Source organism: Streptomyces sp. Y309 (assembly GCF_056712025.1).
Genome location: NZ_CM160048.1, coordinates 6,204,760 through 6,260,968 on the forward strand (window position 1 = coordinate 6,204,760; position 56,209 = coordinate 6,260,968).

Genomic DNA, 56,209 nt, shown 5'->3' on the forward strand with positions numbered 1-56,209 from the left:
CGCACCGTCACCCGCAGCTCCCCGTCCGCCTCCCCTATCCGCACGGCGACACTCAGGCCGGGCCCGCCGTGGCGTACCGCGTTGGTGAGGGCCTCCTGCACGATGCGGTACGCGGCGGCGCCGACCGCGGGCGGCACCGTGCGGTCCGGGGTGCGCACCGCGAGGTCGACCTTCGCGCCCGCCGTGCGCGCCGCGTCCGCGAGGTCGCCGAGGCCGCCGAGGCCGGGGAGGGGGCCGCGGGACTCGTCGGCGGCGCCCGGGCCGCCCGGCCCGTCCGCGCCGGAGGACCGCAGCACCTCCAGCGTCGCCCGCAGCTCGCCCCGCGCGGTGCGGCAGGTCTCGGCTATGTCGTCGAGCGCGCCCGCGATGGCCGCGCGGTCCAGGCGTTCGGGGTCGGCGGCGAGGACGTGCGCGGCGACCGAGGTCTGCACGCCGACCAGGGTGATGCTGTGCGCGAGCAGGTCGTGCAGGTCGCGGGCGACCCGGAGGCGCTCCTCCGCGACCCGCCGCCGCGCCTCCTCCTCGCGGGTGCGCTCGGCGCGCTCGGCGCGTTCCAGGGCCGAGGCGACGTACTGCCGGTGGACGCGCACATAGGTGCCGAAGATCAGCACGGCGACGATCCAGCCCATGATCCGCACGATCTCGGTGACCGGGTCCCCGCCGACGCTCGCGTTGACGACGAGGATGGCGCCGATGATGTGGAGGCCGGTCAGCAGCGTGCGGCGGGGGCGTCCGGAGACGGCGACGGAGTAGAGGGCGACCATGCCGACGTGGGTCGCGGCGGTGTGCGTGTAGTCCAGGGCGTGGTACGGCCCGACGAAGGCCATGGTGGCGAGCAGCGTCGTCATCGGCCTGCTGCGGCGCCAGACGATGGGGATGTGGGCGCCGAGGAGGAGCGTCCAGCCGAGCGCGTCCGGTGACCGGCCGTCCTTCATCAGGTGGGCGAGCACGGTGGCGAGTCCGGCGAGCAGCACCGCGAGCAGCGCGTCCTCCCGCAGGGCGCGCCGCGTTCCCGGCACGGCTCCGGAGAACGGCCACCACGGGCGCGAGGCGGACGGCGGGTACGGCACGTCGTCGGCTCCCCCTTCTCGTACGCGTGTCGCGGGTACGTCCATGCGTGGCCCTCATCTTCCTGTACGGCGGCGCCCCTCCGACAGGGAGGGGCGCCGCTTGGGTGGTCGCGGGATCAGCGCCGCGTCGGTGATCGCGGGTCAGTGCCGCGTCGGTGGTCGCCGGGTCAGGGGGCCCGGACCAGTTCCGGAGTACGGGACTCCGGTGCCGGTGGCGGGGTCTTCGCCTTCGACAGCGGTCCCGGCCACCACACCTTCCGGCCGAGGGCCAGGCTCGCGGAGGTCACCAGGTACGTGCGCACCAGGAAGGTGTCCAGGAGCACGCCGACCGCGATGACGAAGCCCAGTTCGACGAGCTGGACCAGCGGCATGTTGGTGAGGACGGCGAACGTCGCGGCGAGGACCAGGCCCGCGGAGGCGATCACGCCGCCCGTGGTGCGCAGCGCGGTGAGCGCGGCGGGACCCGTCTCCACCCCGGCCAGGCACTCCTCGCGCATGCGGTGCATGAGGAAGATGCCGTAGTCGACGCCGAGGGCGACGAGGAAGCAGAAGGACAGCAGGCCGAGCCCCGGGTCGGTGCCCTCGAAGCCGAAGACCGGCCCGAAGACGAGTCCCGCGATGCCCAGCGAGGCACCCCACACCGCGACGACCGCGAGGAGCAGCAGCAGCGGGGCGATCAGCGCCCGCAGCAGGGCGACGAGGATCAGGAGCACCGCTGCGAGGACGATCGGTACGACGACCCACATGTCACGCCGGTTGGTGTCCTCCAGGTCGATCTGTTCGGCGCTCGGCCCGCCGACGTACGCGCCCTGCGGGTCCAGTTTGTCGCGGAGTCTCTCGAGGGTGGCGGTTTCCGCCGCCGTCTGCGGCGCGGCCTTGGCGGTGACGGAGATCTCGGTCCACTGCTTCGAACTCCGGCCGCGCTCCGCGCTGTCGACGCCCGGCACGCCCCGGGCGTCGGCGAGCGCGCGGTCCGCGCGGTCGGTGGGCGCGATGACGCTGATGGGCTGGGTGCCGCGTTCCGGGTAGGCGGCGGCTAGCGTCTCCATCGCGGCGATGGAGTCGGGCTTGCTGGTGAAGGAGTCCTCCTGCTTGAGGTGGCCGGGCAGGGCGAACGCCCCCAGGGCCAGGGCTCCGAGCAGGACCGCGCCCGAGGCGAGCACGGTGAGCGGGCGACGCCCGGCGGACGAACCCATCGACTGGAACAGCGACTTCCGCTTCTTCGGTTCGCTGCCGAACGCGGGCACCAGCGGCCAGAACACCCGCCGCCCGAAGAGGACGAGCAGCGCGGGCAGCAGCGTCATCATCGCCACCAGCGCACACAGCACGCCCACGGCGCCGAGCGGCCCCATCCCGCGGCTGCTGTTGAGGTCGGCGGCGAGCAGACAGAACAGGCCGGCGGCGACGGTGCCGGAGGAGGCGAGCACGGCGGGCCCGCAGCCGCGCAGCGCGGTGCGCATGGCGTCGTACGGCCGCTCGATCCGGCGCAGTTCCTCGCGGTAGCGGGCGACGATCAACAGCGCGTAGTCCGTGCCCGCGCCGAAGACGAGGATCGTCATGATGCCCGAGCTCTGGCCGCTGATCGAGACGTCGAAGGCCTGGTTGAGGCCGTAGGCAACGCCCATGGAGAGGTAGTTGGCGACTCCGGCGACCGCGAGCGGCACCAGCCACAGGAGCGGGCTGCGGTAGATGAGGATCAGCAGGATGGCGACGACGCCGACCGTGGTGTAGAGCAGCGGGCCGTCCAGGGACGTGTAGACCTCGCTCGCGTCGGTGGCGAGCGCGCCGGACCCGCCGACGTTCACGCTCAACCCGTCTGCGCCGTCGGGGGCCTTCACCACGTCCCGCACGTCGTTGACGAAGACGTCCCGCTTCTCCTCGTCCGTGCCCGGCGCGGTGCTGGCGACCGGGTACATGAGTGTCGCACCGTCCTTCGACGCCACCCCCGTGGGCGTCGCGACGAGCTTCAACTGCCGGTCCACGGACGCCACTTGCTCGTCGGCCGTCTTCCGGTCGGCGGCGCTCAGGCCGCCGTCGCGGTGGTAGACGAGCACCAGCTCGGTGCTCTCGCCGCCGGGCAGCTGCTCCTGGATCTTGGCGACCTGCGTGGAGTCGGCACTCGCGGGCAGATAGTCCACGGCCCGGTCGCGCTGTACGTCGCCGAGCTTCCCGGCGAACGGCCCGGCGAGCGCGAGCACGGCGACCCACAGGCCGAGCAGCACCCAGGGCACGGCACGTGGCCGTCGGCGCTTGGTCGTTGATGCGGCCCCCATTGGTGGGCCTCCCTCCGTGACGGTGTCTGACGGCTTCCAGACTTCCGTCGCGGGAGGGGCTATTCGTCGCGCCGGAGGGCGAGTTGAGGGTTACCTCCGGGGGTGGCTCGGGGCGCGGACTACTCCCCGGGGAGTATCGGGGCGCAGTAGTCCGTACGCGGGCGGGGCACCGTGCGCGTACGGACGTGCGGGGCCGTGCGCGGACGTCAGCGCGGCGTCCGCGTCGCCGCCACGAGCAGGCGTGCCACGTCGTCGGGGTCGATGGTCAGCGCGCAGCCCGCGGTGGCGAGCACGTCGCGCTCGGCGGGCGTGTACGGCCCGTCGGCGAGGGCGATCCGGGCGCCCTGCAGGAGCAGCGCCTCGCGGCCCGCGGGGGCGAGGTGCGGGGCGAGCGGGCCGAGCGCCTCGTGGAGTTCGATGGCGAGGCCGGGCGCGCAGTCCGGGGCGCCGATCCTGCCGGTGTCGGCGGCGAGCGCGTCGATCAGGGCGGCGAGGCGTTCCTCGGTGCAGTCGTCGAAGCCGGCGCCGCGCAGGGTGGTGACGGCGGCGTCCAGGGCGGCGCGGGCGGCGCCGCCGCCGGTGGTCAGGACGGCGAGGGCGACGGTGTGCACGGCGTCGCGGAGCATCGTGGAGAGCCGGACGGTCGTGGGGTGGTCGAGCGCGTCCAGGCCGAAGTGGTCCTGGCAGGCGGCGCATTCGACGACGGGACCGGTGTCGCCGCGGGAGAGCAGCGGCACGCCGAGGAACACGAAGCGGCGACGGCCGGTGCGCCGTTGGTAGTTGCGGTCCCCGCCGCAGCCGGGACAGAAGAACTCGCCGTCGCAGACGGTGGTCCAGGCGGTGCGGGTGCCGATCAGGCGGCCGCCGCGGCCGTGGTGCAGCAGGCGGGCGAGCGGCCCGCCGCGGCCCGGGGCACGGACGCCGCGTCGGGCAAATGGTGCGGTTCTGCCGAAGATTCGGGATTCCCGGCCTTTTCGTCCCCGATCTGGCAGCACCACGCACCTCCATGACGCCGCGGCAGCCCTGCCGCGTTGGCGTGATGTTAGCCACATCGATGATGCCGCGTCAGTACCCCGTACGGGAGATGGCCGGTTGCTGGCCTGGACCAGTCACCGGACGCGGGCCGGCCCCGCCCGCCAACAGGACGGACAGGGCCGGGCTGTGCTCTTCCGGGGGACAACCCCCGGACCCCCGGCCGAAAAGCAGGTCAGCCGGGGTGACCTGCGCAGACACCACAGGGCGAGCCGCAGCCAAAGTCTCCGCTCGGATGGGAGTCCGGGGCAGGATCAGCGGGCCGCGCGGTTGACGGCGGAGACGACGGCCTTCATGGACGCACGTGTCGTATTCGCGTCGATGCCGACGCCCCACAGGACGCGGTCGCCGATGGCGCACTCGATGTACGAGGCGGCCTGCGCGGAGGCGCCCTCGCTCATCGTGTGCTCCTGGTAGTCGAGCAGGCGCACGTCGATGCCGACGACGGACTGCAGGGCGTTGAAGAACGCGGAGATCGGGCCGTTGCCGGAGCCGGTCAGGACGACGTCGGCGCCGTCGACGGTGGCCTCGGCGGAGAGCGTGTCGGTGCCGTCGACGTCCGTGATCGTCTGGCCGTTCTTGACCTGGATGCGGCCCCAGGGGCTGTCCGGGTTCGGCAGGTACTCGTCCTGGAAGACGCTCCAGATCGCGTCCGGCGTGAACTCGCCGCCCTCGGCGTCGGTCCGCGCCTGGATGATCTTCGAGAACTCGATCTGCATGCGCCGCGGCAGGTCCAGCTTGTGGTCGTTCTTCAGGACGTACGCGACGCCGCCCTTGCCGGACTGGGAGTTGACGCGGATCACGGCCTCGTAGGAGCGGCCGACGTCCTTGGGGTCGATGGGCAGGTACGGCACGGCCCACTCGATGTCGTCGACGGTCCTGCCCGCGGCGGTGGCGCGGGCCTCCATCGCGTCAAAGCCCTTCTTGATGGCGTCCTGGTGGGAGCCGGAGAAGGCGGTGTAGACCAGGTCGCCCGCGTAGGGGTGGCGCGGGGGGACCTCCATCTGCGTGCAGTACTCGTAGACGCGGCGGATCTCGTCGATGTCCGAGAAGTCGATCTGCGGGTCGATGCCCTGGCTGAACAGGTTCATGCCCAGGGCCACCAGGTCGACGTTGCCGGTGCGCTCGCCCTGGCCGAACAGGCAGCCCTCGACGCGGTCGCCGCCCGCCATCACGGCGAGTTCGGCGGCGGCGACGGCGGTGCCGCGGTCGTTGTGCGGGTGGATGGACAGGCAGACGTGCTGCCGCCGGGAGAGGTTCCGGGACATCCACTCGAAGCGGTCCGCGTGCGTGGAGGGCGTCGAACGCTCCACCGTGGCGGGCAGGTTGAGGATGATCTCGCGGTCGGCGTCGGGCTGCCAGACGTCCATGACGCCTTCGCAGACCTCGAGGGCGAAGTCCAGCTCGGTGTCGGTGAAGATCTCCGGGCTGTACTGGTAGCCGAACACCGTGGCCGGGTCGAGGATCTTCTCGGCGTACTCCATGACCAGGCGCGTGCCGTCGACGGCGATCTGCTTGACCTGGTCGCGGGAGCCGCGGAAGACGACCTCGCGCCAGACCGGCGCGGTCGCGTTGTACAGGTGGACGTTCGCGCGCTTGGCGCCCTTCAGGGACTCCACGGTGCGCTCGATCAGCTCCTCGCGCGCCTGCGTGAGGACGGAGATCGTCACGTCGTCCGGGATGGCGTCCTCGTCCTCGACGATGGAGCGTACGAAGTCGAAGTCGGTCTGGCCGGAGGACGGGAAGCCGACCTCGATCTCCTTGTAGCCCATGCGGACCAGCAGGTCGAACATCGCGCGCTTGCGGGCGGGCGACATCGGGTCGATGAGTGCCTGGTTGCCGTCGCGCAGGTCGGTGGACAGCCAGCGGGGCGCGACCGTGATGCGCCGGTCGGGCCAGGTGCGGTCGGGGATGTCCACCTGCTCGTACGCGCCGTATTTGTGGATCGGCATGGAGCTGGGGCGTTGGAAGTTCGGCATCGTGTGCGGGGCTCCTCGGGAGGTCCGGAAGGACGGCCGACGGTTTGCACAGCACCGAACTCCGCGGGGAGGGGGTCGGCCTGCTACAGGCCCTCGCCGCGGCAGCTAAGGAGAAGCAGCCCGAAACGCATGATGCGGGGCAGCCTAGCCGAGGTCCGCGGATTGCGCGGGCGCGTATCAGTATGCGGGACCTGGGGGACATAACGGATGAAAAGTGCCGTACGTCACTCAGGGAGGACTCCGAATATCATCCGGAGAGGATCTTGAGGGTCCGAATACGCCTCTTTCACCAATCATGGTGGCAGCTAGTGACAGCGGCATGACCCAGTGCCACATTGCCGCCATGACCGCCAACCCAACGGGTTTCGAGCCCGTTTTCTGCACGATCGTGCCACCCGTCGTCCTGGACCGGCTCGCCCAGTCCTCGGACCCCGCGCTCGCCCGGGCCGCACGCCGCACACTCCAGCGCGACGCCTACGAGCGCACCCAGCGCCGCCTGACCACGGTCGTCGGCGCCCCCTCCGTCGCCGCCCCCAAGGGCGCCGTCGAGGGCAAGCCCTACCGCACCATCTACGACGCGAAGCACAAGACGGAGCTGCCCGGACGCAAGGTCCGCGGCGAGAGCGACAAGCCCGGCAAGGACGCGACCGTCAACCGCGCCCACAGCGGCCTCGGCGCCACCTTCGAGCTGTTCCTCAAGAGCTACGAGCGCGACTCCATCGACGGCAACGGCCTGCCGCTGAACGCGACCGTGCACTACGGCGAGGAGTACGGGAACGCCTTCTGGAACGGCGAGCAGATGGTGTTCGGCGACGGTGACGGCGAGATCTTCCTCGACTTCACCATCCCCGTCGACGTGATCGGCCACGAGCTGACCCACGGCGTCGTCCAGTACACGGCGAACCTCACGTACTTCGGCCAGCCCGGCGCCCTCAACGAGTCCATGGCGGACGTCTTCGGCTCGCTGATCAAGCAGTACACGCTCGGCCAGACCGCCGCCGAGGCCGACTGGCTGATCGGCGCGGGCCTGCTCGCCCCGCGCGTCACCGGCAAGGCACTGCGCTCCATGAAGGACCCGGGCAGCGCGTACGACGACGACGTGCTCGGCAAGGACCCGCAGCCCAAGGACATGGAGCACTACGTCAAGACGGGCCGCGACAACGGCGGCGTGCACATCAACTCCGGCATCCCCAACCACGCCTTCTACCTCCTCGCCGAGTCGCTCGGCGGGCACGCCTGGGAGCGCGCGGGGAAGATCTGGTACGACGTCCTGACCGGCGGGCAGCTCGCCCAGGACGCCTCCTTCGCGGACTTCGCGAAGCTGACGGTCACCGCGGCCCCCGAGGGCGAGCAGCGCGAGGCCGTCCTGAAGGCGTGGTCGCAGGTAGGCGTGCCCACGTCGTAGCCGTCCGGCCGCGCAGGGGTGCCGCGCGGCGCGCTCTGCGGTAGACAGGACCCATGCGTATCCAGGTGAAGCGCACGGGAGGTTTCGCGGGCATCGAGCGGCACGCGGAGGTCGACACCGCCGCGCGGCCGGATGCCAAGGAGTGGCATGCCCTGGCCGAACGGGCCGCGGCCGGCGGCCGGGGCACGCCCCCGATCGGGGTGCCCGACGGCTTCAGCTACCAGATCACCATCGACGGCCGGACCGTGTACTGCGCGGATCCCCGGCTGACGGAGGAGCAGCGGCAGCTGATCACGCGGGTGCTCAAGGAGGGGTCTTGACGATTCCTCTCCCTGCTGGGGTGTGACCGGGATACGCGCCAAAGGGGCAACGGGATGATCTTGAAGCCCTGAGTGCCCGCCGGCCGTCACCCATTCGGCTCAGTGTCGTTGGCTGATCACCACGCATGAGCTGCATCTGTTCTTCTCCCCTGGTCGCGTGAGCTGGAGTGGGCGGCCGATGCCACGGACTGCGCGTACCGGGCGGAGCGGACCGCCAAGCACCACCGGGGCCTGGTCCGCAAGCAGGCCGGAGTGACGTACGACCAGGCCAAGGCCCGCGGGATCGTCGAGCAGTCGATCCGCAAGGAGGCCGCGGCGAAGAACCGCCCGGCGGACCTCATTGACATCGCGCTGGAGAAGGTGGTGGAGGCCGGGCTGGAGCTGCCGGGGTTCTCGACCTTCGACAAGATGGCCTCGAAAATCCGTACCGAGGTGAACGCCTCGATCTGTACGGGCATCCACAACCGCATGAGCGCTGCCTACGCAGCCTTCCGCGAGGTCGGTCGCGTGATCCGCACCGTCCAGCTCCTGCGCTATCTCTCGGACGCGCCGCTTCGCCGACGGGTGACCGCGGCGACTAACAAGGTCGAGTCGTTCAACCGGTTCTCCCAGTGGATCGGCTTCGGCAACCGCGGTGTCATTGCCGACAACGCCCCATCGAGCAGGAGAAGGCGATGAAGTTCAACGCCCTGCTCACGAACGCGGTGATCTTCCACAATGCCCTGGACATCGCGGAGATCGTCCGCCAGCTGCCGGAAGAGGGATGGGAGATCGACCCGGAAGACCTGGCGCACATCTCGCCGTACCTGACCGAACACATCAACCGGTTCGGCGAGTACAGCACCCACGAACTCGGCATCCAGCCCGAGGCGTACGACCCGACACTCGACGTCGAGTTCACCCCGCTGCGCGAGCAGGACCTGACCGCCGCCGGTCTCGGCCGGGCTGCCTGAGCCGTGAGGGGACTAGCTGGTGACGCTCTTCACGGGAGCGGGCCGGTATACCCGACGCATGATGCTTCGAGAACCGAAGCGCAAGGAGTGGGCATGGGAGCCAGAACACCGCGGCCGGGTATGCCGGTACGAGGGTCCGCGTCGGGTCGTCCCGTCATGGCCGCACTTGATCTACTCGGGCGGCGCTGGACGATGCGCGTCCTGTGGGAACTGAGTCAAGCGCCGGCAGGCTTCCGCGAACTGCAGCGCCGATGCGAGCGCATGTCTTCCAGCGTGCTCAGCACCCGGCTCGACGAGCTGACCGGCGCCAGCCTGCTCACCCCCTGCACGAAGACGGCTACCACCTCACCCAGCTCGGTCAGGACCTCGTAGAGGCGCTGAGCCCGCTGGATGCCTGGAGCCGACGATGGGCCAGGGAAACGGGCGCCATCACGACAGGAGGATCCGGGCTGAAATGATCACAGCGTGCCTGGTGTGATCACGGCGTCGACGCCGTCCTGCCCGCGCTGCTCTGCCAGCGGCAGAACACCGGCCGGTCCGGGCTCGACGATCACTACAGTCCAGTCTCATGACGACGATTACGACGCGTACGGTCGAGTATCCGGCCGACGGTCTGACGATGATCGGGCACCTCGCGCTCCCGGCCGGTGTCGACCGCCGGCCCGCGGTGCTGCTCGGACCAGAGGGCATGGGGCTCAGCGACGTCGAGCGCCGCCGGGCCGATGCTCTCGCCGAGCTGGGATATATAGCGCTGGCCTTCGACCTTCATGGCGGGCGCTATTTGGGCGACCCCGAAGAGATGCTGGCCCGTTGCATGCCACTGCTCGCTGATCCCGACCGGATGCGAGGCATCGGCCATGCGGCGCTCGATGTGTTGCGCACCGAACCGCGGACCGACCCCGACCGGATCGCCGCCGTCGGCTACGGCACCGGGGGAGCCGTCGGGCTGGAACTCGGGCGCGACGGCGTCAACCTGCGCGCGATCGGCACAGTCAACGCAACTACCACGGGCCGACCGGGCGAGGCAGCGCGCATTCGCTGCCCGGTGTGGGCCGGGGTCGGGTCGGAAGACCCGATCATGCCACCCGCGCAACGGAACGCGTTCACCGCTGAGATGCAGGACGCGGGCGTCGACTGGCGCCTCGCCGTCTACGGCGGCGCCTTGCACGCCTTCCACCACCCGCCGGTCGATCACCCCACTGTCCCCGGCGTCGGCTACCACCCACAGCACGCGCAGCGAGCCTGGCGCGACGTCGTCGACCTGCTCGCCGAGTGCCTGCCCGTGACGGAGGATCTGGGGCATGACCCAGGTAAGCATGCTGGCCCCGGGCACTGACAGTCCACTCCCCTCAAGTCCGCACAGCAGAAACGCATTCGGGCGGTTACTCGATCGCGGAGACGTATTCACAACTACCGCAGTAAATGCCGGATTTACTGCGGCAGAGCCCCTACCGTGATCACCGCGACCTGCGGCGGACCAATCCGGCCGCCGGGGCGAGGTGTACGCATTTACTGCGGCAGTGTCAGGGGGTGGGCGGCGTGACGATCGAACTTCACGCGCAGGTCCTCGATACCGATCATGCCGCGCGGATGCGGCGACGCCGAAGTCCACGCCGCATGCGGGCTTGCCGTTCGGGGCGGCGGGCTTGGTCCCGGTGTGGACGCCGAAGGAGATGTACCAGCCGTTGCCGTCCCGCGAGATGGTGGCGTTGCGGATCGTCCCGCCGATGGCACGGGAGAGGCGGAAGCGGAACCACCCGAGCTTCGGGATGCGCACCTTGGCCCGCTTGCGGTTGAGCTTGCGGACCTCGACGGCTTGTCCGGGGAACGGGATGGACAGGCGATGGCCGCGCTTCTTGCGCGCCGGGGGCCGAAACAACGTCGCTGGGAACTTCCGGCAGGTAGTAAGGGCGGGTGGGTGGGGGATATAGCCCCTCCGGCGTTTGAGGAGCGGGGGTCCCGGGGGCGGAGCCCCCGTGGGCGGGAGTCGGCCTACAGCAAGCCGGCCGCCGCCAAGTGCTTACCCACTTGTTCCGTCTCCGCCGCGGACAGCGGGACCTGGGGCGCCGCCGTCAGGGGGCAGTCGATCACCCCGCGAAGATGCAGCGCCGCCTTGAACGCGCCGAGGCTGGACGAGCTGGCCCCCATGCGGAGGGGGTCCCCGACCCCCACCATGCGGAACAGCCCGCACAACCGTTCCTGCTCGGCACGGGCCCGCTCCCAGTCCCCTTCACGGGCGCAGCGGTACAACCGTACGTACCCGTGCGGATCGACGTTCCCGAGCCCGGGGACCACGCCGTCGGCCCCCATGGCGAGGGCGGAGTCGACGGTGAGCTCGGACCCGGTGAGCACGGCGAAGTCGTGCACGTCGGTGCGGGCGCGGGCGCCGAGGACCACCCGGCGCAGCGCCCCCTCGTCCCCGCTGGAGTCCTTGAGCCCGGCCAGGGCGCCTTCGGCGGCGAGTTCGAGCACGAGGTCGGCGTCGAGCTTGGAGTGGACGGAGACGGGGAGGTCGTAGGCGAAGACGGGCAGTTCGCCGCGGTCGGCGACGAGACGGAAGTGGCGGGTGATCTCGGCGGGGTGGGTGCGGGTGTAGAAGGGGGCGGTCACGACGACGCCGTCGGCCCCGGCGCCCGCGGCGGCGCGGACATGGTCGAGGACGCGGAGGCTCGCCATGTCGATGGCACCGGCGAGGACGGGCAGTTGCCCGGCCACGTGCCGCACGACGGTCTCGACGACGGTCCTGCGGTGCCCGTCCGGCAGATACGCGGCCTCGGAGGACGATCCGAGCACGAAGAGCCCGTCGACGCCGGCGCCGACCAGATGGTCGACGAGGCGCTCGAGGGATGTCACGTCCACCTCGTTGTCCGGGGTCAGGGGGGTGCACACGGGCGGGACGACACCGGTCAAGAGGGGAGGAAGCGTCATGGAGTCTCCTTGGACGTGGCCGTGGCGGCGGCCGTCGCTGCGGACGACTGGCTGACGAGGTCGCGGGTGGACTCGCCCGCCAGTACGGGGTGGTGGCACCGGTAGCGGTGCTCGGCGCCGGCGTCCGCGACGTCCGGCATGGCCGCCGCGCACACCTCGTCGGCCTTCCAGCACCGGGTGCGGAAGGGGCAGCCGCTGGGCGGCCGTGTGGCCGACGGTACCGGGCCGACGAGCGGAATCGGGTCGATCGGGTCGAGCAGCCCGGGTGTGGCCGAGAACAGCGCCCGGGTGTACGGGTGCCGGGCGTTGTCCAGGATCTCGGCGGCCGGCGACTCCTCGACGATCCGGCCCAGGTACATGGTGATGACCCGGTCACTCATCCTGCGTACCGTCTGGATGTCGTGCGAGACGAAGACGAGGGAGAGGTTCAGCCGCTCCTTCAGGTCCAGGAGCAGGTTGAGGATCTGGGCGCGTACGGAGACGTCGAGCGCGCTGGTCGGCTCGTCGGCCACCACCAGCTCGGGCTCCAGGGCCAGCGCGCGGGCGATCGCGACGCGCTGCCGCTGCCCGCCGGAGAGCTGCCCGGGCAGCGCTTCGGCGAGGACCTTGGGCAGGCCGACCAGGCTCATCAGCTCGCGTACGCGGTCGGCGCGCTGTTCGGGGGTGCCGCGGCGGTGCACGTCGAGCGGGTCGCGCAGGATCTTGTGGACGGGAAGGCGGCGGTTCAGGGCCGTGGACGGGTCCTGGAAGATCATGGCGGTGCCGGTGCCGATGGTGGTGCGGCGCTCGGCGGGCTTCATCTCCCACAGGTCCCGGCCGCGGTACGCGACCACGCCGGACGTCGGCCGCTGCACCCCGACGAGGACCTTCGCGAGGGTCGACTTGCCGCAGCCGGACTCGCCGACGACGCCCACGGTCTCGCCGGGGGCGATGCTCAGGTCGGCACCGGTCAGGGCGTACACCCGGTCGCGGGAGAACAGACCGCCGGTACGGGCCTTGTGGACGACGTGCGCGTCGCGCAGCGTGACCAGGGCGGCGGGGTCGTCCTCGGGCAGGTCCCCGGGGGCCCCAGAGGGTCCGGGCTCAGCTACGGTCACGGACCGCCTCGCTTCCTCGGAGCTGCGGCTCCGCTGTCTCGCCGCCGATCGCCGGGTGGTGACACGCCGTCTTGTGCCAGGGCTCGCCGAGCAGTTCGGGGGCGGTGGAGCGGCACACGTCGTCGGCCAGCGGGCACCGGTCGGCGAAGCGGCAGCCTGCGGGGAAGTCCGCGGGGGACGGGACGACGCCCTTGATCTGGGTGAGGCGCTGCGCCGCGGACTCCAGGGAGAGCACGGAGCCGAGCAGGCCGCGCGTGTAGTGGTGGGTGGGGGACTCGACCAGGTCGGCCGTCACGCCGGTCTCCACGATCTGCCCGCCGTACATCACGGCGACCCGGTCGGTGACGTCCGCGACGAGCGCCAGGTCGTGCGAGACCAGGATGAGCGCGAAGCCCAGCTCGGCCCGCAGCCGCAGCAGCAGCTGGATGACCTGGGCCTGCACGGTCACGTCGAGGGCGGTGGTGGGCTCGTCGGCGACGATGAGCTTCGGTTCGCGGGACAGGGACATGGCGATCAGGACGCGCTGGCGCTGGCCGCCGGACAGCTCGTGCGGATAGCTGCGCAGGGTGCGTTCGGGGTCGAGGCCGACGAGTTCGAGGAGCTCTTCGGGGCTGCGGCGGCCGCCGCGGCGTACGACCTGCTTGAGCTGGGCGCGTACGGTCATCGCCGGGTTCAGGGACGACAGGGCGTCCTGGTAGATCATCGCCATGTCGTGGCCGAGGAGGCGGCGCCGGGCCCGCATCGGGAGGCCGATCAGCTCCTGCCCGTCGAAGGTGACGTGGCCGCGCACCCGGGCGCCCTTGGGTTCCAGGCCCATCACGGTGAGCGCGGTCAGGGACTTGCCGCAGCCCGACTCGCCGACCAGGCCGAGGACTTCGCCGGGCCGCACCTCGAAGCTGATGCCGTCGACGATGTCCACGCCCGCGTGCCGCTCGTCGAAGCCGATCGCGAGGTCGCGCACGCTGAGCACGGGCGAGCCGTCGGGCAGCGGCCGGGCCCGCGAGCGCAGCCGTTCCGCCGCCTCGGTGAGCCCCGGCAGTTGCAGCACCTCACCGCTGCCCGGCTCCGGCGCCTCGACCGGGTCGTCCTTGCGCCCGGCCCCGGTGACGTCCCGTCCGGACGGCGCGGCCCAGGCGTCCGACACCCCCTCGGAGAGCACGTTCAGGGAGAGCACGGTGAGCAGCATCAGCAGGCCGGGGAAGACCGTCGCCCACCAGCCGCCGATCAGGACCATGTTCTTGCCGTCGGCGATGACGCTGCCCCAGGACGGGTCGGGCGGCCGCACGCCCGCGCCGATGAACGACAGCGACGCCTCGAACACGATCGCCTCGGCCACCTGCACCGTGCAGAAGACCAGGACCGGGGCGGCGCAGTTGATCGCCACGTGCTTGATGACGATGTGCGGGGTGCGCGCGCCGATGACCCGCTCGGCGACCACGTAGTCCTCGCCGTACTGGTCGAGCACGTTGGCGCGTACGACACGGGCGATCGGTGGCGTGAACAGGAACGCGATCGCGCAGATCAGTACGGTGATGCCGCCGCCGAAGACCGCGACGAGCACCGCCGCGAGCGCGATGCCGGGAAACGCCATGACGACGTCCAGGCAGCGCATCAGCGTCTCGTCGACCGCCTTGCGCGAGGTCGCCGCGATCGCGCCGATGACCGCGCCGACGACCAGCGCGAGCGTCGTCGCGCCCAAGCCGATGGCGAGCGACCAGCGCGCGCCGTACATCAGCCGGCTGAGGATGTCGCGACCCAGGCTGTCCTGGCCCATCCAGTGGTCGGCGGACGGGGCGCCGGTGCCGCCGACGAGGGTCTGCTGGTCCAGCGGGTCGTGCGGGGCGAGCAGCGGGGCGAACACGGCGACGAAGACGACGACGGTGACGACGCCGAGCGCGACGCGGGAGAGGACCGGCAGCTTCTTCAGGGAGCGCAGCCGGATGCCGGGCAGGGACAGCCGCTCGGTCAGCTTCTTGCGCGACTGGAGCATCAGGAGGTTCCCCTCAATCGCGGGTTCACCAGCAAGTAGAGGATGTCGATCACCAGGTTCACCACGACGAAGCCGACGGCCGTGGTGATGACGACGCCCTGCACGACGGCCGGGTCGCCGTTCTTCACCGCGTCGATCATGAGCTTGCCCATGCCGGGCAGCGAGAAGATCGTCTCGATGACGACCGCGCCGCCGAGCAGATAGCCGACGCGCAGGCCGAGCACGGTCAGCGGGTTGATGAGGGCGTTGCGCAGCACGTTGCGGCCGACGACCACGACCGGCGGCAGGCCGCTGCCGATGGCCGTGCGGACGTAGTCCTTGTCGAGCTCCTCGACGACGGCCGTGCGCACGATGCGCGTCATCTGGGCGGCCACCGGCAGGGACAGGGCGAGCGCGGGCAGCGTCATCGTCTTCAGCCACCCCGTGAAGGAGTCGCCCGGGTTGACGTATCCACCGGTCGGGAACCAGCCCAGGTCGACCGCCAGGTACTGGATCATCAGGAGCGCCAGCCAGAAGCCGGGCGCCGCGACACCGGTCAGGGAGACGACGCGGATGATCTGGTCGGGCAGCCGGTCGCGGTAGATCGCGGCGGCCACGCCCAGCGGCAGCGAGAGCAGCACCGCGATGCCGAGGCCCATGAAGGTGAGCTGCATGGTCAGCGGCAGCGCGGTCGTGATCTGGTCGATCACCGGCGAGCGGGTCAGCACGCTGATGCCCATGTCGCCGCCGAGCAGATCGCCCACGAAGTCCACGTACCGCACCGGCAGCGGATCCAGCAGGCCGTTGTCCTCGCGGAACTGGTGCAGCTGCTCCTGCGTGGGGTTCGCGCCCTGGAAGAACGCCGACGCCGGGTCGATGTCGGAGAATCGCATCACGAGGAACACGAAGAGCACGATGCCGAGCAGCAGCGGGACGAGCAGGGCGATGCGGCGGGCCAGGATGCGGAGGATCGCGGTCACTGCTTACGGCTCCTCTGGTCGCTCACGGCGTACGGCCTCCTCGGGTCGCTCACGGCGTACGGCCTCCTCGGGTCGCTCACGGCGCATGGACTCCTCAAGTCGCTCAGGCCCACTTGGCCTGGAGGAGGTTGATGCCGGGGTAGGGCTGGGCGCGGACACCGGTGAGCTGATCGGCGTCCCACGCCGTCATCAGCTCGTTGTGCACCACGGGGTACAGCACGGCCTCCTCGGCGACGATGTCGATGTAGTCCTGCACCATCGTCTTCTTCCTGGAGGCGTCCGGCTCGCGTGTCGCCTGGTCCATCAGGCGGAACAACTCCTTGGCGCGGGAGTTCTTCGCCCAGCGGGCGTAACCCATCCACAGGTTGTCGGGCCCGTAGTTGTAATGCATGATCAGGTCCGCCTCGATGCCGAACTGGTTGGGGTTCGAGGCGGCGGCGACGACCTGGTAGTCCTTCTTCTGGTCCATCTTGGTGAAGACAGCAGTGGTCTCCTGCGGGTCGAGCGTGGTCTCTACGCCGATCGCGTCCCAGGACGCCTTGATGGTCGGCAGGCAGTCGACGATCCAGCTGACGTTGACCGCCATGATGTTGATCTTCAGGTTCTCGACTCCGGCCTCCTTCAGGAGCGCCTTGGCCTTCTTCGGGTCGTAGTCGTAGACGGTCTTCGCCGGCCGGTAGCTGGGGTTGCCCTCGTTGAGGAAGGACGAGGCGGCCTTGCCGTGCCCCTTCAGGGCGACCTCGATCATCTTCTCCCGGTCGATGGCGTAGTGCAGCGCCTGCCGCACCCGCACGTCGTCGAACGGCTTGTGCGCGGTGTTGAACATCAGGAAGAGGTTGTTCATGCCGGCCCCGCCCTCGACCGTCATGCCGCCCTTCTTGAGCTGCTCGATGTTGGCGTAGGGAATGTTGTCGGAGATCTCGGCGTCCGCGCCGGCGCCGGAGATCTTCGCGACGCGCGGCGCCGCGTCGACGATCGTCAGCCAGTTCATCTTCTTGAAGGCGGCCTTGCGTGGGCCGTTGTAGTCGGCGAAGGCCTCGAAGGTCGTGTTCGACTTCGGGTGGTGGGCGGTCTGCCGGTAGGGGCCCGAGCCGATGGCCTTGCCCTTGGTCGCGTCGTCCCACGCGCCCGGCTTGGAGTAGACGTGCTTCGGCATGATCTTCGCGAGCGTGAGCCGGGCCGCGCCGTCCGGGAACGGGAACTTCAGCACCAGCTCGACGTTCTGCGCGTCGACCTTCCTGACCTCCTTCAGCCAGCTCGCGAAGAAGCCCTTGGCCAGCGTCTGCGTCTTCGGGTCCAGGATCCGGTCGAACACGAACACCACGTCGTCGGCCGTGACGGGCTTGCCGTCGTGCCACTTGGCGCCCGCGCGCAGCTCGAACTTCCACGTCGTCGCCTTCAGGTCGGCCGGCACCGCCGTGGCGAGCTGCGGATAGGGCTCCCGGCTGATCGGGTCCGTGCCGAGCAGCGCCTCGTAGATGTGCTCGTTGCCGGCCATCGCGAACGCCGACGCCGTCTGTGTCGGGTCCCAACTGCCGTCGTTGCCATAGCCGATGACGGCCGTCAGGGTGCCGCCTTCCTTGCCGCCGCCACCGGTCTCGTTCGTGGACTCCGGCCCCGAGCAGGCCGCGAGCGTGCTGGTGAGTCCCGCCGCCGCGCCAAGCGCGCCGGTGTACTTGAGGAAGGACCGCCGGTCGGGGCCGGGCCCGCCGTCGCGCGTCACGGGGATCAGGTGGCTCACAGTGCCTCCATGAAGGAGTGGGGAGGCCTTGCTCCCCAAGTGCCGGGTGAGAGGGAGGTAGTTCTTCCGGTGGGAGATCCCACGTCCTACGTCGTGCTGGCGTGGCGACCATAAGAGGGCCGCGAGTACCGGTCAAGAGAACGCGCACGGATCAGAACCCGCTGTTCCCGGATCGGAATTGAGGGCCCCGCGGATCACGGCCGCCCTGGATCACGGCCCGGAACGGGCGGGTGGAATCGGCCTGAACGGGCGGGTGACGTCGACCGGATTCGGAGAAGTCTCGTCCGGAGGTGGGACGTGGGATGTCATCCGTGCCTACGATGTGGCGCATGCCTCAGGAGCCCATCCGTGAACGGCGTGTGAGCAGCCAGGTCCAGCGCGAGGTGACGCAGCTCATCCTGGACCGGCGGCTGCGCCCCGGCGCCCTGCTGCCGACCGAGGCCGAGCTGATGGAGGAGCTCGGCGTCAGCCGGAACTCCGTCCGCGAGGCCCTCAAGGCCCTCCAGGCCCTGGACATCGTGGAGATCCGGCACGGCTACGGCACCTATGTCGGCCAGGCCTCCCTCACCCCGCTCGCGGACGGCCTGACCTTCCGCACGCTGGTCCAGCTCGCCGACGACACGCACGCCCTCGCCGAGATCCTCCAGGTCCGCGCGGTCCTGGAGGAGGGCCTCGTGCGCGCGGTCGCGGCGACGCTCACCGACGCCGAGCTGTGCGAACTGGAGGATCTGGTGCGGCGGATGGAGGCGTGCGCGGCGGCCGGCGAGGCCTTCCCCGAACTGGACCGCGAGTTCCACGAGGCGCTGTACCGGCCGCTGGGCAACGCGCTCGTGCCGCAGCTGCTCGGCGCGTTCTGGCACGTCTTCCACCGGGTCGCGGGCGTGCGCGGCTGGTCGAAGGACCCGGCGCCGGACGTCACCGTACGCAGGCACCGCGACATAGTGACGGCGCTGCGCGCGGGCGACGTGGGCGCCGCGCAGCGGGCGATGGCGGACCACTTCCGCGGCATCGAGGCGCGGGCGGGGCAGGAGACGAGGGGCGTGGGATGAAGGCGACCCGAGAGGGCAGGGAGGAACGTGCGGTGAGCCTGGATCACTTCTACGGCAAGCTGTCGTCGCTCGCGTACGGCGGGGACTACAACCCCGAGCAGTGGGGCCCCGGCACGCACGCCGAGGACATGGAGCTGATGCGCGAGGCGGGCGTGAACCTGGTGACGCTCGGCATCTTCGCCTGGGCCACCACCGAGCCGACGCCCGGCGCCTACGACTTCACCTGGCTGGACGCCCACATGGACCGGCTGGCGGACGCGGGCGTGTCCGTGTGCCTGGCCACGATGACGGCGTCCCCGCCCCCGTGGCTGGCCCGGCTGCACCCGGAGACCCTGCCCGTCATGGAGGACGGCACCCGCCTGCACCCCGGCTCACGCCAGCACTGGTGCCCCTCCAGCCCGGTCTACCGCCGGTACGCGGTGCGCCTGACGGAACGGCTCGCCACGCGCTACGCGGACCATCCGGCCCTCGCCCTCTGGCACATCGGCAACGAATACGGCTGCCACATCTCGCGCCACTGCCACTGCGAGGTGTCGGCGGCGGCGTTCCGCACCTGGCTGCGCGAGCGCTACGGCACGATCGACGCGCTCAACGACGCCTGGTCGACGACGTTCTGGTCGCAGCGCTACAGCACCTGGGAGGAGATCCACACCCCGCGCGCGGCCCCGTCCTTCCGCAACCCGGCGCAGCGGGCGGACTACTGGCGCTTCTCCTCCGACGAACTCCTGGCGTGCTACCTGGCGGAGAAGGACGTCCTCGCCCGCATCACCCCGGACCTCCCCGTCACCACCAACTTCGTCCCGGTCGCGAAGACCCTCGACCTGTTCCGCTGGGCTCCGCACCTGGACGTCATCTCCTACGACTCCTATCCCGACCCGCACGACCCGGACGCGGCCCAGCGCACGGCCTTCTCGTACGACGTGATGCGCGGCCTGAAGGACGGGCAGCCGTGGCTGCTCCTCGAACAGGCGCCCTCGGCCGTCAACTGGCGGGCCCACAACGGCCGCAAGCCGCCCGGCATGATGCGCCTGGACACCTGGCAGGCCGTGGCGCACGGCGCGGACTCGGCCCTGTTCTTCCAGTGGCGCCAGTCGCGCGGCGGCGCGGAGAAGTTCCACTCGGCGATGGTGCCGCACGCGGGCCGCGAGACACGCACGTTCCGCGAGGTGACGGAGCTGGGCGCCGAACTCGCCGCGCATCCGGCCCTGTTGAGGTCGCAACCCGTCCGCGCCGAGGCGGCCCTGCTCTTCGACTGGCCCGCCTGGTGGGCCCTGGAGACGGACGCGCACCCCAGCCGGGTGGACTACCTGGGCGGGGCGCTCGCCTACCACAAGGCGTTGTACGACGCGTCCGTGCCGTGCGACGTGGTGTCGCTCGACGGGGACCTGGCGGCGTACCGGATGGTGCTCGTGCCTCATCTGTACGCGGTGTCGCAGGAGGCGGCCGCCCGCCTCACCGAGTATGTGCGCGCGGGCGGCACGCTCGTCATGTCGTACTTCTCCGGCATCACCGACGAGCACGACCGGGTCCACCTGGGCGGCTACCCGGGCCCCTTCCGGGAACTTCTCGGCCTGACGGTGGAGGAGTTCGACCCGCGCGCCGACGGTACCTGGGCGGAAGTGATCCGCCTGGAGGGCGCGGAGGCGGTCCTCGACTACGACTGGGGCGGCCCCGCGGTGACCCGCCACGCGCACGGGGAGGGCACCGCCTGGTACGTCGGCCTCGACCCCGGACCCAAGGCGATGCGCGGCCTCCTCGACCGGGTGCGTGCGGAGGCCGGGGTGGGTCCGGCAGCCGAGGGGCTGCCGGAGGGCGTGCAGGTGCGGGCCCGGGTGACGGGGGCGGGGGAGCGGGTCCGGGTGCGGCTCGACTACCGGGACGGGGCGGTGGCGGTCGAGCGGGACGACGGCCCGGCGGCGCGGTAGTAGGCCGCGAAGGCGCGGGGTGCGTGGCCGGTGAGGCGTCGGACCGTGTCCGTGACGCGGTTCTCCGCGCCTTCGCTGATGGCGTCGTCCAGGGCCGCGAGGACCCGGGCCCACTCCGCCGGGATGCCGAGTCGCGTGAGGCGGTCGGCCAGTTGGGGTGGGGGCACCGAGTGGTGGGTGACCGTGTGGCCGGTGATGTAGGTGATCGTTGCCGCGACCTCGTCGTAGGTCAGGGCCTCCGGGCCGGTGATGATCAGGTCGTGTTCGGGGGCGGAGGCGGCCGTGAGGGTGTGGGCGCCCACCGCCGCGATGTCGTCGGCGTCGACGAAGGGGACGCGGCCCGTGCCGGTCGCGGTGGTCAGGGTGCCTGTGGTGCGGATGCTGTCGGCGTGGGCTTGGCCGTCGGTGAAGTTCTGCATGAACCAGGAGGGGCGGAGCACCGACCACTCCTCGAACAGGGGCTTGTCGATGAGGAGTTGATGGACCCGGCCCACTCCCGGTCCGCCTGGTCCGATCGCGGACGAGCCGAGGAGGGCCACCCTGGTCACTCCGGCCGCACGGGCCCGCTCCAGGAACGGGAGCATGACGGCCGCCGGGTCCGGGTCGCCGGGCGGCGGGACCAGGTAGGCGCGGGTGGCGCCCTTCAGGGCGGGGGTGTGGGTCGTCTCGTCGTGCCAGTCGAAGCGGACCGGGTGCGCCCCGGCGGGCGGGGTGGTGCGCGCGGTGCGGCTCGCGGCGCGCACGGTGTGGCCGAGGGCGGCGAGGCGGGCGGTGACGCGGCTGCCGGTGGTGCCGGTGGCGCCGGTGACCAGGACGGTGTGTCGCTCAGGCACTGACTGCTCAGGCACTGACTGCCTCCTTGAGGGTGCCGGGGATGCCCAGGGGGTTCCAGTAGTCGCGGTAGTGCGTGAAGCGGCCGTCCTTGGCGGTGATCACGACGATGTACGTCATGTCGAAGGGCGCGTCCGTCGCGACGGCGCGGCCGGTGGCGCGCATCTCGACCACGATCGTCTCCGGGGCGGTCGTCTCGTGGATCTCGATGTACGGGAAGGCCCGGTACTCGATGTGGTCGCCGAGGCCGCGCAGGTACGCGCCGATCGCGGCGCGGCCGTCGAGGCGGCGCGGGTAGCCCTCGGGCGCGAAGGGGAACTCGGCGACGCCGTCCTCGGCGAACAGGTCGACCCAGGAGGCCACGTCGTCGGCGAGGAGGAGGCGGATGCCCTCGCGGAACAGTTCGGCAGGGCTGGAAGGACCGGAAGAGTCGGAAGGGCCGGAAAGGGTGGTGGGCATGGTGAGGTGCCGTCCTTTACGATTCGGACTGCTGGTCCGTTTGACGATACGGACCGCCGGTCCACTTTGTAAAGATGTCCCCGTACGAAAGGTCCCGTGCGAGATGACGGTGTCCCCATGACCGAGCGCAAGGCCCGCGCCGACGCGGCGCGCAACCGCGAGGCCGTCCTCGCCGCCGCCGACGAGCTGTTCGCGCGCAGCGACAGTCCGCGCGGCGTGTCCATGGAGCAGGTCGCGGCGGCGGCGGGTGTCGGCAAGGGCACGCTGTTCCGCCGTTTCGGCGACCGCAACGGCCTGATCCGCGCCGTGTTCGCGGCCCGCAGCGAGGCGGTGCGCGCCGCCGTCGAGTCGGGCCCGCCGCCACTCGGCCCCGGCGCCCCCGCCCGCGACCGGGTGCCCGCCCTCCTCGACGCCCTCCTCGGCTTCAAGCTCGACAACCGCCATCTGTCGGCCGCCCTGGAGGACGCGGGTTCGGGGACCCCCTACGAGGCGGAGTACTACGGGTGGTGGCACGGCGTCGTACGCGACGCGCTGGCGGAGGTGGACGAGGGCGCGGCGGTGCCCGACCCGGCCTTCGCGGCCCACGCGCTGCTCGCGGCCGTACGGGCGGACCTCGTCGGGCACTTGGTGGCGGTGGAGGGGATGTCGGGGGACGAGATCCGGGGGCGGTTGGGGGAGTACGTGGGGAAGGTGCTGGGTTAGGACAGTTCCTGTCCGGGTCAGGGCGTCGTCCGGGTCAGGTCGTCTTCGGTAGCGCGCGAGGCAGGGCGGCCGCCGTGCTGTCGCACGGCTCTGTCTCGTCGTACGGTTCCGTGCCGTCGTACAGCCCCGTGCCCTCGTACGTCGGCATCCCCTCACGCAGCGGAATCCCCGCGTACAGCGCCAGCGCGGCCTCCTCCTCGGAACGGGCCGCCTCCGGGCGGCCGGTGTCCCGGAGCAGCGCGGCCAGTTCCGCGTGCGTCTCGGCCTCGCCGTGCCGGTCCAGGATGCGTCGGCGGATGGCGAGCGCCGCGCGGAGGTGCCGCTCGGCCTCCGCCGGGCGCTTCAGGTGCGCGGCGGCGCGGCCCATCGCGTGGCGGGCCATGGCCTCCGTGTGGGGCTCGCGGACGCGCTCGGCGACGGCGGCGGCTCGCCGGAACCAGTCCGCGCCCGCCTCCTGGCCGCCGTCGCCGACGCCGTGGGCCGGCGCGAGGCCCGTGGCGATCATCGCCCACGCCTCCCCGTGCGGATTGCCGATCGCCCGCGCCAGCCCGAGCGACTCCCGGGCGAGGCGCTCGCAGGCGGCCAAGTCGCCCTGGTTCAGGGCGACCAGGGCGAGCCCGAGCAGCCCGCTCGACTCGCAGTGCCGGTCGCCGAGGCTCCGCGACAGGCCGAGCCCCTGGCGCAGGAGCTCCGCGGCCTCGTCGTCGCGGCGCAGCCGCAGGCACAGATGGCCGAGTGAAGTCAGCGTCCACGCCTCGGTGTTGCGGTTGCCGGTGCCCGCGCACAGCGCGAGCGCCTCGCGCAGCTCGGACTCGCCCCGGCCGTACCGGCCCGTGACCCAGTGCACGTACCCGAGCCGCTGCAGCACCATGGCCTCGCCCTGCCGGTCACAGGTGTCCCGGAACGCGGCCAGCGCGCGCAGATAGTGGTCGAGGGCCCGCTCCGGCCACCCCAGGTGCCACTCGGCGAGGGCGAGCCCGCAGCGAGCGACGGCCTGCCCGCGCCGGTCACCGGCCTCCTCGAACAGCGCGAGCGCACGCCGATGGTGACGGGCGCACTCCCCGTAGTGCCCGAAGACCCAGTGCGCCATCCCGAGCCTGCTGAGCTCAAGGGCGTGTCTGCGTACGTCCCCGAACTCCCGGAACAGCGCGAACGCGCGCCGGTGCTGGGCCTCGCTGCGGTGATGGGTGCCGTGCGTGAACCAGTCGGCCAGGCCCAGCCCCGCGAGGGAGCGTGCCTCGCCGTGCCGGTCGCCCGTCTCCCGGAACACCGAGAGCGCCAGGCGGTGCTGTTCCGCGCTCTCCCGGTACCGCCCGCGTGCCGCGTGCGCGCGGCCGAGCCCGCACCGCGCCTCGGCCACGCCGTGCGCGTCACCGGCCTTCTCGGACACGGCCAGGGCGCGCAGATACTGCTCCGCGGCCTCGTCGTGCCGCCCCAGGCCGTCGTACACGAAGCCGATGTCGCGTACGGCGCGGGCCTGTTGGGCAGGGGCGCCGGTGCGCAGGGCCGCGTCAAGGCCGAGGCGCAGGCCTGCGAGGCTGTCCGTGCCGTACGCGTGCAGCCCCAGGAAGGAGTGGGCCGCGGCGGCGAGCCGCCGGGTGCAGTCGTGCCAGCCGCGGCGCGCGGCCTCCTCGGTCACGGCGGTCAGGTTGGCGCGTTCCTGTTCAAGCCAGTCCAGGGCCGCCGCGGACGACGCGGGTGTCGCCGGTTCCGGGTCGGCTTGGTGCGGCCGGTCGTCCGCCGTCCGCCAGGGTTCGAGCCGCCGCCGCGCGTCCTCGGCGGCGTCGCAGTACCAGCAGGCGAGCCGCAGGACGGCGGCCGTACGCGACTCCTCGTCGTCCTCGGCGTGGGTGCGGCCGTGTGCGTACAGCCGGAGCAGGTCGTGGTGGCGGTAGCGGCCGTGGGTGAAGCTCTGCAGCAGGTGCTCGTCGAGGAGGGCTTCCAGGAGGTCCTCGGCGTCGTCGCGGTCCGTGCCGAGCAGGGCGGCGGCCGAGTCCGGTGTGCAGTCCGTGCCGGGGTGCAGGGCGAGGAGGCGGAAGGCCCGGCGGCGGGGCTCGGGCAGCGACTCGTACGACAGCGCGAAGGCGGCGTCCACCGTCCGCTTCCCGACGGCGAGTTGGCGCAGCCTGCCCTCGTCGGCCTCCAGGCGCCGGGCCAGGTCCGCCATGGACCAGGAGGGCCGGGTGCGGAGGCGGCGGCCGGCCAGGGCGACGGCCAGGGGGAGGTGACCGCAGAGTTCGGCGACGCGTTCCGCGCCGGGCCGCTCCCGTTCCGTGACGCGGGCGATCAGCGCGGTGGCCTCCTTCGGGCTGAAGGGGGCGAGGTGTGTGGTGCGGGCGCCGTCGAGTCCGCCGAGGACGCGGCGGCTCGTGATCAGCAGCAGGCACGATCCGGTGCCGGGCAGCAGGGGCCGCACCTGCTCCTCGTCGGCCGCGTCGTCGAGGATCACCAGGGCCCGCCTGCCCGCGAGCCGGTCGCGGTACAGGGCTGCCCGGGCTTCGAGCTGTTCGGGGACGAGGTCGCCCGGTACGCCGAGCAGGCGCAGGAAGTCCTCCAGTACGCGGGCGGGGTCGGCGGGGGCCCGGTCCGGGGAGAAGCCCTTCAGGTCGGCCCACAACTGGACGTCTGCGAAGCGCCCTTGGGCGACGAGCTGGTGGGCGGCGTGGACGGCGAGGCGGGTCTTGCCGACGCCTGCCATGCCTTCGATGAGGGCGACGATGACGCCGGTGCCGCCGCCCGGGTCGACGCCGGTGTCGCCCACCAGCTCCCGCAACGCACGCAGCTCCGCCTCCCGTCCCGTGAACTCCGGTATGTCCATGGGGAGTTGATGCAGGCCTTGGACGGCGTCGGGCGTGGCCGACCGCGCAGGGCGAGGGGCGGGCTCCGCACCCGAACCGGAGGAGGAGCCCGCACCCGAACCGGGAGAGGAGCCCGCCCCCGGCCAGGCCAACGACGGCGCGGACGCCAGTATCCGCCCGTGCAGCTCCTGCACCTCCGCTCCCGGATCCACCCCCAGCTCCTCGCGCAGCCCGCGCCGCATCCGCCGGAACACGGCCAGGGCGTCCCCCTGCCGCCCGCACCGGTACAGGGCCAGCATCAACAGCGCCGCGAACCGCTCGCGCAGGGGGAAGTCGCGTACCAGGCGGGTCAGTTCGGGTACGACCTCCTGGTGGCGCCCCAGGTCGAGGTCCGCCTGGACGCGTTCCTCCAGGGCGGCGGCCCGCAGCTCCGCGAGCCGGTCGCGCTCCGCGTCCAGGAAGCCGCTCGACACGTCGGCGAGGGCGGGGGCGTCCGGACCGTGCCACAGGGCGAGGGCCGCGCGGAGTTCCGCGGCGGCCCGTTCCACGTCCCCGCGGGCCCGCGCGGCGCGCCCCCGGCCGACCCCGCGCTCGAAGGCGGCCGCGTCGACGTCGTCCGGTCCGACGTCGAGGACGTATCCGCTGTCGGACCAGTTCAGCACCCCCGAGGGCGACCTGGGGCCGCGCTCGGGCTCCAGGACGCGGCGCAGCGCCGAGACGTACTTCTGCAGTTGCGGGACCGCGTACGCAGGGGCGGGCTCGCCCCAGACCGAGCGGACGAGCTGGTCGCGGGCGACGGGGCGGCCTGCCCTGAGGAGCAGCACGGCGGCGACGGACCGCTGCCGCGGCGCCCCGAGGTCCAGGGCCCGCCCGCCCCGCCAGGCCCGCACGGGCCCCAGGAGAGCGAACCGTAACGGCCCAGCTGTCGCCCCGTCCGTCCCCGCGCCGTCCGATCCCAACAGAACACCTTCCGCGTCGCGTTCGAGCCGCCGTGCACCAGTTGCCGTGTACAAGTTGCCGTGTACCGGCGACTGCCCAGTGCGTCGCCCAGTGATTCGCCCAACTGTCCCGAGAACACTAGTGAACCGACGGGGAAACACGACGAAGGGGGATTGATGAGCTACGGGTACGGACGGAAGTCGCTGGAGGCCGTGGCCGTCTGCGCTGTCGCCACGGCGATGCTCACGTTCTCGGCGGGGTCGGCGAACGCGGACCGCACCCAGACGATGGCGCCGCAGCGCACGGCGCCGGCATCGTCCTCCGCGCCCGAGCCCACCGCCGGGTCCGAGTCCGCTGCCGCAGCCGCGTCGTTCCGGTGCAAGGACGTGGGGAACAAGTACGCGAAGACGAAGCGCAAGGCTCCCATCCGGGCCGGGATGTCGAAGCATGCGCGGATCAAGGTGATGGTCCCCAAGGGCAAGAAGGTGCGCTACACCCATCGCTGCGTCAGCTCCAAAGGCACGCACTGGGTGAAGACGGCGTCGTGGGCGCGCGGCTATATGTACCGGGCCCACATCTAGGCACCCTGGGCACCATCTGGACACCCAGGGCATCCAAGACCGGCCGGCGATCCGCTCCGGGGGTGAGCGTCATCAGCGGATCGTCGGCCCCCACTCCCGTGCGAGCGCCACCGCGAGGGCGCGGAAGATCCGTACCTCCGGGTTGTCGTCGCTCGCGCGGACGGCGAGGTAGCTGCTCTGCCAGGGGGCGTCGACGACGGGTACGAAGACGGCGCCCGGCCACGCGTAGTAGCGGGCGAAGGACTTCAGGCCCGAGCCCGCGGCGCGGCCCATGATGACGCTGGTCAGGACCTCCTGAGGAGTGACGGCGAAGTCGGGCCCGCGGCGTCGGCCCGCCTCGTCGAAGTAGAGGTAGTCCGTGAAGGGGCGGGGGGTGTGCCCGGGGACGCGGACGAAGGGGAGGTCGGTGACGTCCGCGACGGTGACGCCGGTGGCGTGGGCGTCGGCCAGGGCCGAGTGCGCGGGGACGGCGACGATGCGCTGCTCGGTGGTGAGGGCGTCGGCGGTGACACGTTCGTCGTCCGGGGTGGGGCGTACGAAGGCGACGTCGACACGGTCCTCGACGAGGGCCGACGCGTGCTCGGTGAAGTTCAACTGGCTGATCTCCAGGCGGACTTCGGGCCGGGCCCGGCGGTACGCGTTGATCGAGGCGGGGGTCAGCTCGGCGGAGCCGTGGCCCATGATGCCGACGCGCAGGGGGCGCGTCCGTCCGGTGCCGTGGGCCGGCTCCGCCATGTCGGCCATGTCGTCCAGGGCCGCGGCGGACGCCGCGAGCAGCGTGCGCGCGTGCCCGGCCAGGCGCTCACCGGCGGGGGTGGGGGCGACCGGGCTGCGGTACAGGAGGGGGGTGCCGAGCTCCGTCTCCAGGCGCCGCACGTGCGCGGTCACCGCGGGCGGCGACAGGAAGAGCCGGGCCGCGGCCCGCCCGAAGTGCCCCTCTTCCACGACCGCCAGGAACGACGACAGGAGTCGCAGGTCGAGGGGGGAGGAGGCCATGCGTACCAGCGTAAACGGGTGCTGGCGGGGCGCCTCGGTGGCCTTCAGGAATCGTGAACGGGTGCGGCGGAGGGCTGGCGGGGGCGCCTAGAACTAGGGGCATGACCACCGAAGCAACCGCCCCCTCACCTGCGCGAACGCCGACGTCGGCGCTGTCCGCCGGGCCCCGCGAAACTCCCCGGTACGGGATACGTGCCGCCTGGATGATGCTGGCCTCCGGCTGGAGCGCCAACCAGTTCTCGGCCCTCCTCGGCGCCTACCGCTCCGAGCTCGGCCTCACGGATTCGGCGGTCACGGGCCTGTTCGCGGTGTACGTCGTGGGCCTCATCCCCGGCCTGCTGGTCGCCGGGCCCCTCGCGGACCGCCGGGGCCGCCGCCGCATCGCGCTGGCCGCGCTGGCGGTGAACCTGGTCTCGACGCTGCTGCTCACGCTGGGGGCGACGGCCACGGGGTGGCTGCTTCCGGGGCGTTTCCTCACCGGCGTGAGCGCGGGGGTCCTCCTTGCCGCGGGCAGCGCGTGGATCAAGGAACTGTCTTCGCCGCCGTACGTGGCGGCGGGCGCCCCCGCGTCGACGGCTTCGCGCCGGGCGGGGCTCTTCGTCTCGGCGGGCTTCGCCTCCGGCGGGTTGGCGGCGGCGCTGATCGCCGAGTGGGCGCCGCATCCGATGGTGACGGCGTACGTCCCTCACGTACTCCTGGCAGCAGGCGCCTGGCTGGCGGCACGCACCGCACCGGAAACCCGTACGGTTGCCGTACGCCGTGGGCTGTGCCCACCCGTGCCGCCCTGCGGCACGATTGCCCACAGCGGTATTCGGACCTTGCTCCCCCTGGCCCCCTGGGTCTTCGCGGCCCCCACGATCGGCTTCGTGAGCCTCCCCGGCCAGGTGCACGCCGGCCTGGTCTACACGGGCGTAGCCACCGCCGTGGTCCCAGGAACCGGCCTCCTGGTCCAACCCCTGGCCCGCCGCGCGGCGGCAACACACCGCCAACGAGCCGCAAGCATCGGCCTCCTGGCGATCACCGCAGGCCTGCTGCTGGCCGCCTGGGCCGCCCACACGGACTCCCAGCCGTGGGCGATGGCCGCCGCGGCCACCCTGGGCGCGGGCTACGGCTTCACTCTCACCCACGGCCTCACCCAGGTCGCCACGACCGCCCCCGCACACAGCCTGGCCCGCCTCACGTCGTACTTCTGGACAGCGGCCTACACAGGCATGTTCGCCCCGTACGTGGTCACGCTCCTCACGGACAACGGCCCCCTCACACCCCCACAGACCCTGACCGCCGCAGCAGCCCTCGCCGCCGCGACCTGCGCGGCCCTCCCGCTCCTCAATTCCCCTTCCGTCCGCGGAACCTGATCCCCCCGCCCTCCGGATGCCGTGCCACCACGACATCCGTGAACCCGGCCGCCGCGAGCCGCCCCGGCAGCTCCTCCGGGTCGACGGTGTTGTTCGTGTCGCCGAGGTGCAGCAGCCAGAACCGGAAGCTCGGCAGGCTGTCGCTGCCCGCGAAGGTCCCGCCCGGCCGCAGTACCCGGTAGGCCTCGGTGAAGATCCGGTCCTGCAGGGCGTCTGTGGGGACGTGGTGGAGCATCGTGAAGCAGACGACGGAGTCGAACGAGGCGTCGGGCAGCGGCAGATCGGTGCCGTCGGCGTGCAGGACGCGCGCCCGCGACCCCCACCGCTCCTGGAGCATGCCTGCCATCTTCTCGTCGATCTCGGCCGCCGTCAGGCGGGGTACGTCCTCGACGAGGACGCGCAGATTGGCGCCGTAGCCGGGGCCGATCTCCAGTACGTCGTCACCTAGGCCGACGTCTTCCAGGGCGAACGGCAGGATCATGTCCCTTGTGGTCTGTGCCCACTTCTCGGAGCTGCACAGCTTGCGGTGTGCTCGGTTCATCGGCATGCGTACGACGCTAGGTCGATGTGGCGGGTGTCCTCGACGGGCTAGGCTGCCGACTCATGTCGCGGAACGGACACGCGGGCCCGAGCCGGAATCCGGGCCTGAGGCCGAGCTTCCATCCCAACCCACCCACCGCCGTCTTCATCGGCAGCTTCACCATGCCGCGAGGCCTCCGCTTCGCGACGCACACCCACCCGGTGCACCAACTCGCCTGGTCCGAGCGGGGTTTGCTGCGTATCCGCACCGAGGGCGGGGCCTGGTTGCTGCCGCCCACGCTCGCCCTGTGGATCCCGGCGGGCGTTCCGCACGCGACGGAGGCGGCGGGCGACGCCCTGATGCGCGCGCCGTACGTCACCCCGGCGCGCTGCCCCGCCCCGGTGGCCGCGTGGGACCACCCCACCGTCCTCGCGGCGCCCCCGCTCCTGCGCGCCCTGATCGACCACCTGTCCCGTGGGGACCTCGCCCCGGACGCCCGCGCCCGCGCCGAGGGGGTCCTCCTGGACGTACTGACGCCCGTCCCCGTCACCAGCCTCTCCGTCACCGAGCCGCGCGACCCCCGCGCCCGCGAGGTCGCCCGCGCCCTGGCCGCCGCGCCCGGCGACGGCCGCACCCTGTCGGCCTGGGCCGAGCGGGTCGGCGTGAGCGCCCGCACGCTGGCCCGGCTCTTCGCCGCCGGTACGGGCCTGCCGTTCGGGCAGTGGCGGGAGCGCCTTCGCATGCAGGCCGCGATGCCGTTGCTGGCCGACGGCCTGACGGTCGAGGCGGTGGCCCACCGCGTGGGCTACGCGTCGGCGAGTTCCTTCGTCGCCGCGTTCCACCGCGTGGTGGGCGTGACGCCGCGCCAGTACTTTCCCGTCCGGACGTAACCGGGGGCTCCGCCCCCGGACCCCCGCTCCTCAAACGCCGGAGGGGCTATATCCCCCACCCGCCCGCCCTTACTACCTGCCGGAACAGCCGGTGAGGTTTCAGCCCGCGCGGCGGAATTTCAGCCCGCCCGGCGTTTGAGGACGAGCCGCGAAGCGGCGATACGGGGGTCCAGGGGGCGGAGCCCCCTGCCCGCGGCGGAGCCGCTGATCGATGCAGCGGGAAGGGGCGGGCTTGGGGAGCCCCCCGGCAGGGCCAACGCGGCAAGCAGGGCACGCACGTCTTCGCCGCCCCCGACCCCGTCGGCACCGCCGTGCTCGGCGTCATCGGCGCGGGCGCGCAGGCGGAACTGATGCTGCGCGGCCTGCGCACACTGCGCCGCTTCAGCGCCCTCGCCGTGTACGACGCCGACGCCGACCGCGCGGCCGACTTCGCCGCCCGGCACGACGGCCACGTGTCGGCGTCCGCCACCGAAGTCGCCGCCCATGTCGACGTGGTCCTCCTCGCCACCTGGTCCCGCGCCCCCCTCCTCGCGCTGGCCGACACCCGCCCCGGCCAGCACCTCACCACCCTGGGCGCCGACGAGCCCGGCAAGCAGGAGCTGGCCGCAGACCTGCTCCAGGCTTCCCACCTCGTCGTGGACGACCATGAACTGGCGGCCGCCATGGGCGCGTTGGCCGCCGCCGGCCTGCCCGCGTCGTCAGCCGACGCAACCCTCGGTGAGGTCCTGCGCGGCGACCACCCCGGCCGCGAGGGTGCTCCCGCGACCGCCCGCTCCGTCTACGCGCCCGTCGGCCTGCCCTGGCAGGACCTCGCCATGTCCTGGCTCGCCTTCCGGGAGGCGGAGCGGCGCGGCGTCGGGGCGCGCATTGATCTGCTGGGCTGACCCGGCGTCCGCCGCGCGGCGGAGGTGCTTCGTCCCGGCAGCTGATCCGCGCGGGGCGCGGTGATCGTCATGGCTGTCCCATGACCCGACCTACGTACCGCCCCACGTGCCGAACCCCCGCCCAAGCGCGGCCGGTTGCGCGCCTGCTGGGCCGCCGCGCATGCGGGCCCGCGGACGGGGTGCCCCGCTGGGCCTGGCTCGCCGCGCTCGCCGTTCCGCTCACCGCGTTGCCGTCGGCCCTGTGCCAAGCCGCGGGCAAGGGTCCGCAGGACGCCGAGCTGCGGATCGACGGCTGACGGTGACGTCCGTCAGCCGTCGAGGGCGTTGAGAAACCCCACCCAGGCCGTGGCGCCTATGACCAGGATCGGTCCGGTGGGGTTCTTGCTGTCGCGTACGGGGACGACTCCCGGTACGCCGTCGGAACCCGGCGATCAGCTGCTCTGTGCCCGGAAGGACCAGCGGCAACGCGGATCCCTGCCGTCCACAGTGCTGGAAAAGACCACGACCTGGTTTCCCCAAGCTCGGGTCTCTGTCATGAAGCCGCTGCCCGTGGCATGAGCCAGCCAGTAGTTGTACGGCACGAACCGCTTTGCTGCGTCGTTCGGGTCGCAGTCGCCCCGGTAGGCTCCGACGATGCCGGCCACGGGTCGGGCCCACAGGCAACCGCCCGAAGCGTTGCGGACCAGCTTGTCGTAACCCGAGATGGTCTCCAGGCTCCACAACTGGGCCGCTCGACCGGCCTCGCACGGCGCGAGGTTGACCACATCGTTGTCGAAGGCGGTCAGGCACTTCCCGGTGGATTGGCTCTCGTACTGCCCCCAAGTCGCTGCCTGGCTCGGGTTCCCACTCGACAGAGCGAGGCCGAGGAACAACGCGGTCGCCGTAGCCGTGACTCCGGCTCGGCGCCGCATGCGCAGCCTCTCGGGTGCGCGCAGACATACCATCCCGACCTCCCCCGGTTCACGACATCTGTGACGTGGGCTCTACCCAGGTACAGCCCCGTGAGCTACCGATTCACTCCTTCGGATTACCCGGCAACACGACCGATCCCGATGAAGGTCGACCTTCTGGGCTGACCCCGGCTCCGCCGCGCGGCGGAGGAGGTTCGTCCCGGCAGGCGATCCGGCTTCCCGGCCTTGATCGCCATCGTGGTCCCATGACGACCGAGATCCGTACGGAACTCCCGCCCCCACGTGGCCGGTTGCGCGCCTGCTGGGCCGCCGCGCACGCGCCCGCCGACGGGGTGCCCCGCTGGGCGTGGCTCGCCGCGCTCGCGGTTCCGCTCACCGCGCTGCCGTCCAGTGTGTGGCGGATCGCGGTCTGGTTCCTCGACGAGGGCAGTCGCGGGAAGCGGGGGGATCTCCCGGCGTGGGTGCCGGGGTGGGCCTACATGGTGTTCCTGTCGGTCGTGTCCGAACTGTTCGCCTTCGCGGCGGTGGGACTGGTCGCGCGCTGGGGCGAGGTGTTCCCGCGCTGGGTGCCGTTTCTGCGGGGGCGCAGGGTGCCCACCCTGGCGGCCGTCATCCCCGCGACCTTCGGGACGGTCGCGGTCACGCTCCTGTGGACGTCCGCGTTCGTCGCGGAGGCGGCCGGGGTCACGATCACGGGAGAGGAACAGCCCGCCGACTTCCCCACGAACCAAGGGGCTTGGGAGGCCGCCGCCTTGTATGTGAGTTACGCCCCGTTGTTGCTCTGGGGGCCGTTGCTCGGGGCGGTCACGTGGGCGTACTGGAAGCGGCGGCGCGGGGCTGTCCGGGCCTGATCGTTTCTCCGGTGAATTCGTGGGCCCACTCGGGTGAGCCCGCCCGACCGCTCGGCACCGCGGGCGGTATCAACCCGACCGTGAGCAAACAACAGCAGTCACGCGGCCGCGCCCTACGCGCCGTCGCCGGGCTCTCCGCCCTGTCCGCCGCCCTCCTCCTGCCGCTGGCGGCGGGACCCCTGGCGCCCGCCGCCCCGGCAGTCGCCGCCGCACCTGAGGACTCCATCACAGCCGTGTCCCTGGGCGACAGTTACATCTCCGGTGAGGGCGGCCGGTGGGTCGCGAACGCCGAAGGCGACTGGGACAAGGGCGGGGTACTGGCCGCCGTCAAGGCCAAGACGGACCGGGCGGCGGCTCCGGGCGCCACCCTGGACCAGATCTATCCGCACCGCGAGGCCCTCGCGAACGGGCGACCCGGGTGCCACCGGTCCGACTCCGCCGAGATCATCGCGGCGAAGGACGCGCCTAGCCCCTTGGGCAAGGTCACCGACGTGGTCAACATTGCCTGTTCCGGCGCGGAGACAAAGCACATGGGGTCCGGATACGAGGCGAAGGACGAGCCGTCGCAGTACGGGCAACTACGCAATCTGATCGCCGACAAGCGCACTATCTCCTACGTGGTGCTCTCGATCGGCGGAAGTGAGCCACTGACCAAGGCGATGAACGACTGCGTCAGGTCCTGGATGAAGAGCGCCTATTGCTCGACCGACCCTGCGGTCACCGGCTCCTACGACTCGGCGCTCAAGTCCGTGGAGAAGGACGTGGGCGACGTGGTCCGGCAGGTCAAGGCGATCTTCAAGGGTGCGGCCCGACAGCCCAGGATCATCGTCCAGTCCTACCCGAATCCCCTCGGCTCCGGTGACCCGGCCACCACGCCGGGCGACGAGAACCGCTGGGCCCGCTGGAGTACATGGGGCTGCCCCTTCTACAACCGGGACATCAAGTGGATCGGCACCGAGGTGCTGCCCGGTCTGAACACCGAGCTGAAGAAGGTCGCCAAGACCGAGCAGGTCGACTTCCTCGACCTGCGGGGCGCTCTCACCGGCCATGAGGTCTGCTCGACCGAGCCCCACCTGGCGGAGGAGACGCCGCGCGGTCGCGTCTACGTGCCGAAGCCGGCCGACGCGCACTGGGCGCGCTACATCGAGCGGTCCAAGACCAAGCTGTCCGACTCGGAGGTCCAGGAGTCGATGCACCCCAACTACCTGGGTGCGAAGGCCCAGGGGCACTGCCTGTCCGAGTTCCTGGACGCGCTGAACAAGGCGGGCAAGCCGATGTCGGCGCAGTGCCAGGCGGCCGCGGGCAAGGGTCCGGAGGACACCAAGCTGCGGATCGACGGCTGAGGGTGACGTCCGTCAGCCGTTGAGGGCGTTGAGGAACCCCACCCAGGCCGGGGCGCTTATGACCAGGACCGGCCCGGTGGGGTTCTTGCTGTCGCGTACGGGGACGATCCCCGGCAGGCCGTCGACGACCTCGACGCAGTTGTCGCTCTCGTCGCCGCTGCTGTAGCTGCTCTTGCGCCAGTGGGCGTTGCTCAGGTTGTACTCGCGCATCGTCTGTAGTCCTCCGCCACCGACTCGATCAGGTCGAGGGACGCCTCCGGTGACAGTGCGACGGCCCTGAGCAGATCGTATGCCGCCTGCACCTTCTTCACTACCGCTGGTTCGTCCAGCAGGTTCCCCGAATACACCCCCTCTGTATAGACAGTTGGTGGCGCGTCCTCGAACTCCATGAGCTTCATCATCTTGCCCATCCTCGGGTGTGCCCCGACCGCGAATGGGATCACCTGCACCAACACCTTGCGCTCCCGCGCCATCGCCACGATGCGGTCCAGCTGGTCGGCCATGATGGCGGGTCCGCCGACCGGCACACGCAGTGCGGTCTCATGCACGATCACCCAATACGTGGGCCGTGTAGCGTCCTTGAGGATCCAGCCGCGGTCCATGCGCGCTCGGAGCAGCTCCTCGATGTACGCGTCGGTGGCGAGCGGGTTGCCCGCCACGAAGAGCGCTTGGGCGTACTCAGGGGTCTGGAGAAGCCCCGGAACCAACACCGGTTCGAACTCGTACAGCTTGGTCGCCAGCCGCTCCAGCTCCACCGCATGCGCGAAGTACTCCGTATATGGCTGTTCCTTGATGAGCTTGCGCCAGAGTCGCTCGAAAAAGCCCCCGGTTTGCAGGACTTCATCGATCCGCTGAGCCACATCCAACTGCGGTTTCCGAATGGCCTGTTCGAACTGGCCGATGTACCCCCGGATACAAATACCCGAGCCCCCAGCTCGACCTGGGTCAGCGCAGCGTCTTCGCGCCGTCGCTTCAGCTCCGCCCCGAAGAACTCCCACGCGGCCTGTCGCGATCCATGAACACCTTTGGCCATGGATGAACTCCCCTCCTCAGCCCCGCACTTGTAGCGCACAGACTCCTGCCAACTCTAGACGCAACGCGTCACCGTGGGGACACGAAGCGTGAAATCCGACGGACAAGGGGAACCACGTGACGGCGAATAGCGCCGCAGGCAACTCGCACTCTGTGGGTTGTGTCGAAGAGGCGGAGGAAACAGTGGAAGAATTGCGCGCTGCCCTGGCAAGGACAGGAATTTCTTTGCCGTCCCTGCGGGTCGATCCGGCGACGGTCGTCAGAGAGGCGCCATGCCCGCTGGTGGAATTGGGCCGCTGTTCGGTGGAGACGGCGGCACGGCTCGCGGCGGCGCTGCCGGGCCGGGGGCTGCCAGGCCGGGGGGTGGTGAACCCATGAGGCTCCCGATCGGGACGTACGCGGTGGACACCCGGTCGGGCAGGGTGGGCAAGGTGATGGGCTACGAAGGCCCGTACGTGCAGCTGCGGCCGTACGGGGGCGGGCGGGAGTGGGACTGCGCCCCGGAGGCGCTCAGGACGGCGACGAGCGCGGAGCGGCTGCGCGCGGCGACGGCGTACGCGAACGCGCGAAGCCGCGGAGAGGTGCCTTGACGGAGGGCGGTCGGCGCCCGCTTGGCTAGGGGGTGGGCGCCCCGCCCCGAACCCGGGGCCGTCGCGGGGGCGGCGTACGGGAGAATGGGCCCATGAGCCTGTTCCGTGACGACGGTGTCGTGCTGCGTACCCAGAAGCTGGGTGAGGCGGACCGCATCATCACGCTGCTCACGCGCGGGCACGGGCGGGTGCGGGCCGTGGCCCGCGGGGTGCGGCGCACGAAGTCCAAGTTCGGGGCGCGCCTCGAACCCTTCTCGCATGTGGACGTGCAGTTCTTCGCGCGGGGAAGCGAACTGATCGGGCGCGGGCTGCCCTTGTGCACGCAGAGTGAGACCATCGCTCCCTACGGTGGCGGCATCGTCACCGACTACGCGCGCTACACCGCCGGTACGGCCATGCTGGAGACGGCGGAACGGTTCACCGATCATGAGGGGGAGCCCGCGGTCCAGCAGTATCTGCTGCTGGTGGGCGGGCTGCGGACGCTCGCCCGCGGCGAGCACGAGCCGCACCTCGTTCTCGATGCCTTCCTGCTCCGCTCGCTCGCCGTGAACGGCTACGCGCCCAGCTTCACCGACTGTGCCAAATGCGGCATGCCGGGCCCCAACCGCTTCTTCTCCGTCGCCGCGGGCGGCTCGATTTGCGCCGACTGCCGGGTCCCGGGCAGCGTCGTACCCTCGGCGGAGACCCTGACGCACCTCGGCGCGCTGCTGACCGGCGACTGGGCGACGGCCGACGCCTGCGAGGCGCGGCACGCCCGCGAGGGCAGTGGGCTCGTATCGGCCTATCTGCACTGGCACTTGGAGCGCGGCCTGCGCTCACTGCGGTACGTGGAGAAGAACTGACGCGGCCGGCGGTACGGCACGCGGTACGCAGAGAAGAACCGACCCAGCTCAGCTAGGAGTGAGAGCCCCTCATGGCAGTGGCACGACGCGGAATCCTCGGACGAAGCCGCCGCGAGTACAAGGCGCCCGAGCAGCACCCGTCCGGCGCGCGGCCGCCGAAGATCCCCGGCGAGCTGGTCCCCAAGCACGTCGCCGTCGTCATGGACGGCAACGGCCGGTGGGCCAAGGACCGCGGCCTGCCGCGCACCGAAGGCCACAAGGTCGGCGCCGAGCGCGTCGTCGACGTGCTGCAGGGCGCCATCGAGATGGGCGTCGGCAGCATCTCCCTGTACGCCTTCTCCACCGAGAACTGGAAGCGCTCGCCCGACGAGGTGCGCTTCCTGATGAACTTCAACCGCGACTTCATCCGCAAGTCCCGCGACCAGCTCGACGAACTCGGCGTACGGGTGCGCTGGGTGGGGCGCATGCCCAAGCTGTGGAAGTCCGTCGCCAAGGAGCTCCAGATCGCCCAGGAGCAGACCAAGGACAACGACCGGCTCACGCTGTACTTCTGCATGAACTACGGCGGCCGCGCCGAGATCGCGGACGCCGCCAAGGCCCTCGCGGAGGACGTGCGCGCCGGGCGCCTCGATCCGTCGAAGGTCAACGAGAAGACCCTCGCCAAATACATGTACTACCCGGACATGCCGGACGTGGACCTGTTCCTGCGGCCCAGCGGCGAGCAGCGCACCTCCAACTACCTGATCTGGCAGAGCGCGTACGCCGAGATGGTCTTCCAGGACGTCCTCTGGCCCGACTTCGACCGCCGCGACCTGTGGCGCGCCTGCCTCGAATACGCCTCGCGCGACCGCCGCTTCGGCGGGGCGATCCCGAACGAGGAGCAGATCGCCAACAGTTAGCACGGGTACGTACGTACGTGGGGCCCGCACCGCCAAGTCGGCGGTGCGGGCCCCACGTACGTACGCAGCTACTTCTTCTTGGCGCAGTCCTCACACGTACCGAAGATCTCCACCGTGTGCGCCACGTTCACGAAGCCGTGCTCCGCGGCGATGGACTCCGCCCACGACTCGACCGCGGGGCCCTCGACCTCGACGGCCCTGCCGCAGACGCGGCAGACCAGGTGGTGGTGGTGCTCGCCGGTCGAGCAGCGGCGGTAGACGGCCTCGCCGTCGTTGGTGCGCAGCACGTCCACCTCGCCGGCGTCGGCGAGCGACTGGAGCGTGCGGTAGACCGTCGTCAGGCCCACGGAGTCACCGCGGTGCTTGAGCATGTCGTGGAGCTCCTGCGCACTGCGGAACTCGTCCACCTCGTCGAGCGCGGCCGCCACAGCGGCGCGCTGCCGGGTGGACCGGCCTCGTACGGGGGGTCCCGCAGCCGTCGTCACAGGTGCCTCCTAGCACTCTTCAGCACTCGTCCGCACTTTTGTGGTGCGTCGTCTCGCCCGGCCATTGTGCCAGGTAGCTGCCGGACGGTGACCAGAGTGATCTCAGACAGTGACCTCGTCCGACGTGGAGCGCGAGCCCGGCACGTCCGCCGTGCACGCCGCGTCGCGGGCCGCCGAGGCGCGCGCCCTGCGGCGCGCGAGAGGCGTCGCGAGCAGCGTGAGCACGATGAACACGCCGATGGTCAGGAGCACGATGGTCGCTCCCGGGGGCACGTCCTGGTAGTACGAGGTGACCGTGCCGCCGAGCGTCACGGCGACCCCGATGGCCACTGCGATCGCGAACGTCGCCGCGAAGCTCCGGGTGAGCTGCTGCGCCGCGGCCACCGGCACCACCATGAGCGCCGACACCAGCAGCAGGCCCACGACCCGCATGGCGACGGTGACCGTGACCGCCGCGGTCACCGCCGTCAGCAGGTTAAGGGCACGCACCGGCAGACCCGTCACGCGCGCGAACTCCTCGTCCTGGCTCACCGCGAACAACTGGCGGCGCAGGCCGACCGTGACCAGGACCACGAACGCGGCGAGCAGACAGATCGCCGTCACGTCGTCGTCCGAGACCGTCGAGAGGGACCCGAAGAGGTAGGAGCTCAGGTTCGCGTTCGAGCCGCCCGGCGCCAGGTTGATCAGCATGACGCCGCCCGCCATACCGCCGTAGAACAGCATCGCGAGCGCGATGTCGCCGCGCGTCTTGCCGTACCAGCGGATCAGCTCCATCGCGACAGCTCCGACCACCGCGACCGCCGTGGCCATCCACACCGGGGAGGTGGAGAGGAGGAAGCCGAGGCCGACACCGGTCATCGCGACATGGCCGATTCCGTCGCCCATGAGGGCCTGGCGGCGCTGCACCAGATAGATGCCGACCGCGGGGGCCGTGATGCCGACGAGGGCGGCGGCGAGCAGGGCCCGCTGCATGAATTCGTAGTTCAGGAATTCCATGACGATCGCCGGTCCTCAGGTGAGCAGGCCGGTGCGGACCGGGGCCGCGTCGGCGTCGTGCGGGTGGACGTGGTCGTGGCCGGGCAGCGCGTGCTGGCCGACGGCCTTGGGCGGCGGGCCGTCGTGCAGCACGCAGCCGTCGCGCAGCACCACCGCGCGGTCGATGAGCGGCTCCAGGGGGCCCAGCTCGTGCAGCACGAGCAGCACCGAGGCGCCCTGCTCGACCTGGTGGCGCAGGGTGGCCGCGAGGACCTCCTGGCTGGCCAAGTCGACGCCCGCCATCGGCTCGTCCATGATCAGCAGTTCGGGCTCGGAGACCAGCGCGCGGGCGATCAGGACGCGCTGGTGCTGGCCGCCGGAGAGCGCGTTGACGGAGTCCTTGGCGCGGTCCGCCATGCCGACGAGGTCCAGGGCGTGCGCCACCGCCGCGCGGTCGGCCTTGCGCAGCACGCCGAAGCGGGCCCGCGCGAGCCGGCCGGATGTCACGACCTCCGTGACCGTCGCCGGGACGCCGCCCGCGGCCGTGGTGCGCTGCGGGACGTAGCCCACCCGCGCCCAGTCCCGGAAGCGCCGCCGCGGCGTACCGAAGATCTCGATCTCGCCGCCGGTGACCGGGACCTGCCCGATGACCGTGCGCACGGCCGTCGACTTGCCGGAGCCGTTCGCGCCGAGCAGCGCGACGACCTCGCCGCGGCCCACGGCGAGGTCGATGCCGCGCAGGACCGGGCGCCCGCCGAGCTCGGCCGTCACCTCGCGCAGGGATATGACGGGCTCACTCTTGGCGTCGGCCATGGCGGCTGCCTTTCGTGCCGGACTTGTGGTGGAACTCACTTGGTGCCGAGAGCCTTCTGCAGGGCGGTGAGGTTGGACCGCATCACCTCGAAGTAGTCGTCGCCCTTCGACTTCTTCGTGATGCCCTCGATCGGGTCGAGCACGTCCGTCTTCAGCTTCGCGTCGTTCGCGAGGGTCTTCGCGGTCTTGTCGCTGACCAGCGTCTCGTAGAACACCGTCGTGACGCCGTCGGCCTTGGCCATCTCCTGGAGGTCCTTCACGCGGTTCGCGCTCGGCTCGCCCTCCGGGTCCAGGCCGGAGATGGCCTCCTCGGTCAGGCCGTACCGCTCGGCGAGGTAGCCGAAGGCGGCGTGGGTGGTGATGAAGACCTTCGAGTCGGTGTTCTTCAGGCCGTTCTTGAAGTCCGTGTCCAGGCCCGTCAGCTTCTTCACCAGGGCGGCCGTGTTCTTCTCGTACGTGGCCTTGTGGTCCGGGTCGGCCTTCGCGAAGGCCTTGCCGACGCCCTCGGCGACCTCGGCGTACTTCACCGGGTCCAGCCAGATGTGCGGGTCCTTGCCGCCCTCGGTCTCGTGGCTGTGGCCCTCGTGGCCCTCTTCCTCGTGACCGTGCTCGTCTTCCTTGGCGTGCTCGTCGCCGTGCTCGTCGTGCTTCTCGGAGCCGTGCTCGTCCTCGGTGCCGTGCTCGTCGTGCTCCTCGGCGTGCCCGCCGACCTCGGTGCCGTGCTTCTCCAGGCTGGTCAGGGAGGCGGCGTCGATCTTGGTCTTGATGCCGGACTGGCCGATGGCCTCGTCGACGGAGGGCTGCAGACCCTTCAGGTAGAGCGCGGCGTCCGCGTTCTCCAGCTGCGCCGTCTGCTTGGCGCTGATCTCCAGGTCGTGCGGTTCCTGGCCGGGCTCGGTGAGGCCGGTGACCTCGACGTTCTTTCCGCCGATCTCCTTGGCCAGGAACTCCATGGGGTAGAACGACGCCACCACGTCCAGCTTGCCCTCGCTGTTCTTGTCGGCCGCGTCCGAGGACGAGCAGCCGGACAGGGCCGTGAGGCCCAGAACCGTGGCGGTGGCGAGGGCGGCGGTGGGTATGAGGCGTCGTACGTTCATGACAGTCATTTTCAACAAACTTGGAAACGGTTGTCAACAAAGTGTCGATCTGTACACCTCCGCTCGCGCTCGGCGACGACCGGAACCGGACCACGCCCGAACCGATTTGATCCAGGGGGTACGGCCGCCGGTAATCTGAAGCATTCGCTCCTGAGGCATGCGCTTCGTCAGCCCCGAAGCGTGGCTTCGCCGTCGTCGTAATGAAGAGAGCACCGTGGCCGCCGACAAGATCGACACCATCGTCAGCCTGAGCAAGCGCCGAGGCTTCGTCTTTCCGTGCAGTGAGATCTACGGCGGCCAGCGGGCCGCCTGGGACTACGGACCGCTCGGCGTGGAGCTGAAGGAGAACATCAAGCGCCAGTGGTGGCGCTACATGGTCACCTCGCGGGAAGACGTCGTCGGCATCGACTCGTCGGTGATCCTGGCCACCGAGGTCTGGCAGGCCTCCGGCCACGTCGCCACCTTCACCGACCCGCTGACCGAGTGCACCTCCTGTCACAAGCGGTTCCGCGCGGACCACCTGGAGGAGGCGTACGAGGCGAAGAAGGGCCGCGCCCCGGAGAGCCTCACGGACATCAACTGCCCCAACTGCGGCACCAAGGGCCAGTTCACCGAGCCCAAGCAGTTCTCCGGCCTGCTCTCCACCCACCTCGGCCCCACCCAGGACAGCGGCTCCGTCGCCTACCTGCGGCCCGAGACCGCCCAGGGCATCTTCACCAACTTCGCCCAGGTGCAGACCACTTCGCGCCGCAAGCCGCCGTTCGGCATCGCCCAGATGGGCAAGTCCTTCCGCAACGAGATCACGCCCGGCAACTTCATCTTCCGCACCCGCGAGTTCGAGCAGATGGAGATGGAGTTCTTCGTCAAGCCGGGCGAGGACGAGAAGTGGCAGGAGTACTGGATGGAGCAGCGCTGGAACTGGTACACCGGCCTCGGCATGCGCGAGGAGAACATGCGCTGGTTCGAGCACCCGGCCGAGAAGCTCTCCCACTACTCCAAGCGCACCGCTGACATCGAGTACCGCTTCCAGTTCGGCGGCAGCGAGTGGGGCGAGCTCGAGGGCGTCGCCAACCGCACCGACTACGACCTGTCGGCGCACTCCAAGGCGTCCGGCCAGGACCTGTCCTACTTCGACCAGGAGGCCGGCGAGCGCTGGACTCCGTACGTCATCGAGCCCGCCGCCGGTGTCGGCCGCACCATGCTCGCCTTCCTGCTCGACTCCTACGTCGAGGACGAGGCGCCCAACGCCAAGGGCAAGCTGGAGAAGCGCACGGTCATGCGCTTCGACCACCGCATCGCCCCGGTGAAGGTCGCCGTCCTGCCGCTGTCCCGCAACCCGGAGCTGTCGCCCAAGGCCAAGGGCCTGGCCGCCGCCCTCCGGCAGAACTGGAACATCGAGTTCGACGACGCCGGCGCCATCGGCCGCCGCTACCGCCGCCAGGACGAGATCGGCACGCCGTACTGCGTGACGGTCGACTTCGACACCCTGGACGACAACGCGGTGACCGTGCGCGAGCGCGACACCATGAAGCAGGAGCGGGTGTCCCTCGACCAGATCGAGGGCTACCTGGCGACGCGCCTCGTCGGCTGCTGACGTACAGCCGCTGATCTCCGGCTGCTGACGTTCACGCTTTCTTGGCACGAAGGCCCCCGGTTCCGGCCACGGAACCGGGGGCCTTTGCTGCACACTGGGCGCCATGCCTTCGACGACCACGAGCAAGGTCAGCAGATGGGACCAGCACGGGCGCGAACATGTCGTCCATGTGCAAAAGGCGGGCGTACAACGCCAGTTGACCTGCGACACCTGCGGCTGGACCCGCAAGGCCCAGTTCCTGCCTTGGCTCAAGGCGGAGGAACACCTGGCGGAGGAGCACCAGGCGACGGTGGATCCGTCGGCGTCCTCCGGCTGATCAGCGGCCGGGCGCGCGGTGCGCCGTGGTGCCGCGGCCACTTGTGCGGCCGCGGGTGGTTCGTGGCTGGTCGCGCAGTTCCCCGCGCCCCTTCGGGCGCGCAGAGCCTACGCGGCGTTGCGGATCAGGGCAGCCGCCTTCTCCCCGATGGCCAGCGCCGCCGCGTTCGTGTTCACCGACACGATCGTCGGCATGACCGACGCGTCCGCGATGCGGAGGCCGGGGACACCCCGGACCCTGAGGTCGGGCGTCACGACGGCCGCCGTCCCCGTCCCCATCGCGCAGCTGCCCGACAGGTGGAAGTAAGGCCCCGTCGCCGCCGCGAGGAACGCCCGCAGGCCCGCCTCGTCCGTGACCCCCGGCCCCGGCAGCACCTCCCGCGCACCCCACTCCGCGAACGGCCCCGCGGCCGCCACCTCCCGCGCCACCTCCAGGCCGTGCAGCATGCGCCGCACGTCCGACTCGTCGGTGAGATAGCCGGGGTCGATCAGCGGCGCAGTGCCCGGGTCGGCGTCGGCGAGCCGCACCGAGCCCCGGGCGCGCGGGACCGTGGCCACGCCGAGGGTGAAGCCGTTCTCCGGAGCCGTCATCGTCGGCGGGTGGTACGGCACGTGGATGAACATCACCTGCATGTCCGGGCCCGGCAGGGACGCCTCGCTGCGCCACGCCAGGGACGCCTCCGACAGGTTCGCGCGGCCTGCCGGAATCGGCTGCTCCGCCTCGTACACGAGCCCGCACAGCGGATGGTCCTGCAGGCCCCGGCCCACCCCGGGCAGGTCGTGGCGCACCTCGACCCCGGCCCGGCGCAGCTCGTCCGCCGGACCGATGCCGGACAGCATGAGGAGCCGCGGCGAGTCGACCGCGCCCGCGCTGACGATCACTTCGGCGCGCGCGTACGCCCGTACCGTCCTGCCGTCGCGCGTGAACTCCACGCCCGTGCACCGGTCGCCGTCGAAGAGCAGCCGGTGCGCGCGGGAGTCGGTGGACACCGTGAGGCGCGGGCGGTGCGCGGCGACGGGGTGCAGATAGGCGTCGGCCGCGCTCTGCCGGACGCCGTCGGCGACCGTCAGGTCGTGCAGGCCCGCACCTTCTTGGCGGGCTCCGTTGAAGTCGTCGGTCAGGGGGTGTCCGGCGGCGGCCGCCGCGGCGACGAAGGTACGAGAGAGGGGGTTGACGTCGGCTTCGGCGGCGGGGGAGGGGCGCAGCGGGCCGGAGTCGCCGCGGAGTTCGGCCCCCGCACGGCCGCCGCCCGGCACCGACTCCATCCGCCGGAAGTACGGCAGCAGGTCGTCGAAGCCCCAGCCGGTGCAGCCCGCCGCCGCCCAGGCGTCGTAGTCGGCGCGGTGGCCGCGCAGGAACACCATCGCGTTGATCGCGCTGGAACCGCCGAGGGTGCGGCCGCGCGGGCAGGGCGGCGCGATGCCGCCGAGGCCCGGCTGCGGCACCGCGGCGTAGCCGTGGTCCACGTCCGTGCCGAAGAGCGACGGCCATGCGAAGGGCGTCGCGAGGTCCGCCTTCGTCTCGCGGGGGCCCGCTTCGAGCAGCAGCACGCTGGTGTTCGCGTCCTCGCTGAGCCGCGCGGCGAGCACGCACCCGGCCGACCCCGCGCCGACGACGACGTAGTCGGCCTCCGTCGACTCGAGTTCCGTCAACTCGCTTTCCCCTGAAGCCACTTCGCTCCTCCTGATGTCCCGCGGGTCTGCCGGGGTTCAGGGAATCAGGCGGGGCGGGCGCGGGTCAGCGGAACAGGAGAATCAGGTGGGGCCACAGCCGGTGGGGCCACATCCGCGTCAGGGGCGCAGGGCCCGGACGAGCAGGTCGAGCAGCGACGTGAAGGCGTCCTCGGCATCCGCGCGGGACCAGTCCGGCGCGTACACCGGGTCGTGGTAGCGGGCCGTGGCCTCGAACAGGGCGCGGGCCGTGACGTCGGGCTCGCAGGGGGCGAACTCGCCGCTCTCGACGCCCTGTCGGACGATCGTGGCGAGCTGCCCGGTGAGCTCCGCGATGTGCTCGTCGACGACCTCGCTGGCCTCGCCGGTCAGGACCGTGTACGTCGCGAACAGCTCGGGGTCGTCGCCCGCCTTGTGCTGCTTGGCCTCGAACAGCCCGGCCAGCCAGCGCCGCAGCCGGTCCTCGGCGGGCTGGTCCGCGCCGACCACGCCGGACAGGGCGTCGGACGTCCGGTCCAGCCACCGCTTGGTGACCGCCTCGCGCAGCGCGGCCTTCGTACGGAAGTGGCGGTACACGCTGGCGTGGCTGACGCCGAGCGCGCGGGCCACGTCCACCACGGTCGCCTTGGCGGCACCGTGGCGGCGCAGCACCTCCTCGGTCGTGGCGAGGATGCGCTCGGCGGTCAGGGTCTCGGTCGTAGCCATGGTCAAGAAGGTACCCGCAGGTACCGGCCACGGCGGTGGCCGGTCATGTCAGCGCTCGCTGTCGAGGTGCGCCATCTGCGCCTCGGGGTAGCGGGCGCCGGCGGCGGCGCCGGCCGGGACGGCCTGCTCGATGGCGGCGAGGTCGGCGTCGCCGAGCGTCACGTCCAGGGCGCCGAGGGCCTCGGTGAGGCGGTCGCGGCGGCGGGCGCCGACCAGCGGCACGATCGCGGCGCCGGACTTCGGTCCCTGGGCGAGCACCCAGGCGATGGCGGTCTGCGCGACGCTCACGCCCTTCTCGTCGGCGATCTTGCGCAGGGCGTCGACGAGGTCGAGGTTGCGCTGCAGGTTCTCGCCCTGGAAGCGGGGGCTCATGCCGCGGAAGTCGTTCGCGGCGAGCTGCCGGTCGCGCGTGAAGTGGCCGGAGATCAGGCCGCGCGACAGGACGCCGTACGCGGTGACGCCGATGCCGAGTTCGGCGGCGGTGGGCAGGATCTCGTCCTCGATGCCGCGGGAGATCAGGGAGTACTCGATCTGGAGGTCGGAGATGGGAGCGACGGCGGCGGCCCGGCGCATGGTGTCGGCGCCGACCTCCGAGAGCCCGATGTGGCGCACGTGCCCCTTCTCGACCAGCTCGGCGATCGCGCCGACGGTCTCCTCGACGGGCACGTCCGGGTCGACGCGGGCGATGCGGTAGACGTCGATGTGGTCGACGCCGAGGCGCTGCAGGGAGTACGCGGCGAAGTTCTTCACCGCGGCCGGCCGCCCGTCGTAGCCCGACCAGCCGCCGTCCGGGTCGCGAAGGGCGCCGAACTTCACGCTGGTGAGGGCCTGTTCGCGGCGGGCGGCGGGGGCCGAGCGCAGGGCCTCGCCGATGAGGAGTTCGTTGTGGCCCATCGCGTAGAAGTCGCCGGTGTCGAGGAGCGTGACGCCCGCTTCGAGGGCGGCGTGGATCGTCGCGATCGACTCCGTGCGGTCGGCCTCGCCGTACAGCGCGGACATGCCCATGCAGCCGAGGCCGAGGGCGGAGGTGGTGGGGCCGGTGGTGCCGAGCTTCAGGGTGCGCATGGGGGCTCCTGGGGGTGTGCTGGATGTGGGCGGCGGACTGTCGCCGCGAGGACGGCGCGCGGGCGCCGTGCATTCACCATGCACCCTCCACTGACAGATTTCAAGTTTTGAAATCTGTCACCTATTGCTTGTGATCAGTCGGCTGCACTTGGTAACCGGGCCAGAGTGGGGGAGTCGATGTGCGGCTAGGCTCCCGCCATGACGCACCCGGACAAAGTTGGGCTGGAGCCCGACCGGACCGCACCGGTCTACACGCCGGAGCCCTCCAGTGAGCAGGCGGCTACGCCGCCGCGTCGAAGGCGAGGGAGCTGGTCATTCCTCGGTCGGTGATGCCGATGGACGCGTACTTCGCGTCCAGGATCACCCGGCGACGCTCGGCCTCTGCGGCGTCGATCCAGTACCGCTCCGCTGATGGGCGGAGCTGGTGCCCGGCGGGCCGAGGAGCCAGCTCATCCTCGGCTCGCCGGAGTTCACTGTGGCTTCCCTGCCTGCTGTCGGTAGGCCCGCAAGGACGCGTTCTTGGCGTCGCGGGCATCCCGGCGCAGGCGGGTGCCCGCGTCGCAGTAGTCCTCTCGACCACACCGAGGGCAGTCATAGAGGTGGGCCGTATAGGCGGCGTACTGTCGTTCTGCCTGCCGGTCCTGCTCTGTGGTGATCACGGCTCGACCGCCCTCAGGTGGTCGGCGATCGCAAGCAGTGCGCGCAGGTGGGATGTCTTGCAGAGGTTCCCCCGGTGTTGCGGCTGGACCATCCAGTACGTGACGGGAGAGACCTGTTGACCGATGCGCGGTACGCCGAGGTACGTCCCGCTCCCCAGCAACTGCCCCGGCGTCTCCCCCTCCGAGTTCGGTGCCACGAGTACGTAGTACGTGCCGCTTCCGGTCCTGGCGTCGCAGATGACAGGGCCGTCCAGCCACTCGCTCAGCGTCTCGGCCACGACCTCCGGCTCGTCACTGCCCACCGCTGCGTGGATGCGCGAAGCCGGTACACGTACCGCGTCGAAGCGCACGCCGAGAGGCAGTAGCGCAACGCCGTGATTCGCCCACTCGGACAGGGCCTGGCACGGGACGGGGTGTGCCTTGGCGAACCAGTCGGTGACCGTTCCCCTGTCGGGCATCTGCATGCCCGGCGTCCGTGGCGTCTTTCCCTCTTTGGGATCGGACGAGGTGCGTTCTGCGGCGTTCACGGCGACATCACTCCCACTACGCTGAGTTGCCGGTCATCACCACCTGACAGTAGGTAGTGATGATCGTCGCCAGAAGTGACCGTAGGTACGGGTAAGGGCCCGGCGAATGCGGGCCAGGGGGCGCTATGGAGCACCACAAGCGGTCAACCCTGACCGGTGGTCAGGGAACGTCTGAACGCGCCCGAGCGGGCATCGTCTCGGGGTATGTCATCCGCGAGCAGCTGGGCCACACGCAGGACGGCTTCGCCGAGGCGTTCGGCGTTTCGCCGGACACCGTTGCCGGCTGGGAGTCGGGACGTCGGCCCCTCACGTCGGTGCCGGTCGGACAGATGCTCGTCCACCGGCACAGGTTGATGCATATGGGCACCGGACCCGGGCTCCTGGCTGCTCTCGAACGAGCGATGGAAGCCGACGTATTGCTGGCCGGCGCTCTCGATGAGGGCGTGCCCACCGAAGCCAGCCCGTTGGGCGCCTGGGTCATGCAGCGCGATCTCGTCGAGGTCCTGACTTGGCCGCTCAACGGTGTGGCGCCCGCACCCGTGCGGAACCTCCCCGCGCCGCCGCGTCCGCGTCGCGGCCCGGTGCCTACGACGCCCGACCTCCCGGCCGAGGACCGCATGCGGTTCTTCACCCGCATGCGCCAGACAGCTGAGCAGGCACGCGGCGGCGGCAACTTCCTGCTACGGCGTCAAGCCTTGTACCTGGCCGGGTTCGACAAGGAGACCGACACGTCCGATTGGTTGGCTCACCAGCAGAGACTCGTGCGCCCCGACGACTGGCTGACGCGGTGGCTCAACTCCCGGTCCGTCGCCGCTTTCGAGGCCCGCCAGGGCGACCGCGACAGAATGGCGGACTTCATCACCCGCACACTCGGTGACGACGACGTGGCCGAGGCGGCGAACCTGAACTACTGGGCGTACTGGATTGGTGAGGCGCCTCGCATTCAGCTCTCGGACGACTTCATCGCCTCGCCCACCCCAGGGCCCTGGCACGGCGGCCGCCTGCTGGACCACCTCGTCCCCGGTCTCACCCCTCGACACGGCTTCTTCGATCTCAACGTCCACACCCTATGGGCACTCCTTGCGGTACGCCCCAACCTGCTGCGCGCCCCTTCCGCGGCGAAGACAGACCTGCGCGCCCGGCTTCCCGTGATGTTGGATGACTTGCGGCTCTCCCCGCAGGCTCGGCGAGAGTTGGAGGGCATCCGGTACGCAATCCGCCTCGCCGAGGCGTGAAAGGGGACACCGTGGCTGACCAAGGCCTGAAAGAGGTCGCCCACTTCCTGTGGGAGGCGGGCACGCTGAAGGCCGCCCGCCGAACCGGTTGGTGGATGGCAGGTGTTCGGGACCCCGAGAGTGTGGCCGAGCACGCATGGCGCACGTCCGTGATCGCATCGGTCATCGCGACGCTTGAGGGCGCCGACGCCGCACGCGCGGCTCACCTGGCGGTGTGGCACGACTCCCAGGAGACCCGCACAGGCGACGTCAATCACCTGGGCAAGAAGTACGCCGAGCCCGGTGACCCCGAGGCGGTGACCGCGGACCAGACGGCCGGCATGCCCGAGATCCTGCGTACCGCCGTGCGCGCCCTGGTAGCCGAGTACGAGGCCAAGGAATCGCCCGAGGCCATCTGTGCGCGGGATGCCGACAAGCTCGAATGCATGCTCCAGGGCCTGGAGTACAAGAACCAGGGCTATGCCAGTGCCCAACGGTGGATCGACAACAGCCGCGCACGCATCGTCACGGAGTCGGGGCAGCGGTTGGCCGATGAACTGCTGTCCCAGACGCCTCTGGAATGGTTGCGCGCTGCCATGGGCGAGAAGAGCTGACCGGGGCGCGAACAGTGGCCCCCTCCGCCCGAAGGCGAAGGGGGCCGCAGCCAGCGGGAGTTGATGCCGATCGTGCGGCAGGGCGGCATCAGATGGACGTGAGCCGCCGTGCGAGCCGGACGTCAGCCGCCCGAAGTGTCCAGTTCCGCGTCCGCGGAGATGCCCGCGCAGTCGTAGGGGTCCCGGAGCCAGCCGTCCGGCAGGACCACGCGGTTGTTGCCGGAGGTGCGGCCGCGAGGCCCGTCGGCGCCGGCCGGCCAGGGCTGGTCGAGGTCCAACTCGCCGAGGCCGTCCTCGAGTTCGGCCAACGAGGACGTGATCGCGAGGCGCTTGCGCATCTCCGAGCCGACCGCGAAACCCTTCAAGTACCAGGCGACATGCTTGCGGAAGTCGATGACGCCCCGCGCCTCGTCCCCGATCCACTCACCGAGCAGCGCCGCATGCCGCAGCATGACGGCAGCGACCTCCCGCAGGGAGGGAGCCGCGGGCGCCCCCGTCCCCTCGAACGCGGCGACCAGATCGCCGAAGAGCCAGGGGCGGCCGAGGCAGCCACGGCCCACGACCACCCCGTCGCACCCGGTCTCGCGCATCATCCGCACCGCGTCCGCCGCCGACCAGATGTCGCCGTTGCCGAGCACCGGGATCTCCGGGACGTGCTCCTTGAGGCGGGCGATCGCGTCCCAGTCCGCCGTACCGCCGTAGTGCTGCGCGGCCGTCCGTCCGTGCAGGGCGATCGCGGTGACGCCCTCCTCGACGGCGATCCGCCCGGCGTCCAGGAACGTGATGTGGTCGTCGTCGATGCCCTTGCGCATCTTCATGGTGACGGGCAGGTCCCCGGCGCCGCTGACGGCCTCCTTCAGGATCGCCCGCAGCAGCGGCCGCTTGTACGGAAGCGCCGAGCCGCCGCCCTTGCGGGTCACCTTCGGGACCGGGCAGCCGAAGTTCAGGTCGATGTGGTCGGCCAGGTCCTCCTCCGCGATCATGCGGACGGCCTTGCCGACGGTGGCGGGGTCCACCCCGTACAGCTGGATCGAGCGCGGCTTCTCGCTCGCGTCGAAGTGGATCAGCTGCATGGTCTTCTCGTTGCGCTCGACCAGGGCCCGGGTCGTGATCATCTCGCTGACGAAGAGCCCCTTGCCGCGGCTGAACTCCCGGCACAGCGTGCGGAACGGCGCGTTCGTGATCCCGGCCATGGGCGCGAGCACGACGGGCGGCCGCACGCTGTGCGGGCCGATAGCAAGCGACGTCGGCGACGGCGTCAGCGGCTGGGACATCGGGCGGCTCTCCGGGAACGTACGAGAAGGGGGCAAGCATCCATTCTCCCTCACTCGCCGCGCAGCTCCGCCAGCCGTCCCAGCCGCACCTCCGTCTCCTCGTCGGCCGGGACATACGCCACGAGCCGGTGCGCCTGCGGCTGCGGGGCCATCCACAGGTTGCGGTGCTCCAGGGCCAGCAGCCCCACCTCGGGGTGCCGGTACCGCTTGACGTGCGGCGACATGGTCGCGACCTCGTGCCGCCCCCACAGCTCGCGAAACTCCGCGGACTCCGCGAGCAGCCCGTCGAGCAGCTCCTTCCAGGCGGGCTCGGCCATGTGCTCGGCCATGCCCACGCGGTACTTGGCGATCAGGTCGCGCAGCATCTCGTCCCGGTCGAGGAACGTCTCGCGCCAGTGCCTGCTGGTGGTGAGCAGCCACAGGCAGTTGCGTTCGCGCGGCGGCAGCTCGGTCAGTTCGCCGAAGACCTGGGCGAAGGGGCGGTTGTGGGCGAGGACGTCGTACCGGGCGTTCTGCAGGGTGGCCGGGTAGGGCGCGATGGTGTGCATCAGGCGCAGCGCGGTCGAGGACAGCAGCGGGCAGTCGTAGTCGTCGGGGCGCGGGTCGACGACGCCCGCGAGCACGAAGAGGTGGCCGCGCTCGGTCGGGTCCATGAGCAGCGCGCGGGCGATGGCGTCCAGGACCTGCGCGGAGACCCGAATGGACCGGCCCTGCTCCAGCCACGTGTACCAGGTGACCCCGACCGCGGAGAGCTGCGCGACCTCTTCGCGGCGCAGTCCGGGCGTACGCCGCCGGGCCCCGCGTGGCAGTCCCACCTGCTCTGGCGAGATGCGCTCGCGGCGGCTGCGCAGGAAGGCGGCGAGCTCTTGCCGACGGGTGGCGGTCGCTTCGGTGGCGGGCTCTGCTACTGCTGGCTCTGCAGCCGTCGCTGCTGCTACGGGCTCTGCGGTGGTGATCACACCCCCAGGCTGCCGCACCCCTCACCCTGTTGCCAGGTGCGCCTACTACCAGGATAAAGACACTCTGGTACCCCCCTAGGGCGACCGCCCATTGTCGTGTCCGTGACTCTCACGACCCACGGCGCCAAGCCTCGTACACGTACCGCTCACCCGTCCCAGAAGACCGCCGCCCTCACGCCCCTCGGCCTGGTCACCATCCTGCTCGGCGCCGCCCTGCCGATGATCGACTTCTTCATCGTCAACGTCGCGCTGCCCGACATCGAGGCCGACCTCAACGCCCCCGCCGCCACCCTGGAGATGGTGGTCGCGGGCTACGCCGTCGCGTACGCCGTGCTGCTCGTCCTCGGCGGCCGGCTCGGCGACACCCACGGCCGCAGGACGCTGTTCCTGTGGGGCGTCGCCGCCTTCGGGCTCACCTCGCTGGCCTGCGGGCTCGCCCCGACCGCCTGGTGGCTGGTGGCGGCGCGGGCGGCGCAGGGGGCCGCGTCCGCGCTGATGCTGCCGCAGGTGCTCGCCACCATCCACGCGACGACGAGCGGGGAGCGGCGCGCGCGGGCCGTCTCGCTGTACGGCTCCGTCGGCGGTGTGTCGATGGTGCTCGGGCAGATACTCGGCGGTGTCCTGGTCGCCGCCGACCTGGCGGGCACCGGCTGGCGCATGGTGTTCCTGGTGAACGTGCCGGTGGCCGCCCTCGCCCTGGTGTTCGCGGTGCGCGCGGTGCCGGACAGCCGGGCCGAGCGTCCGGCGCGCGGCGACCTCGGCGGCACGGTCCTGCTCGCCGTGGCCCTGACCGCGTTCCTGCTTCCCCTCACCGAGGGCCGGGCCGCGGGCTGGCCGCTCTGGTCGGTCCTCACGCTGATCGCCGCGCCCTTCCTGATCTGGGCGTTCGCCGCGGTGGAGCGGCGCGCGGAGGAGAGCGGCGGCAGCCCGCTGCTTCCGCCGTCCCTGATGCGGGAGCCGGGCGTCCGCCGGGGCCTGCTCGTCGGCCTGCCCATCTTCATCGGGTTCAGCGGCTGGATGTTCGTGAGCGCGGTGACCCTTCAGCAGGGTCTCGGGTACGGCGCCCTCAAGGCGGGCCTGACCCTGATCCCCATGGGTGTCGCGCAGTTCACGGCGTCGCTGCTCGCGTCGCGCCTGGTGAACCGGCTGGGCAGCAGGGCCCTGACCCTGTGCGCCCTGGTGCACGGCACCGGTGTCGCCGTCCTCGCCTTGACCGTGCTGTGGGCCCCGTGGTCGGCGCTCACCCCGCTGACGCTGGCGCCGGGCCTGGCGCTGTGCGGCTTCGGCCAGGGCATCCAGCTCCCGCTGTACTTCCGCATCCTGCTGTCCGCGGTGCCCGCCGCGCGTGCGGGCGCCGGCAGCGGGCTCGCCGCGACGGCACAGCAGTCCTGCCTGGCCGTGGGCGTGGCCACGCTTGGCTCGCTGTTCCTGGCCCTGAACTCAGGCGTCGGCCTGCGCGAGGCCTTCGCGACGGTCCTCGCCGTACAGCTCGCCGGGCTCCTCGCCCTCGCCGCACTGAGCCTGCGCCTGCCGCGCGAGCTCGGCTGACCCGCACCGGCGGGTGCGCGCCGACCGCGTGCCGGTGCCCCGCCTTCCCGCCCGAGGCGGGGCCTCGCGCCTGGAGTTACCGTCGGCTGTATGCCCGAGCTGAGTCACCGGCGCCGGATACTCGTGCTCGCGATCTGCTGCATGAGCCTGCTGATCGTGAGCCTCGACAACACCATCCTGAACGTGGCGCTGCCCACGATGCGCCGGGAGCTCGACGCCGGTGTCTCGGGCATGCAGTGGACGATCGACGCCTACACCCTCGTCCTCGCGTCCTTCCTGATGCTCGCGGGCTCGACGGCCGACCGCATCGGGCGCCGCAAGGTGTTCCAGGCGGGCCTGCTGGTCTTCACGCTCGGCTCGGTCCTGTGCTCGCTCGCGCCCAACCTGGAATGCCTGGTGGCCTTCCGCATGATCCAGGCGGTCGGCGGCTCGATGCTCAACCCGGTCGCCATGTCGATCATCACGAACACCTTCACCGAGCCGCGCGAGCGGGCCCGCGCCATCGGGGTGTGGGGCGGCGTCGTCGGCATCTCCATGGCGGCGGGCCCGCTGGTGGGCGGCCTGCTCGTGGACTCGGTGGGCTGGCGGTCGATCTTCTGGGTCAATCTGCCGGTGGGCCTGGCGGCGCTGTTCCTCACCGTCCGGTACGTCCCCGAGTCCCGCGCGCCCAAGCCGCGCCGCGCCGACCCCGTCGGCCAGCTCCTGGTGATCGGCCTGCTCGGCGCGCTGACGTACGCGATCATCGAGGCGCCCACGGCGGGCTGGACGTCCCCGCTGATCCTGACGTTCGGGGCGACGGCGGCAGCGGCGCTCGTGGGCCTGCTCCTGTACGAGCCGCGCCGCGCGGAACCTCTGATCGACCTGCGCTTCTTCCAGTCGGCGCCGTTCAGCGGCGCCACCGTGATCGCGATCGCGGCGTTCGCGGCCCTCGGCGGCTTCCTGTTCCTCGCGACCCTCTATCTCCAGGACGTACGCGGCCTCGACGCGCTGCACGCCGGCCTGTGGATGCTGCCGATGGCGGCCATGACGCTGGTGTGCGCACCCCTGTCGGGGCGGCTCGTCGGCAGCCGGGGCCCACGCCCCTCGCTGCTGATCGCGGGCGTGGCGATGACGGCGGCCGGAGTGCTGTTCGCGGCCTTCGAGGCGGAGAACGCGGGCCCCACCCGGCTGCTCGCGTACGTCCTGTTCGGCCTGGGCTTCGGCTTCGTGAACGCCCCCATCACCAACACGGCGGTGGCCGGCATGCCCCGCGCCCAGGCGGGCGTCGCCGCCGCCGTCGCCTCCACCAGCCGCCAGATCGGCCAGACCCTCGGCGTCGCGGTGATCGGCGCGGTCCTCGCCTCCGGCGTCGCGGCCGCGCACACGGCTTCGTACGCGAACGACTTCACCGAAGCGAGCCGCCCGGCGTGGTGGGTGATCGCGGGCTGCGGCCTGGCGGTCCTGGGAGTCGGCATGCTGACAAGCGGACGATGGGCCCGGGAGACGGCACGACGGGCTGCGGAACGCCTGCCTCGGGACGATGAAGCTCACGTGACCCATCGCGCCTGATAGCCCGCAGGGCTATGCGCCCCCCACCGCCGTCAGCAATGCCAAAGGCGCCGCTGCCGAGCGGGATTCCCGTACGCAGGCGTGGGGGTAAGGGACCGGCGCGGGGTACGCCTCGCGTTCGTACCCCGCGAGGACTTCGGGGAGGCGGCCCGCCGCGGTGGTGGCGGCGTCGACGAGGGCGTGGGCGACGGACCGGGCCTCGTCGTGCAGGCCGTAGCGGGCGAGGCCCAGCGTGATGAGGGCGTTGTCGTGGGGCCAGACGGACCCGCGGTGGTAGGAGAGCGGGTGGTACGCCCCTTGCCCGGAGGCGATCGTACGGACGCCCCACCCGGAGAAGAAGTCGGGTTCGAGCAGGCGCCGGCCGACCGCCTCGCCGTACTCCTTGTCCAGGAGCCCCGACCAGAGCAAGTGCCCCGCGTCGGAGGCGAGCGCGTCGACCTGCCCGCCGTTCCCGTCGAGGGCGAGCGCGGGAAAGGACCGCGCGGGCATCCAGAAGTCCCGCTGGAACCGGTCACGGAGGTCGGCGGCGGTCTGCGCGAGGAGGGCCGCGTACACCTCGTCGTCCCACACGGTGCGCGCGAGCCACGCGGTGCGCCGCAGCGCGTCGTACGCATACCCCTGCGCACCCGCGGCCATCACGGGACCGAGGGCCCGCGTCCCGTCGGCGTCGCAGATCGCGCCGGGGGAGTCCTTCCAGTTCTGGTTGGCGAGCCCGCCCTCGTCCGCGCGGTAGACGAGGTAGCCGCGCGAGGTGAGCCCGCCATGGTCCAGCATCCAGCCGACGGCGGCCCGCGCGTGCGGCTGCAGGCGCCGGGCGAGGGCGGTGTCGCCGGTCTGTTCCGTGTACGCGCCGAGCAGCACGAGGAACAGCGGGGTGGCGTCGACCGAGCCGTAGTACCGCCCGAAGGGGACCTGCCCGAAGTGGGCGAGCTCGCCGTGCCGCACCTCGTGCACGATCTTGCCGGGCTGGGCCACCCGCCCCTGCGTGTGCTCGGTCGCCTG

Annotated in this window: 49 protein-coding genes and 4 pseudogenes (2 of these 53 running past the window's edge); 24 read left to right on the forward strand and 29 right to left on the reverse strand. The window is 71.4% G+C overall.

Going from position 1 to position 56,209, the window contains the following annotated elements; genetic code table 11:
* The 4 genes from AC0KTA_RS25430 to leuA all read right to left on the reverse strand — a co-directional run.
* Positions 1-1,115, reverse strand: the 5' portion of a protein-coding gene (locus tag AC0KTA_RS25430; protein ID WP_481050536.1) for a sensor histidine kinase. It extends 250 nt beyond the left edge of the window; 1,115 of the gene's 1,365 nt are visible here — the first part of the coding sequence; the start codon lies at positions 1,113-1,115; its stop codon lies beyond the left edge, outside the window.
* 122 nt (positions 1,116-1,237) lie between these two features.
* A complete protein-coding gene (locus tag AC0KTA_RS25435; RefSeq protein WP_481050537.1) occupies positions 1,238-3,343 on the reverse strand; it encodes an MMPL family transporter in 2,106 nt (701 codons plus the stop codon).
* A 206-nt stretch (positions 3,344-3,549) separates the two neighbouring features.
* Positions 3,550-4,227 carry a TerB family tellurite resistance protein gene (locus AC0KTA_RS25440; protein WP_481056554.1) on the reverse strand — a complete coding sequence of 226 codons (678 nt, stop codon included), beginning with the start codon at positions 4,225-4,227 and terminating at the stop codon, positions 3,550-3,552.
* A 402-nt stretch (positions 4,228-4,629) separates the two neighbouring features.
* Positions 4,630-6,354: a 2-isopropylmalate synthase gene (gene leuA / locus AC0KTA_RS25445; protein WP_481050538.1), complete on the reverse strand. Its 1,725-nt coding sequence runs from the start codon at positions 6,352-6,354 to the stop codon at positions 4,630-4,632.
* Positions 6,355-6,697: 343 nt separating this feature from the next.
* Here leuA and AC0KTA_RS25450 point away from each other — a divergent pair, with 343 nt between their 5' ends.
* From AC0KTA_RS25450 to AC0KTA_RS25470, 5 genes and pseudogenes are all read left to right on the forward strand, one after another.
* On the forward strand, positions 6,698-7,759 hold the full coding sequence (locus AC0KTA_RS25450) for a M4 family metallopeptidase (protein WP_481050539.1): 1,062 nt from the start codon (positions 6,698-6,700) through the stop codon (positions 7,757-7,759).
* A gap of 53 nt (positions 7,760-7,812) precedes the next feature.
* Positions 7,813-8,079, forward strand: a complete 267-nt coding sequence (locus AC0KTA_RS25455; protein WP_481050540.1) for a protealysin inhibitor emfourin — start codon at positions 7,813-7,815, stop codon at positions 8,077-8,079.
* Positions 8,080-8,241: 162 nt separating this feature from the next.
* Positions 8,242-9,032: pseudogene (locus AC0KTA_RS25460) on the forward strand (Tn3 family transposase).
* Between the two features lie 93 nt (positions 9,033-9,125).
* Positions 9,126-9,490, forward strand: a pseudogene (locus AC0KTA_RS25465) (winged helix-turn-helix transcriptional regulator).
* A gap of 110 nt (positions 9,491-9,600) precedes the next feature.
* A complete protein-coding gene (locus AC0KTA_RS25470; RefSeq protein ID WP_481050541.1) occupies positions 9,601-10,368 on the forward strand; it encodes a dienelactone hydrolase family protein in 768 nt (255 codons plus the stop codon).
* Positions 10,369-11,024: 656 nt separating this feature from the next.
* Here the strand turns inward: AC0KTA_RS25470 and AC0KTA_RS25475 are convergent.
* From AC0KTA_RS25475 to AC0KTA_RS25495, 5 genes are all read right to left on the reverse strand, one after another.
* Positions 11,025-11,960 (reverse strand): dihydrodipicolinate synthase family protein, encoded by a 936-nt coding sequence (locus AC0KTA_RS25475; protein WP_481050542.1) that lies wholly within the window; start codon positions 11,958-11,960, stop codon positions 11,025-11,027.
* Positions 11,957-13,015 (reverse strand): oligopeptide/dipeptide ABC transporter ATP-binding protein, encoded by a 1,059-nt coding sequence (locus AC0KTA_RS25480; RefSeq protein ID WP_481056555.1) that lies wholly within the window; start codon positions 13,013-13,015, stop codon positions 11,957-11,959. Before AC0KTA_RS25480 ends, AC0KTA_RS25475 begins: the two co-directional genes overlap by 4 nt.
* A gap of 28 nt (positions 13,016-13,043) precedes the next feature.
* Positions 13,044-15,047 carry a dipeptide/oligopeptide/nickel ABC transporter permease/ATP-binding protein gene (locus AC0KTA_RS25485; protein ID WP_481050543.1) on the reverse strand — a complete coding sequence of 668 codons (2,004 nt, stop codon included), beginning with the start codon at positions 15,045-15,047 and terminating at the stop codon, positions 13,044-13,046.
* Positions 15,047-16,006, reverse strand: a complete 960-nt coding sequence (locus AC0KTA_RS25490) for an ABC transporter permease (RefSeq protein ID WP_481050544.1) — start codon at positions 16,004-16,006, stop codon at positions 15,047-15,049. Before AC0KTA_RS25490 ends, AC0KTA_RS25485 begins: the two co-directional genes overlap by 1 nt.
* Positions 16,007-16,109: 103 nt before the next feature.
* Entirely contained in the window at positions 16,110-17,738 is a 1,629-nt protein-coding gene (locus tag AC0KTA_RS25495; protein ID WP_481056556.1) for an ABC transporter substrate-binding protein, read from the reverse strand.
* Between the two features lie 329 nt (positions 17,739-18,067).
* On the opposite strand from AC0KTA_RS25495, the gene AC0KTA_RS25500 reads away from it, so the two are divergent.
* Both AC0KTA_RS25500 and AC0KTA_RS25505 read left to right on the forward strand, forming a co-directional pair.
* On the forward strand, positions 18,068-18,796 hold the full coding sequence (locus AC0KTA_RS25500; RefSeq protein WP_481056557.1) for a FadR/GntR family transcriptional regulator: 729 nt from the start codon (positions 18,068-18,070) through the stop codon (positions 18,794-18,796).
* A 32-nt stretch (positions 18,797-18,828) separates the two neighbouring features.
* Positions 18,829-20,721 carry a beta-galactosidase gene (locus AC0KTA_RS25505; RefSeq protein ID WP_481050545.1) on the forward strand — a complete coding sequence of 631 codons (1,893 nt, stop codon included), beginning with the start codon at positions 18,829-18,831 and terminating at the stop codon, positions 20,719-20,721.
* Here AC0KTA_RS25505 and AC0KTA_RS25510 read toward each other — a convergent pair.
* On the reverse strand, positions 20,667-21,569 hold the full coding sequence (locus AC0KTA_RS25510; RefSeq protein ID WP_481050546.1) for an NAD(P)H-binding protein: 903 nt from the start codon (positions 21,567-21,569) through the stop codon (positions 20,667-20,669). The two genes, AC0KTA_RS25505 and AC0KTA_RS25510, sit on opposite strands and share 55 nt — an antisense overlap.
* Entirely contained in the window at positions 21,562-22,011 is a 450-nt protein-coding gene (locus AC0KTA_RS25515; RefSeq protein ID WP_481050547.1) for a nuclear transport factor 2 family protein, read from the reverse strand. The genes AC0KTA_RS25510 and AC0KTA_RS25515 overlap by 8 nt, the downstream gene beginning before the upstream one ends.
* Before the next feature lie 117 nt (positions 22,012-22,128).
* Between AC0KTA_RS25515 and AC0KTA_RS25520 the strand changes: the two genes are divergently transcribed.
* Positions 22,129-22,713, forward strand: coding sequence for a TetR/AcrR family transcriptional regulator (locus tag AC0KTA_RS25520; RefSeq protein ID WP_481050548.1), 585 nt, complete (start codon positions 22,129-22,131; stop codon positions 22,711-22,713).
* Positions 22,714-22,747: 34 nt separating this feature from the next.
* Here the strand turns inward: AC0KTA_RS25520 and AC0KTA_RS25525 are convergent, their stop codons facing one another.
* Positions 22,748-26,401: an AfsR/SARP family transcriptional regulator gene (locus AC0KTA_RS25525; protein ID WP_481050549.1), complete on the reverse strand. Its 3,654-nt coding sequence runs from the start codon at positions 26,399-26,401 to the stop codon at positions 22,748-22,750.
* A gap of 225 nt (positions 26,402-26,626) precedes the next feature.
* Here AC0KTA_RS25525 and AC0KTA_RS25530 point away from each other — a divergent pair, with 225 nt between their 5' ends.
* Positions 26,627-27,031 (forward strand): hypothetical protein, encoded by a 405-nt coding sequence (locus AC0KTA_RS25530; RefSeq protein WP_481050550.1) that lies wholly within the window; start codon positions 26,627-26,629, stop codon positions 27,029-27,031.
* Positions 27,032-27,103: 72 nt separating this feature from the next.
* Here the strand turns inward: AC0KTA_RS25530 and AC0KTA_RS25535 are convergent, their stop codons facing one another.
* Positions 27,104-28,027 (reverse strand): LysR family transcriptional regulator, encoded by a 924-nt coding sequence (locus AC0KTA_RS25535; protein WP_481050551.1) that lies wholly within the window; start codon positions 28,025-28,027, stop codon positions 27,104-27,106.
* A gap of 101 nt (positions 28,028-28,128) precedes the next feature.
* Here AC0KTA_RS25535 and AC0KTA_RS25540 point away from each other — a divergent pair, with 101 nt between their 5' ends.
* On the forward strand, positions 28,129-29,382 hold the full coding sequence (locus AC0KTA_RS25540) for an MFS transporter (RefSeq protein WP_481050552.1): 1,254 nt from the start codon (positions 28,129-28,131) through the stop codon (positions 29,380-29,382).
* On the opposite strand, the gene AC0KTA_RS25545 is transcribed toward AC0KTA_RS25540, so the two are convergent.
* The gene (locus AC0KTA_RS25545; RefSeq protein WP_481050553.1) at positions 29,354-29,929 is read right to left on the reverse strand and encodes a class I SAM-dependent methyltransferase; all 576 of its coding nucleotides are present in this window, start codon (positions 29,927-29,929) and stop codon (positions 29,354-29,356) included. The genes AC0KTA_RS25540 and AC0KTA_RS25545 overlap by 29 nt on opposite strands.
* Before the next feature lie 56 nt (positions 29,930-29,985).
* On the opposite strand from AC0KTA_RS25545, the gene AC0KTA_RS25550 reads away from it, so the two are divergent.
* The 3 genes from AC0KTA_RS25550 to AC0KTA_RS25560 all read left to right on the forward strand — a co-directional run bounded on the left by AC0KTA_RS25550 (position 29,986) and on the right by AC0KTA_RS25560 (position 31,972).
* A complete protein-coding gene (locus tag AC0KTA_RS25550) occupies positions 29,986-30,792 on the forward strand; it encodes an AraC family transcriptional regulator (protein ID WP_481050554.1) in 807 nt (268 codons plus the stop codon).
* A 311-nt stretch (positions 30,793-31,103) separates the two neighbouring features.
* A complete protein-coding gene (locus AC0KTA_RS25555; protein WP_481050555.1) occupies positions 31,104-31,676 on the forward strand; it encodes an NAD(P)-binding domain-containing protein in 573 nt (190 codons plus the stop codon).
* 80 nt (positions 31,677-31,756) lie between these two features.
* Complete coding sequence (locus AC0KTA_RS25560) at positions 31,757-31,972, forward strand: hypothetical protein (protein WP_481050556.1); 216 nt, start codon at positions 31,757-31,759, stop codon at positions 31,970-31,972.
* Between the two features lie 12 nt (positions 31,973-31,984).
* Here AC0KTA_RS25560 and AC0KTA_RS25565 read toward each other — a convergent pair.
* Positions 31,985-32,065, reverse strand: a pseudogene (locus tag AC0KTA_RS25565) (DUF397 domain-containing protein); the annotation flags it as partial.
* A gap of 42 nt (positions 32,066-32,107) precedes the next feature.
* Positions 32,108-32,548, reverse strand: a complete 441-nt coding sequence (locus AC0KTA_RS25570) for a hypothetical protein (protein ID WP_481050557.1) — start codon at positions 32,546-32,548, stop codon at positions 32,108-32,110.
* A gap of 284 nt (positions 32,549-32,832) precedes the next feature.
* Here AC0KTA_RS25570 and AC0KTA_RS25575 point away from each other — a divergent pair, with 284 nt between their 5' ends.
* A complete protein-coding gene (locus AC0KTA_RS25575; RefSeq protein ID WP_481050558.1) occupies positions 32,833-33,438 on the forward strand; it encodes a hypothetical protein in 606 nt (201 codons plus the stop codon).
* An 80-nt stretch (positions 33,439-33,518) separates the two neighbouring features.
* Positions 33,519-34,781 carry an SGNH/GDSL hydrolase family protein gene (locus AC0KTA_RS25580; protein WP_481050559.1) on the forward strand — a complete coding sequence of 421 codons (1,263 nt, stop codon included), beginning with the start codon at positions 33,519-33,521 and terminating at the stop codon, positions 34,779-34,781.
* Between the two features lie 12 nt (positions 34,782-34,793).
* Here AC0KTA_RS25580 and AC0KTA_RS25585 read toward each other — a convergent pair whose 3' ends face one another.
* Positions 34,794-34,991 carry a DUF397 domain-containing protein gene (locus AC0KTA_RS25585; protein WP_481050560.1) on the reverse strand — a complete coding sequence of 66 codons (198 nt, stop codon included), beginning with the start codon at positions 34,989-34,991 and terminating at the stop codon, positions 34,794-34,796.
* Positions 34,973-35,814, reverse strand: a pseudogene (locus AC0KTA_RS25590) (helix-turn-helix domain-containing protein). The gene AC0KTA_RS25585 and the pseudogene AC0KTA_RS25590 overlap by 19 nt, the downstream one beginning before the upstream one ends.
* A 373-nt stretch (positions 35,815-36,187) precedes the next feature.
* Here AC0KTA_RS25590 and AC0KTA_RS25595 point away from each other — a divergent pair.
* From AC0KTA_RS25595 to AC0KTA_RS25605, 3 genes are all read left to right on the forward strand, one after another.
* Positions 36,188-36,403, forward strand: coding sequence for a hypothetical protein (locus AC0KTA_RS25595; protein ID WP_481050561.1), 216 nt, complete (start codon positions 36,188-36,190; stop codon positions 36,401-36,403).
* A 92-nt stretch (positions 36,404-36,495) separates the two neighbouring features.
* Complete coding sequence (gene recO / locus AC0KTA_RS25600) at positions 36,496-37,245, forward strand: DNA repair protein RecO (protein ID WP_481050562.1); 750 nt, start codon at positions 36,496-36,498, stop codon at positions 37,243-37,245.
* 77 nt (positions 37,246-37,322) lie between these two features.
* Complete coding sequence (locus AC0KTA_RS25605; protein ID WP_481056558.1) at positions 37,323-38,144, forward strand: isoprenyl transferase; 822 nt, start codon at positions 37,323-37,325, stop codon at positions 38,142-38,144.
* 68 nt (positions 38,145-38,212) lie between these two features.
* Here the strand turns inward: AC0KTA_RS25605 and AC0KTA_RS25610 are convergent, their stop codons facing one another.
* From AC0KTA_RS25610 to AC0KTA_RS25625, 4 genes are all read right to left on the reverse strand, one after another.
* Positions 38,213-38,629, reverse strand: coding sequence for a Fur family transcriptional regulator (locus AC0KTA_RS25610; protein WP_481050563.1), 417 nt, complete (start codon positions 38,627-38,629; stop codon positions 38,213-38,215).
* A gap of 102 nt (positions 38,630-38,731) precedes the next feature.
* Positions 38,732-39,625 (reverse strand): metal ABC transporter permease, encoded by an 894-nt coding sequence (locus AC0KTA_RS25615; RefSeq protein ID WP_481050564.1) that lies wholly within the window; start codon positions 39,623-39,625, stop codon positions 38,732-38,734.
* 15 nt (positions 39,626-39,640) lie between these two features.
* Positions 39,641-40,417: a metal ABC transporter ATP-binding protein gene (locus AC0KTA_RS25620; RefSeq protein WP_481050565.1), complete on the reverse strand. Its 777-nt coding sequence runs from the start codon at positions 40,415-40,417 to the stop codon at positions 39,641-39,643.
* 35 nt (positions 40,418-40,452) lie between these two features.
* Positions 40,453-41,514: a metal ABC transporter solute-binding protein, Zn/Mn family gene (locus AC0KTA_RS25625; protein ID WP_481050566.1), complete on the reverse strand. Its 1,062-nt coding sequence runs from the start codon at positions 41,512-41,514 to the stop codon at positions 40,453-40,455.
* A 214-nt stretch (positions 41,515-41,728) separates the two neighbouring features.
* Between AC0KTA_RS25625 and AC0KTA_RS25630 the strand changes: the two genes are divergently transcribed.
* Together AC0KTA_RS25630 and AC0KTA_RS25635 are read left to right on the forward strand one after the other, a co-directional pair.
* A complete protein-coding gene (locus tag AC0KTA_RS25630; RefSeq protein WP_481050567.1) occupies positions 41,729-43,108 on the forward strand; it encodes a glycine--tRNA ligase in 1,380 nt (459 codons plus the stop codon).
* 103 nt (positions 43,109-43,211) lie between these two features.
* Positions 43,212-43,424 carry a hypothetical protein gene (locus tag AC0KTA_RS25635; RefSeq protein ID WP_481050568.1) on the forward strand — a complete coding sequence of 71 codons (213 nt, stop codon included), beginning with the start codon at positions 43,212-43,214 and terminating at the stop codon, positions 43,422-43,424.
* Positions 43,425-43,531: 107 nt separating this feature from the next.
* On the opposite strand, the gene AC0KTA_RS25640 is transcribed toward AC0KTA_RS25635, so the two are convergent.
* From AC0KTA_RS25640 to AC0KTA_RS25655, 4 genes are all read right to left on the reverse strand, one after another.
* A complete protein-coding gene (locus tag AC0KTA_RS25640; protein ID WP_481050569.1) occupies positions 43,532-45,097 on the reverse strand; it encodes a GMC family oxidoreductase in 1,566 nt (521 codons plus the stop codon).
* A 117-nt stretch (positions 45,098-45,214) separates the two neighbouring features.
* Positions 45,215-45,799, reverse strand: a complete 585-nt coding sequence (locus AC0KTA_RS25645; protein WP_481050570.1) for a TetR/AcrR family transcriptional regulator — start codon at positions 45,797-45,799, stop codon at positions 45,215-45,217.
* Between the two features lie 48 nt (positions 45,800-45,847).
* Positions 45,848-46,864, reverse strand: coding sequence for an aldo/keto reductase (locus AC0KTA_RS25650; RefSeq protein ID WP_481050571.1), 1,017 nt, complete (start codon positions 46,862-46,864; stop codon positions 45,848-45,850).
* 655 nt (positions 46,865-47,519) lie between these two features.
* Positions 47,520-47,987, reverse strand: a complete 468-nt coding sequence (locus AC0KTA_RS25655; RefSeq protein WP_481050572.1) for a hypothetical protein — start codon at positions 47,985-47,987, stop codon at positions 47,520-47,522.
* 188 nt (positions 47,988-48,175) lie between these two features.
* Between AC0KTA_RS25655 and AC0KTA_RS25660 the strand changes: the two genes are divergently transcribed.
* Both AC0KTA_RS25660 and AC0KTA_RS25665 read left to right on the forward strand, forming a co-directional pair.
* The gene (locus AC0KTA_RS25660; protein ID WP_481050573.1) at positions 48,176-49,285 is read left to right on the forward strand and encodes a helix-turn-helix domain-containing protein; all 1,110 of its coding nucleotides are present in this window, start codon (positions 48,176-48,178) and stop codon (positions 49,283-49,285) included.
* A gap of 11 nt (positions 49,286-49,296) precedes the next feature.
* Positions 49,297-49,878 (forward strand): HD domain-containing protein, encoded by a 582-nt coding sequence (locus AC0KTA_RS25665; protein WP_481050574.1) that lies wholly within the window; start codon positions 49,297-49,299, stop codon positions 49,876-49,878.
* 122 nt (positions 49,879-50,000) lie between these two features.
* On the opposite strand, the gene dusB is transcribed toward AC0KTA_RS25665, so the two are convergent.
* Together dusB and AC0KTA_RS25675 are read right to left on the reverse strand one after the other, a co-directional pair.
* A complete protein-coding gene (dusB, locus tag AC0KTA_RS25670) occupies positions 50,001-51,152 on the reverse strand; it encodes a tRNA dihydrouridine synthase DusB (protein ID WP_481050575.1) in 1,152 nt (383 codons plus the stop codon).
* Positions 51,153-51,202: 50 nt separating this feature from the next.
* Positions 51,203-52,108 carry a helix-turn-helix transcriptional regulator gene (locus AC0KTA_RS25675; RefSeq protein ID WP_481056559.1) on the reverse strand — a complete coding sequence of 302 codons (906 nt, stop codon included), beginning with the start codon at positions 52,106-52,108 and terminating at the stop codon, positions 51,203-51,205.
* Between the two features lie 105 nt (positions 52,109-52,213).
* Here AC0KTA_RS25675 and AC0KTA_RS25680 point away from each other — a divergent pair, with 105 nt between their 5' ends.
* On the forward strand, positions 52,214-53,659 hold the full coding sequence (locus AC0KTA_RS25680; RefSeq protein WP_481050576.1) for an MFS transporter: 1,446 nt from the start codon (positions 52,214-52,216) through the stop codon (positions 53,657-53,659).
* Between the two features lie 90 nt (positions 53,660-53,749).
* On the forward strand, positions 53,750-55,207 hold the full coding sequence (locus tag AC0KTA_RS25685; protein ID WP_481050577.1) for an MFS transporter: 1,458 nt from the start codon (positions 53,750-53,752) through the stop codon (positions 55,205-55,207).
* A gap of 12 nt (positions 55,208-55,219) precedes the next feature.
* Here the strand turns inward: AC0KTA_RS25685 and AC0KTA_RS25690 are convergent, their stop codons facing one another.
* Positions 55,220-56,209 carry the 3' end of an amylo-alpha-1,6-glucosidase gene (locus tag AC0KTA_RS25690; RefSeq protein ID WP_481050578.1) on the reverse strand. 1,053 nt of this gene lie beyond the right edge of the window, so 990 of the gene's 2,043 nt are visible here — the last part of the coding sequence; the start codon falls outside the window, past its right edge; it ends in the stop codon at positions 55,220-55,222.

What these genes read in the sequence shown, in the direction of transcription:
- AC0KTA_RS25660 (WP_481050573.1), top strand. Translation starts at nt 48,176, where the DNA reads ATGGAGCACCACAAGCGGTCAACCCTGACCGGTGGTCAGGGAACGTCT.
- dusB (WP_481050575.1), bottom strand. Translation starts at nt 51,152, where the DNA reads ATGTCCCAGCCGCTGACGCCGTCGCCGACGTCGCTTGCTATCGGCCCG.
- AC0KTA_RS25520 (WP_481050548.1), top strand. Translation starts at nt 22,129, where the DNA reads ATGACCGAGCGCAAGGCCCGCGCCGACGCGGCGCGCAACCGCGAGGCC.
- AC0KTA_RS25620 (WP_481050565.1), bottom strand. Translation starts at nt 40,417, where the DNA reads ATGGCCGACGCCAAGAGTGAGCCCGTCATATCCCTGCGCGAGGTGACG.
- AC0KTA_RS25475 (WP_481050542.1), bottom strand. Translation starts at nt 11,960, where the DNA reads ATGACGCTTCCTCCCCTCTTGACCGGTGTCGTCCCGCCCGTGTGCACC.
- AC0KTA_RS25575 (WP_481050558.1), top strand. Translation starts at nt 32,833, where the DNA reads ATGACGACCGAGATCCGTACGGAACTCCCGCCCCCACGTGGCCGGTTG.
- AC0KTA_RS25545 (WP_481050553.1), bottom strand. Translation starts at nt 29,929, where the DNA reads ATGCCGATGAACCGAGCACACCGCAAGCTGTGCAGCTCCGAGAAGTGG.
- AC0KTA_RS25635 (WP_481050568.1), top strand. Translation starts at nt 43,212, where the DNA reads ATGCCTTCGACGACCACGAGCAAGGTCAGCAGATGGGACCAGCACGGG.
- AC0KTA_RS25585 (WP_481050560.1), bottom strand. Translation starts at nt 34,991, where the DNA reads ATGCGCGAGTACAACCTGAGCAACGCCCACTGGCGCAAGAGCAGCTAC.
- AC0KTA_RS25595 (WP_481050561.1), top strand. Translation starts at nt 36,188, where the DNA reads ATGAGGCTCCCGATCGGGACGTACGCGGTGGACACCCGGTCGGGCAGG.
- recO (WP_481050562.1), top strand. Translation starts at nt 36,496, where the DNA reads ATGAGCCTGTTCCGTGACGACGGTGTCGTGCTGCGTACCCAGAAGCTG.
- AC0KTA_RS25625 (WP_481050566.1), bottom strand. Translation starts at nt 41,514, where the DNA reads ATGAACGTACGACGCCTCATACCCACCGCCGCCCTCGCCACCGCCACG.
- AC0KTA_RS25485 (WP_481050543.1), bottom strand. Translation starts at nt 15,047, where the DNA reads ATGCTCCAGTCGCGCAAGAAGCTGACCGAGCGGCTGTCCCTGCCCGGC.
- AC0KTA_RS25615 (WP_481050564.1), bottom strand. Translation starts at nt 39,625, where the DNA reads ATGGAATTCCTGAACTACGAATTCATGCAGCGGGCCCTGCTCGCCGCC.
- AC0KTA_RS25645 (WP_481050570.1), bottom strand. Translation starts at nt 45,799, where the DNA reads ATGGCTACGACCGAGACCCTGACCGCCGAGCGCATCCTCGCCACGACC.
- AC0KTA_RS25455 (WP_481050540.1), top strand. Translation starts at nt 7,813, where the DNA reads ATGCGTATCCAGGTGAAGCGCACGGGAGGTTTCGCGGGCATCGAGCGG.
- AC0KTA_RS25560 (WP_481050556.1), top strand. Translation starts at nt 31,757, where the DNA reads ATGACCCGACCTACGTACCGCCCCACGTGCCGAACCCCCGCCCAAGCG.
- AC0KTA_RS25540 (WP_481050552.1), top strand. Translation starts at nt 28,129, where the DNA reads ATGACCACCGAAGCAACCGCCCCCTCACCTGCGCGAACGCCGACGTCG.
- AC0KTA_RS25655 (WP_481050572.1), bottom strand. Translation starts at nt 47,987, where the DNA reads ATGCAGATGCCCGACAGGGGAACGGTCACCGACTGGTTCGCCAAGGCA.
- AC0KTA_RS25685 (WP_481050577.1), top strand. Translation starts at nt 53,750, where the DNA reads ATGCCCGAGCTGAGTCACCGGCGCCGGATACTCGTGCTCGCGATCTGC.
- leuA (WP_481050538.1), bottom strand. Translation starts at nt 6,354, where the DNA reads ATGCCGAACTTCCAACGCCCCAGCTCCATGCCGATCCACAAATACGGC.
- AC0KTA_RS25515 (WP_481050547.1), bottom strand. Translation starts at nt 22,011, where the DNA reads ATGCCCACCACCCTTTCCGGCCCTTCCGACTCTTCCGGTCCTTCCAGC.
- AC0KTA_RS25535 (WP_481050551.1), bottom strand. Translation starts at nt 28,027, where the DNA reads ATGGCCTCCTCCCCCCTCGACCTGCGACTCCTGTCGTCGTTCCTGGCG.
- AC0KTA_RS25450 (WP_481050539.1), top strand. Translation starts at nt 6,698, where the DNA reads ATGACCGCCAACCCAACGGGTTTCGAGCCCGTTTTCTGCACGATCGTG.
- AC0KTA_RS25550 (WP_481050554.1), top strand. Translation starts at nt 29,986, where the DNA reads ATGTCGCGGAACGGACACGCGGGCCCGAGCCGGAATCCGGGCCTGAGG.
- AC0KTA_RS25530 (WP_481050550.1), top strand. Translation starts at nt 26,627, where the DNA reads ATGAGCTACGGGTACGGACGGAAGTCGCTGGAGGCCGTGGCCGTCTGC.
- AC0KTA_RS25650 (WP_481050571.1), bottom strand. Translation starts at nt 46,864, where the DNA reads ATGCGCACCCTGAAGCTCGGCACCACCGGCCCCACCACCTCCGCCCTC.
- AC0KTA_RS25470 (WP_481050541.1), top strand. Translation starts at nt 9,601, where the DNA reads ATGACGACGATTACGACGCGTACGGTCGAGTATCCGGCCGACGGTCTG.
- AC0KTA_RS25500 (WP_481056557.1), top strand. Translation starts at nt 18,068, where the DNA reads ATGTGGCGCATGCCTCAGGAGCCCATCCGTGAACGGCGTGTGAGCAGC.
- AC0KTA_RS25435 (WP_481050537.1), bottom strand. Translation starts at nt 3,343, where the DNA reads ATGGGGGCCGCATCAACGACCAAGCGCCGACGGCCACGTGCCGTGCCC.